The organism is Parvibaculum sp. (assembly GCF_030651915.1).
Taxonomy (GTDB): Bacteria; Pseudomonadota; Alphaproteobacteria; order Parvibaculales; family Parvibaculaceae; genus Parvibaculum.
Map to the genome: position 1 here is coordinate 848,037 of NZ_JAUSBV010000005.1, position 54,739 is coordinate 902,775.

Annotated in this window: 57 protein-coding genes and 1 tRNA gene (2 of these 58 only partly in view); 20 read left to right on the forward strand and 38 right to left on the reverse strand. The window is 64.3% G+C overall.

Going from position 1 to position 54,739, the window contains the following annotated elements; all coding sequences use genetic code 11:
• The 4 genes in view from Q7V31_RS08450 to Q7V31_RS08465 are tightly spaced (at most 22 nt apart) and all read right to left on the reverse strand, a layout consistent with a single transcriptional unit that may run on beyond the window.
• Window positions 1-433 carry the 5' portion of a hypothetical protein gene (locus tag Q7V31_RS08450; protein ID WP_304733629.1) on the reverse strand. 32 nt of this gene lie to the left of the window's left edge, so 433 of the gene's 465 nt are visible here — the first part of the coding sequence; its start codon is at window positions 431-433; its stop codon lies off the left edge, out of view.
• Entirely contained in the window at window positions 430-1,218 is a 789-nt protein-coding gene (locus tag Q7V31_RS08455; protein ID WP_304733630.1) for an SDR family NAD(P)-dependent oxidoreductase, read from the reverse strand. Before Q7V31_RS08455 ends, Q7V31_RS08450 begins: the two co-directional genes overlap by 4 nt.
• Window positions 1,219-1,240: 22 nt before the next feature.
• Window positions 1,241-1,552, reverse strand: coding sequence for a DUF190 domain-containing protein (locus Q7V31_RS08460; RefSeq protein ID WP_304733631.1), 312 nt, complete (start codon window positions 1,550-1,552; stop codon window positions 1,241-1,243).
• Window positions 1,553-1,560: 8 nt separating this feature from the next.
• Window positions 1,561-2,541, reverse strand: coding sequence for a sodium-dependent bicarbonate transport family permease (locus tag Q7V31_RS08465; protein ID WP_370690639.1), 981 nt, complete (start codon window positions 2,539-2,541; stop codon window positions 1,561-1,563).
• 165 nt (window positions 2,542-2,706) lie between these two features.
• Here Q7V31_RS08465 and Q7V31_RS08470 point away from each other — a divergent pair, with 165 nt between their 5' ends.
• From Q7V31_RS08470 to Q7V31_RS08480, 3 genes are read left to right on the forward strand one after another with little or no spacing between them, the layout of a single operon-like run.
• On the forward strand, window positions 2,707-3,531 hold the full coding sequence (locus tag Q7V31_RS08470; protein WP_304733632.1) for an enoyl-CoA hydratase/isomerase family protein: 825 nt from the start codon (window positions 2,707-2,709) through the stop codon (window positions 3,529-3,531).
• The gene (locus Q7V31_RS08475; RefSeq protein WP_304733633.1) at window positions 3,528-4,700 is read left to right on the forward strand and encodes an alpha/beta fold hydrolase; all 1,173 of its coding nucleotides are present in this window, start codon (window positions 3,528-3,530) and stop codon (window positions 4,698-4,700) included. The genes Q7V31_RS08470 and Q7V31_RS08475 overlap by 4 nt, the downstream gene beginning before the upstream one ends.
• Window positions 4,701-4,704: 4 nt before the next feature.
• On the forward strand, window positions 4,705-5,628 hold the full coding sequence (locus Q7V31_RS08480) for an alpha/beta fold hydrolase (RefSeq protein ID WP_304733634.1): 924 nt from the start codon (window positions 4,705-4,707) through the stop codon (window positions 5,626-5,628).
• Window positions 5,629-5,631: 3 nt separating this feature from the next.
• On the opposite strand, the gene Q7V31_RS08485 is transcribed toward Q7V31_RS08480, so the two are convergent.
• From Q7V31_RS08485 to Q7V31_RS08570, 18 genes are all read right to left on the reverse strand, one after another.
• Window positions 5,632-6,033, reverse strand: coding sequence for a type II toxin-antitoxin system HicB family antitoxin (locus Q7V31_RS08485; RefSeq protein ID WP_304733635.1), 402 nt, complete (start codon window positions 6,031-6,033; stop codon window positions 5,632-5,634).
• Window positions 6,034-6,051: 18 nt separating this feature from the next.
• Window positions 6,052-6,240, reverse strand: a complete 189-nt coding sequence (locus tag Q7V31_RS08490) for a type II toxin-antitoxin system HicA family toxin (RefSeq protein WP_304733636.1) — start codon at window positions 6,238-6,240, stop codon at window positions 6,052-6,054.
• A gap of 79 nt (window positions 6,241-6,319) precedes the next feature.
• On the reverse strand, window positions 6,320-7,495 hold the full coding sequence (locus Q7V31_RS08495) for an acyl-CoA dehydrogenase family protein (protein ID WP_304733637.1): 1,176 nt from the start codon (window positions 7,493-7,495) through the stop codon (window positions 6,320-6,322).
• Window positions 7,496-7,511: 16 nt separating this feature from the next.
• Window positions 7,512-8,432 carry an acyl-ACP thioesterase gene (locus Q7V31_RS08500; protein ID WP_304733638.1) on the reverse strand — a complete coding sequence of 307 codons (921 nt, stop codon included), beginning with the start codon at window positions 8,430-8,432 and terminating at the stop codon, window positions 7,512-7,514.
• A 54-nt stretch (window positions 8,433-8,486) separates the two neighbouring features.
• Window positions 8,487-9,380 carry a thioesterase family protein gene (locus Q7V31_RS08505; RefSeq protein WP_304733639.1) on the reverse strand — a complete coding sequence of 298 codons (894 nt, stop codon included), beginning with the start codon at window positions 9,378-9,380 and terminating at the stop codon, window positions 8,487-8,489.
• Window positions 9,377-10,294, reverse strand: coding sequence for a thioesterase family protein (locus tag Q7V31_RS08510; RefSeq protein ID WP_304733640.1), 918 nt, complete (start codon window positions 10,292-10,294; stop codon window positions 9,377-9,379). Before Q7V31_RS08510 ends, Q7V31_RS08505 begins: the two co-directional genes overlap by 4 nt.
• A 63-nt stretch (window positions 10,295-10,357) precedes the next feature.
• Window positions 10,358-10,966: a TetR/AcrR family transcriptional regulator gene (locus tag Q7V31_RS08515; RefSeq protein ID WP_304733641.1), complete on the reverse strand. Its 609-nt coding sequence runs from the start codon at window positions 10,964-10,966 to the stop codon at window positions 10,358-10,360.
• Window positions 10,966-11,844, reverse strand: coding sequence for a crotonase/enoyl-CoA hydratase family protein (locus tag Q7V31_RS08520; RefSeq protein ID WP_304733642.1), 879 nt, complete (start codon window positions 11,842-11,844; stop codon window positions 10,966-10,968). Before Q7V31_RS08520 ends, Q7V31_RS08515 begins: the two co-directional genes overlap by 1 nt.
• 140 nt (window positions 11,845-11,984) lie before the next feature.
• Window positions 11,985-12,950 (reverse strand): alpha/beta hydrolase, encoded by a 966-nt coding sequence (locus tag Q7V31_RS08525; RefSeq protein WP_304733643.1) that lies wholly within the window; start codon window positions 12,948-12,950, stop codon window positions 11,985-11,987.
• A gap of 59 nt (window positions 12,951-13,009) precedes the next feature.
• Window positions 13,010-14,032, reverse strand: coding sequence for a hypothetical protein (locus Q7V31_RS08530; RefSeq protein WP_304733644.1), 1,023 nt, complete (start codon window positions 14,030-14,032; stop codon window positions 13,010-13,012).
• Between the two features lie 39 nt (window positions 14,033-14,071).
• On the reverse strand, window positions 14,072-14,689 hold the full coding sequence (locus Q7V31_RS08535) for a DJ-1/PfpI family protein (RefSeq protein ID WP_304733645.1): 618 nt from the start codon (window positions 14,687-14,689) through the stop codon (window positions 14,072-14,074).
• A 12-nt stretch (window positions 14,690-14,701) separates the two neighbouring features.
• A complete protein-coding gene (locus Q7V31_RS08540) occupies window positions 14,702-15,382 on the reverse strand; it encodes a DJ-1/PfpI family protein (protein WP_304733646.1) in 681 nt (226 codons plus the stop codon).
• Window positions 15,357-16,433, reverse strand: a complete 1,077-nt coding sequence (locus Q7V31_RS08545) for a GlxA family transcriptional regulator (protein WP_304733647.1) — start codon at window positions 16,431-16,433, stop codon at window positions 15,357-15,359. Before Q7V31_RS08545 ends, Q7V31_RS08540 begins: the two co-directional genes overlap by 26 nt.
• Window positions 16,434-16,560: 127 nt before the next feature.
• On the reverse strand, window positions 16,561-18,816 hold the full coding sequence (locus Q7V31_RS08550; RefSeq protein WP_304733648.1) for a 3-hydroxyacyl-CoA dehydrogenase NAD-binding domain-containing protein: 2,256 nt from the start codon (window positions 18,814-18,816) through the stop codon (window positions 16,561-16,563).
• 7 nt (window positions 18,817-18,823) lie between these two features.
• Window positions 18,824-20,029 (reverse strand): acetyl-CoA C-acetyltransferase, encoded by a 1,206-nt coding sequence (locus tag Q7V31_RS08555; RefSeq protein ID WP_304733649.1) that lies wholly within the window; start codon window positions 20,027-20,029, stop codon window positions 18,824-18,826.
• A gap of 58 nt (window positions 20,030-20,087) precedes the next feature.
• Window positions 20,088-21,245, reverse strand: a complete 1,158-nt coding sequence (locus Q7V31_RS08560) for an acyl-CoA dehydrogenase family protein (protein WP_304733650.1) — start codon at window positions 21,243-21,245, stop codon at window positions 20,088-20,090.
• Window positions 21,246-21,270: 25 nt separating this feature from the next.
• The gene (locus Q7V31_RS08565; RefSeq protein ID WP_304733651.1) at window positions 21,271-23,064 is read right to left on the reverse strand and encodes an acyl-CoA dehydrogenase C-terminal domain-containing protein; all 1,794 of its coding nucleotides are present in this window, start codon (window positions 23,062-23,064) and stop codon (window positions 21,271-21,273) included.
• A gap of 51 nt (window positions 23,065-23,115) precedes the next feature.
• Window positions 23,116-23,625, reverse strand: coding sequence for a MerR family DNA-binding transcriptional regulator (locus Q7V31_RS08570; protein ID WP_304733652.1), 510 nt, complete (start codon window positions 23,623-23,625; stop codon window positions 23,116-23,118).
• A gap of 151 nt (window positions 23,626-23,776) precedes the next feature.
• Between Q7V31_RS08570 and Q7V31_RS08575 the strand changes: the two genes are divergently transcribed.
• The 6 genes from Q7V31_RS08575 (at window position 23,777) to Q7V31_RS08600 (ending at window position 31,287) form a co-directional block, all read left to right on the forward strand.
• Entirely contained in the window at window positions 23,777-24,331 is a 555-nt protein-coding gene (locus Q7V31_RS08575) for a CAP domain-containing protein (protein WP_304733653.1), read from the forward strand.
• Between the two features lie 78 nt (window positions 24,332-24,409).
• Window positions 24,410-25,495 (forward strand): TRAP transporter substrate-binding protein, encoded by a 1,086-nt coding sequence (locus Q7V31_RS08580; RefSeq protein WP_304733654.1) that lies wholly within the window; start codon window positions 24,410-24,412, stop codon window positions 25,493-25,495.
• 282 nt (window positions 25,496-25,777) lie between these two features.
• A complete protein-coding gene (locus tag Q7V31_RS08585; protein WP_304733655.1) occupies window positions 25,778-28,675 on the forward strand; it encodes a peptidoglycan-binding protein in 2,898 nt (965 codons plus the stop codon).
• 121 nt (window positions 28,676-28,796) lie between these two features.
• A complete protein-coding gene (locus tag Q7V31_RS08590) occupies window positions 28,797-29,720 on the forward strand; it encodes a sulfite exporter TauE/SafE family protein (RefSeq protein ID WP_304733656.1) in 924 nt (307 codons plus the stop codon).
• On the forward strand, window positions 29,717-30,517 hold the full coding sequence (locus Q7V31_RS08595) for a TIGR02186 family protein (RefSeq protein WP_304733657.1): 801 nt from the start codon (window positions 29,717-29,719) through the stop codon (window positions 30,515-30,517). The genes Q7V31_RS08590 and Q7V31_RS08595 overlap by 4 nt, the downstream gene beginning before the upstream one ends.
• Complete coding sequence (locus tag Q7V31_RS08600) at window positions 30,517-31,287, forward strand: cytochrome c biogenesis CcdA family protein (RefSeq protein ID WP_304733658.1); 771 nt, start codon at window positions 30,517-30,519, stop codon at window positions 31,285-31,287. Before Q7V31_RS08595 ends, Q7V31_RS08600 begins: the two co-directional genes overlap by 1 nt.
• A gap of 159 nt (window positions 31,288-31,446) precedes the next feature.
• Here Q7V31_RS08600 and pdeM read toward each other — a convergent pair whose 3' ends face one another.
• Both pdeM and Q7V31_RS08610 read right to left on the reverse strand, forming a co-directional pair.
• A complete protein-coding gene (pdeM, locus tag Q7V31_RS08605; RefSeq protein ID WP_304733659.1) occupies window positions 31,447-32,157 on the reverse strand; it encodes a ligase-associated DNA damage response endonuclease PdeM in 711 nt (236 codons plus the stop codon).
• 95 nt (window positions 32,158-32,252) lie between these two features.
• Window positions 32,253-34,796: a ligase-associated DNA damage response DEXH box helicase gene (locus Q7V31_RS08610; protein ID WP_304733660.1), complete on the reverse strand. Its 2,544-nt coding sequence runs from the start codon at window positions 34,794-34,796 to the stop codon at window positions 32,253-32,255.
• 226 nt (window positions 34,797-35,022) lie between these two features.
• Here Q7V31_RS08610 and Q7V31_RS08615 point away from each other — a divergent pair, with 226 nt between their 5' ends.
• Window positions 35,023-35,316, forward strand: a complete 294-nt coding sequence (locus Q7V31_RS08615) for a hypothetical protein (RefSeq protein ID WP_304733661.1) — start codon at window positions 35,023-35,025, stop codon at window positions 35,314-35,316.
• 5 nt (window positions 35,317-35,321) lie between these two features.
• On the opposite strand, the gene Q7V31_RS08620 is transcribed toward Q7V31_RS08615, so the two are convergent.
• The 3 genes from Q7V31_RS08620 to Q7V31_RS08630 all read right to left on the reverse strand — a co-directional run bounded on the left by Q7V31_RS08620 (window position 35,322) and on the right by Q7V31_RS08630 (window position 36,495).
• Window positions 35,322-35,918 (reverse strand): hypothetical protein, encoded by a 597-nt coding sequence (locus Q7V31_RS08620; RefSeq protein WP_304733662.1) that lies wholly within the window; start codon window positions 35,916-35,918, stop codon window positions 35,322-35,324.
• A gap of 201 nt (window positions 35,919-36,119) precedes the next feature.
• Complete coding sequence (locus tag Q7V31_RS08625; protein WP_304733663.1) at window positions 36,120-36,263, reverse strand: hypothetical protein; 144 nt, start codon at window positions 36,261-36,263, stop codon at window positions 36,120-36,122.
• Between the two features lie 157 nt (window positions 36,264-36,420).
• Window positions 36,421-36,495: transfer RNA gene (locus Q7V31_RS08630), tRNA-Val, on the reverse strand.
• A 264-nt stretch (window positions 36,496-36,759) separates the two neighbouring features.
• Here Q7V31_RS08630 and Q7V31_RS08635 point away from each other — a divergent pair.
• From Q7V31_RS08635 to Q7V31_RS08655, 5 genes are all read left to right on the forward strand, one after another.
• A complete protein-coding gene (locus tag Q7V31_RS08635) occupies window positions 36,760-37,581 on the forward strand; it encodes a hypothetical protein (protein ID WP_304733664.1) in 822 nt (273 codons plus the stop codon).
• Between the two features lie 30 nt (window positions 37,582-37,611).
• Window positions 37,612-37,863 carry a hypothetical protein gene (locus tag Q7V31_RS08640; RefSeq protein WP_304733665.1) on the forward strand — a complete coding sequence of 84 codons (252 nt, stop codon included), beginning with the start codon at window positions 37,612-37,614 and terminating at the stop codon, window positions 37,861-37,863.
• Window positions 37,864-38,188: 325 nt separating this feature from the next.
• Complete coding sequence (locus Q7V31_RS08645; protein WP_304733666.1) at window positions 38,189-39,022, forward strand: mechanosensitive ion channel family protein; 834 nt, start codon at window positions 38,189-38,191, stop codon at window positions 39,020-39,022.
• A 45-nt stretch (window positions 39,023-39,067) separates the two neighbouring features.
• Window positions 39,068-39,340: a DUF6460 domain-containing protein gene (locus Q7V31_RS08650; protein ID WP_304733667.1), complete on the forward strand. Its 273-nt coding sequence runs from the start codon at window positions 39,068-39,070 to the stop codon at window positions 39,338-39,340.
• A gap of 366 nt (window positions 39,341-39,706) precedes the next feature.
• Entirely contained in the window at window positions 39,707-40,588 is an 882-nt protein-coding gene (locus tag Q7V31_RS08655) for an SDR family oxidoreductase (RefSeq protein WP_304733970.1), read from the forward strand.
• A 189-nt stretch (window positions 40,589-40,777) separates the two neighbouring features.
• Here the strand turns inward: Q7V31_RS08655 and Q7V31_RS08660 are convergent, their stop codons facing one another.
• Window positions 40,778-41,752, reverse strand: a complete 975-nt coding sequence (locus Q7V31_RS08660) for an NADPH:quinone oxidoreductase family protein (protein ID WP_304733668.1) — start codon at window positions 41,750-41,752, stop codon at window positions 40,778-40,780.
• Window positions 41,753-41,887: 135 nt separating this feature from the next.
• Between Q7V31_RS08660 and Q7V31_RS08665 the strand changes: the two genes are divergently transcribed.
• Window positions 41,888-42,769, forward strand: coding sequence for an alpha/beta fold hydrolase (locus Q7V31_RS08665; RefSeq protein WP_304733669.1), 882 nt, complete (start codon window positions 41,888-41,890; stop codon window positions 42,767-42,769).
• On the opposite strand, the gene Q7V31_RS08670 is transcribed toward Q7V31_RS08665, so the two are convergent.
• From Q7V31_RS08670 to Q7V31_RS08685, 4 genes are all read right to left on the reverse strand, one after another.
• Complete coding sequence (locus tag Q7V31_RS08670; protein ID WP_304733670.1) at window positions 42,754-43,329, reverse strand: TMEM165/GDT1 family protein; 576 nt, start codon at window positions 43,327-43,329, stop codon at window positions 42,754-42,756. The genes Q7V31_RS08665 and Q7V31_RS08670 overlap by 16 nt on opposite strands.
• A gap of 403 nt (window positions 43,330-43,732) precedes the next feature.
• Window positions 43,733-44,758, reverse strand: coding sequence for an alpha/beta hydrolase (locus Q7V31_RS08675; protein ID WP_304733671.1), 1,026 nt, complete (start codon window positions 44,756-44,758; stop codon window positions 43,733-43,735).
• A gap of 33 nt (window positions 44,759-44,791) precedes the next feature.
• Window positions 44,792-45,448 (reverse strand): TetR/AcrR family transcriptional regulator, encoded by a 657-nt coding sequence (locus Q7V31_RS08680; RefSeq protein ID WP_304733672.1) that lies wholly within the window; start codon window positions 45,446-45,448, stop codon window positions 44,792-44,794.
• 170 nt (window positions 45,449-45,618) lie between these two features.
• A complete protein-coding gene (locus Q7V31_RS08685; protein ID WP_304733673.1) occupies window positions 45,619-46,086 on the reverse strand; it encodes a PAS domain-containing protein in 468 nt (155 codons plus the stop codon).
• Window positions 46,087-46,251: 165 nt separating this feature from the next.
• Here Q7V31_RS08685 and Q7V31_RS08690 point away from each other — a divergent pair, with 165 nt between their 5' ends.
• Genes Q7V31_RS08690 through Q7V31_RS08700 form a run of 3 tightly spaced genes read left to right on the forward strand, consistent with a single transcriptional unit; the run spans window position 46,252 to window position 48,535 of the window.
• Entirely contained in the window at window positions 46,252-46,770 is a 519-nt protein-coding gene (locus Q7V31_RS08690) for a PaaI family thioesterase (RefSeq protein WP_304733674.1), read from the forward strand.
• Window positions 46,767-47,219, forward strand: a complete 453-nt coding sequence (locus Q7V31_RS08695; protein WP_304733675.1) for a PaaI family thioesterase — start codon at window positions 46,767-46,769, stop codon at window positions 47,217-47,219. Before Q7V31_RS08690 ends, Q7V31_RS08695 begins: the two co-directional genes overlap by 4 nt.
• Entirely contained in the window at window positions 47,216-48,535 is a 1,320-nt protein-coding gene (locus tag Q7V31_RS08700) for an MATE family efflux transporter (RefSeq protein WP_304733676.1), read from the forward strand. Before Q7V31_RS08695 ends, Q7V31_RS08700 begins: the two co-directional genes overlap by 4 nt.
• On the opposite strand, the gene arsC is transcribed toward Q7V31_RS08700, so the two are convergent.
• Genes arsC through Q7V31_RS08715 form a run of 3 tightly spaced genes read right to left on the reverse strand, consistent with a single transcriptional unit; the run spans window position 48,532 to window position 50,303 of the window.
• Window positions 48,532-48,882 (reverse strand): arsenate reductase (glutaredoxin), encoded by a 351-nt coding sequence (arsC, locus tag Q7V31_RS08705; protein ID WP_304733677.1) that lies wholly within the window; start codon window positions 48,880-48,882, stop codon window positions 48,532-48,534. The two genes, Q7V31_RS08700 and arsC, sit on opposite strands and share 4 nt — an antisense overlap.
• 12 nt (window positions 48,883-48,894) lie before the next feature.
• Window positions 48,895-49,950 (reverse strand): quinone-dependent dihydroorotate dehydrogenase, encoded by a 1,056-nt coding sequence (locus tag Q7V31_RS08710; protein ID WP_304733678.1) that lies wholly within the window; start codon window positions 49,948-49,950, stop codon window positions 48,895-48,897.
• Window positions 49,947-50,303: a DUF952 domain-containing protein gene (locus tag Q7V31_RS08715; RefSeq protein ID WP_304733679.1), complete on the reverse strand. Its 357-nt coding sequence runs from the start codon at window positions 50,301-50,303 to the stop codon at window positions 49,947-49,949. The genes Q7V31_RS08710 and Q7V31_RS08715 overlap by 4 nt, the downstream gene beginning before the upstream one ends.
• A gap of 148 nt (window positions 50,304-50,451) precedes the next feature.
• On the opposite strand from Q7V31_RS08715, the gene Q7V31_RS08720 reads away from it, so the two are divergent.
• Window positions 50,452-51,093 (forward strand): helix-turn-helix transcriptional regulator, encoded by a 642-nt coding sequence (locus Q7V31_RS08720; RefSeq protein ID WP_304733680.1) that lies wholly within the window; start codon window positions 50,452-50,454, stop codon window positions 51,091-51,093.
• Between the two features lie 3 nt (window positions 51,094-51,096).
• Here the strand turns inward: Q7V31_RS08720 and Q7V31_RS08725 are convergent, their stop codons facing one another.
• The 3 genes from Q7V31_RS08725 to Q7V31_RS08735 form a co-directional block, all read right to left on the reverse strand.
• A complete protein-coding gene (locus tag Q7V31_RS08725; protein ID WP_304733681.1) occupies window positions 51,097-51,948 on the reverse strand; it encodes a hypothetical protein in 852 nt (283 codons plus the stop codon).
• Window positions 51,945-53,444, reverse strand: a complete 1,500-nt coding sequence (locus Q7V31_RS08730; protein ID WP_304733682.1) for a hypothetical protein — start codon at window positions 53,442-53,444, stop codon at window positions 51,945-51,947. Before Q7V31_RS08730 ends, Q7V31_RS08725 begins: the two co-directional genes overlap by 4 nt.
• Before the next feature lie 140 nt (window positions 53,445-53,584).
• On the reverse strand, window positions 53,585-54,739 hold the 3' portion of the coding sequence (locus Q7V31_RS08735) for a lysine--tRNA ligase (RefSeq protein WP_304733683.1). It continues 468 nt past the right edge of the window; the window shows 1,155 of its 1,623 coding nt (coding positions 469-1,623); its start codon lies off the right edge, out of view; its stop codon occupies window positions 53,585-53,587.

Sequence of the window (54,739 nt, forward strand, 5' to 3'; positions counted from 1 at the left end):
CCTCCCGGGACAGGAAGGGCCAGACGTCCATGTCTCCGACGGCCTCGTGTTCTCGCAGTAGCCCTTCGTCATGACGCCGGCGGCGGCGATACAGAAACCATTCGAGGCCGAGCGTAATCACCACCATCAAAGGATTTGGACGCCCGAGCTTGGAGAACTCCTTCTTCGGATATCCGTATTCGAGGCCGGACCGCAGGAAGGTCTCGGCGCGCCGGAAGAGCTTACGTCCCTCTTCATCGAGCGCGTATTTCCCGACAAGGCGATGATTGTGGAGGTCGCTGTAGTGAGCCCATGCCATCCAGAATATTGCCTCGATCGCCCAATCTTCCCTTGAGCGCGGAAACGCGTCATGGAAATCATCGTTGGTGATTTCGGCGGCGGCCAACTGGCGCAGCAGCGTTGCGGCCTTGTCGCGCATTTCCCTGTCGATCACCGGACCTGACCGCCGTCGACCACCAGCACTTCGCCGGTGATGAAGCTTGCACGGGGGCTGGCGAGGAAGGCGGCGGCGTCGGCGATTTCCTCGACGGTACCGAAACGGCGCAGCGCCACTTCGCGCTTGATCCAGCGTTCCCAGGCCTCGGGGCGGTCCTTCGTATTCTTGTCCCAGACGCCGCCTTCAAAAAGAATGTTGCCGGGCGCAATCGCGTTGACGCGGATGCCCTCCTTGCCGACGAAGCGGGCGAGCTGGCGCGTCTGGTGGTTGATCGCGGCCTTGGAGGCCGCATAGGTGAGCGCGGTGCCCATGGCATCGACGCCGGCGATGGATGAAATGAAAATCAGGTTGGCGCCTTCGCGCTCGGCCGGGGCCCGTGTCAGGATGCGGCGCAGCGCCTCGCGACCGAGCCAGACCGATCCGAAGAGGTTCTGCTTCATGTCGGCTTCCCAGTCTTCGTCCGAGACATCGAAACCCAAAGGCGCGCGCGACAGGCCGACATTGGCAATCGCGCAGTGAAGAGGCCCGAGCTTTGCTTCCGCCGCATCGAGGGCGACCGCGATGTCGGCCGACGCGGTCATGTCGCCGGCAACGGTGAAAAGGTTTTCCGCCTTCGCGCCTTCGGCGATCAGCATATCGCGCGCCACATCCAGCGCCTCGACGCCGCGCGCCGCCATCGCAACCTTCGCGCCTTCGGCGGCAAAGGCACGGGCCATGCCGAGACCGATGCCGCGGCTCGCGCCGGCGATGAAAACATGCCTGCCCTGAAGTTCGAGATTCATCGGTGTCCTCCCCTTGCCCTGTTCAGAAACGATCCGACCGCAACACCGTGACATCCGACACGGTGACGATGCCGATATGGCGCTTCACCAAAGTGAAGACCGGCTCAAGCACCGCGTCGAGATTTTCCTCCGCCGTGATGACCGTGACCGAGACCATGGCGCCGGCCGAAGAGGGCAGGCCTTCGCGGCTCCAGACGCCGTGATGGCCCTTGCCGCCCAGCACCGGCAGCACCGTGTAACCGGTGACGTCGAGGCGGTCGAGCAGATCGGTCAGGCGCTTCAGCACCGGCGCCTCCAGCACGATGTCGATGCGTTTCCTGGCATGCAACTCCATGACGGACCTCATCCGGCAATGCGCTGGGCAAGCGCCGCATAAAGCGGGATACCGAGCGTCAGGTTGAAGGGAAAGGTGACGCCGAGCGAGAGCGTCAGATAGATGGCGGGATTGGCCTCGGGCAGCGCCAGGCGCATGGCGGCCGGCACCGCGATATAGGAGGCCGACGCCGCCAGCGTGATCAGCAGCGCCGTGCCGCCGACCGAGAGGCCGAGCGTGAGTGCCAGCAGGCCCGTCAGCGCCGCCGAGAGCAGCGGGAAATAAATGCCGAAACCGATCAGCGCCGGCGAAAGGCTGCTGCCGCCCTGGCGCAGGCCGCGGCCGGCGACCAGTCCCATGTCGAGCAGGAAGAGACAGAGGATGCCGCGGAAGGGATCGACGATGAAGGGCGCAATCATGGCCATGCCCTCTGCCCCCGTGGCCCAGCCGATCAGGAAGGAGCCGACCAGCACCACGACCGAGCCGTTGGTGCCGACCTCGCGCAGCAGCGCCGAGGTGCTTTCGCCGCCGGCCTCTGCCGGGGCGCCGCGGCGGGCCAGCAGAAGTGCGGCAATGATGGCCGGCGTTTCCATGACCGCGGCGACCGCGATCAGATAGCCTTCATAGGCAAGGCCAAGGCTTTTCAGCGCCTCGGTGGCGGCAACGAATGTCACGATCGAGATCGAGCCGTAGTGACCGGCAACGGCGGCCGCATCGACGGTGGAGAGCCGCGTCGTCAGGCGCAGCAGCGCAAAGCCGATGACCGGGATCGAGAAGGACAGCAATATGCCGGCGCCGATGGTCAGCGCCATGCCCGCATCGACGCCGGATTTCGCCACTTCGGCGCCGCCCTTGAAACCGATGGCCAGCATCAGATAGAGCGCCAACAGCTTGGCTGCCGCTTCGGGCACCGAGAGATCGGAGCGGACCAGCGCTGCGGCAACGCCCAGCGCGAAGAACAGGACCATCGGCGAGACGATGTTCTGAAGGGCAAGATCGAGAATCGACAAGAGACGGACTCCACGCAGCTGATGGCGCTTCCTTTTACACGAAACCCGCCATCGGCGCAGCGCCCGGCGGACGCAGCGTCAGGCTGGCGGAGCGGGCGCTCCCTTGTGGGCGTGCCGGGGGCTGCCTAGACTTCGGCCAAGAAGAAATGCCGGGAGGACGGTCAGATGGACTACAGCCAGATCACGGTCGAAAAGCGCGGGGCGATATGCCTGATCACGCTCAACCGGCCCGACAAGCTCAATGCCTGGACGCCGCGCATGGCGGAAGAACAGGCACATGCGATCATGGCGGCCAATGACGATCCGGATATCGGCGCCATCGTGATGACGGGTGCGGGCCGCGGCTTCTGCGCCGGGGCCGACATGGACGCGACCTTCAAGACGCGGCTCGACGGCAAGGACCCCGGCAACGACACGGCCGGCGGTTCGGGCGGGATGCCGGCCGGCGTCGACTGGATCGAACTGGTGCGCTCCTCGAAGCCGATGGTGGCGGCCGTCAACGGCCCGGCGGTCGGCATCGGCGTGACGATGATCCTGCCCTTCGACACCATCGTCGCGGCAGAGGAAGCCAAATTCGGCATGGTGTTCGTCAAGGTCGGGATCGTGCCCGAACTCGCCTCGTCGCATTTCCTGGTCGCGCGGATGGGCTGGGGTCATGCCAATGAGATGATGCTGACGGCGCGGCTTTATCCGGCGGCAGAGGCACGCGAGAAAGGCTTGTGCGAATATGTGGTGCCGCAGGCCGCACTTCTCGACAAGGCATTCGAGATTGCGAACCTCATGGCCGAGAACCCGTCGCGGCAATTGCGCATGACCAAGGAACTGATCACGCAGAATGCCAGCGAGACCGATTTGAAGCTCGCCCAGAAGCGCGAGACCGATGCGCTCAAAATCTGCTGGACGACGCCGGAGCATCACGAAGCGGTCGACGCGTTTCTCAACAAGCGCAAGCCTGACTTCAAGAAGGCCGCGACGCGGGCCGCCGAATGAGCGCGCCTTACGAAGTCGAACGCGTCCCCTTCTTCCTGCACTGGCAGGAAAAGGCCGCCTTCAAGGAAACCTATGCCGGGGCGCATGACACCGTCGTCGTCGAGGGCCAGCACCTGAAGCCGAAAGGCGTCGATTCAAAAACCGTGCTGGTGTTCATGCATCCGACCGGAACGATGAACCTGTTGCCGATGCCGAATGCGCTGGCGGCGGCCGGCATTCCCTGTCTCACCTGCGGCAGCCGCTATCCGCATAACGACAGCGCGCTGATCATGGAGAAGGTGCTGCTCGATCTCGGGCATTACATTCGTTATGCCAAGGAGAAGCTCGGCTATGAAAAGGTGATCCTGGCCGGCTGGTCGGGCGGCGGGTCGCTGTCGATGTTCTATCAGTCGCAAGCGGAGAAACCCTGGATCACTGCGACGCCGGCGGGCGATGCGGTCGACATCGTCGGGGCGAAGCTGATCCCGGCCGATGCGGTGCTGCAGCTTGCGGCGCATGTCAGCCGCGCCATCACGCTGACCGAATGGCTCGACCCGTCGATCCGCAACGAGCAGGACCCGGACGACCGCGATGTCGAGCTCGATCTCTACAATCCGCAGAACCCCAACCAGCCGCCTTACACGGATGCCTTTGTCGCGCGCTTTCGCGCCGCGCAGATTGCGCGTTCGGAGCGGATCGATGGCTGGGTCAAGGACAAGCTGGCGGCGATGAAACGGGCGGGACGCGCCCATGAGGAATTCTGTTTCGTGGTGCATGGCACGATGGCCGATCCGCGCTGGATGGATCTGTCGATCGACGCCAATGATCGCAAGGGACCCAACTGGTGTTTCATGGGCGAACCGAAAATCGTCAACATGATGCCGGCGGGGCTGGCGCGTTATTGCTCGCTGCGGGCGTGGCTGTCGCAATGGTCGTACCGGGAAAGCCGCGCCGACGGGCCGAAATGCGCCGGCGACATTTCGGTGCCGGTGCTGGTGGTCGAGAACAGCGCCGACGATGCCTGCACGCCTTCTCATGCGGCGCGCATTTTTGCCGGCGTCGCGCATGACGACAAGGAATTCCACATCGTCAAGGGCGCGACACATTACTATATAGGGCAGCCCGACAAGATGGCCGAAGCGGTGGCGCTGGTTGCCGGATGGTTGCGCAAGAAGAAACTGCTGGATTGAGTTGATGAATGTTGTTGCGAAGGCGGCGCCTGTGCGCCGCGAACTGGCGCGGGCGGGTGGCGCGATCTCCTTTCTCGAATGGGATGACGGCACGGGCAAAGCGCCGCTGCATTTCGCCCATGCCAATGGGTTCAACGGGGCGACCTACAAGCAACTGCTCGGGCCGCTGGCCGACCAGTTTCACATCCGCGCCTGGGATGCGCGCGGGCACGGCCACACGACGCTCCCGGCCGACCCGGCCAAACATCGCAACTGGTATGTCTATCGCGACGACCTGATTGCGATGGCCGAGGATTTCCACGCGGCGACGGGCCGGAAAGTCATTCTGATGGGGCATTCGATGGGCGGCGCCGCCAGCGTGATGGCGGCCTCGGAACGGCCCGATCTGGTGCGCGGACTGGTGCTGATCGACCCGGTGATGACGCCGCCGATGTTCCGCTACATGATGGCGCTGTGGCGGCTGACGGGGCGCAAGGGCGGGCCGATGTCGCTGGCCGACGGGGCCGAACGGCGGCGCGCCGTGTTCGAGAGTCGCGACACGGCGGTCGAGCGCTATTTCGGCCGCGGCGCCTTTCGCACCTGGCCGCGTGCATTCCTGGCCGACTATATCGAGGGCGGCACGCGCATCCGCGAAGACGGACAGGCCGAACTGCTTTGCGCGCCCGAATGGGAAGCTGCGAACTTTCGTGCCCATGGCCACAACATGAATCGCGCGGTGGCGAAGCTCAGCGTGCCCTTCGCGCTTCTTTATGCCGCCGAGGGCTCGACCTGCCGGGCGCCCTTCCCGACGCTGATGCGCGCGCGCGACCGCAAGGCCCATGTCGCCGAGGTGCCGGGCTCGACGCATTTCCTGCCGATGGAATTTCCCGACCTCGTCATCGCCGAAGTGCGCGCCTTCGCGGCGCGGCTGGAGCGGGAGGGGCGCTAGCTCTCAGTCGACCAGCACCCGCCGCGCGGCACTTGCAAGAAAGTTCGAGCGCGTCATGCCGCGGTCTTTCGCGGCCTCGTCGATCGCCTCAAGCAATCCCGGATCGAGCGAGATATTGACGCGCTTCGAGACACCGCGATCTTCGATCAGCGGTACCAGCGTCAGGAATGCACCCTCGCGATCTTCCGCCAGTTCCGGATCTGCGACGATCTCGTCCAGTTCGCGCGGCGCCGGGATCGGCCCGTCATCCTCACGCATGCCGGCGACATGGAAGGCGAGCGCGTTGGCGGCATCGACCAGCGCTTCCGTCAGCGTGTCGCCGGCGGCGATGCAGCCCGGGAAATCCGGAAAGCTGACGCCATAGCCCGTGTCTTCTTCCTTGTGGACCATCGCAACGTAGCGCATTTCATTTCTCCCCGGGGCTCAGAGCCAACCGGCCTGTTTGTAGATCGAGCGGACGGTTCCCGCCGGTATGTCCTTGTTCGGGTGCGGGACCGTCACGCGGCCCTTTTTGACGGGGTGCTTGAACTGATGATGGTCGCCGCGCGTCGCCACCAGCTCCCAGCCGTCATCCTTGAGCATCCGGATCAGCTTGCGGCTGTTGCGCTCCATCTTTCCGCTCCGAATTGTGCTTATATATACACAACCTCAACCACATTCAAGAAATTTTTATGCCTATATATACACAACACTATTCAGGCCGATGACCCGGCCCATAGGCCTTCAACAGCCCCGCGCCGATGCGCTCGTTCATCATCTCCGTACTGCCGTCGGTATAGGCGGCCAGTTTGGCGCAGGCGAGGTGGCGGCCGAGGCCGTGTTCCTCGCGCAGGCCCGCCGCGCCCATCGTCTGGATGCAGTCGGCGATGCGCGGCAGCGTGACGCGGCCGGCGAATTTTTTCGCATGCGCCGCCGCCATCACGGCGTCGCCGCCCTTATCGATCAGGCGGCCGGCGGCCAGCGTCAACCCGCGCAGCGCTTCGAGATCGTTGGCGACGTCGCCGAGCGACCAGTTGAGACCCTGATGTTCGGTCAGCTTCTTGCCGAAGGCCTGGCGCCCCGCGCCATACGCAAGCGCCGTTTCGAGGCTTGCGGCGAGCATGCCGGCGCACATCGCCGCGACATAGACGCGGGCGCCGTTGACGCCCTTCATCGCAAGTTTGAACGCCTCACCGGGCGGGGCCAGCATGTCGTCCTCGGGGGCGAGGTAATCCTCGAGCGCGAAGCCGCCGGCGCCGATCGCATGGCCGCCCATCAGCGCATAGGATTCGGCGCGGCGGAAGCCCGGGCGGCGCGCATCGACCAGAAAGCAGGCGATGCCGCGCCAGCCGGCGGAAGGATCGGTCTGCACATAGGTGATGAAGAGATCGGCGATGGCGGCATTGGTGATCCAGCCCTTCTCGCCGTTGAGACGCCAGCCGGTGGCGGTCTTGACAGCGCTGGCGCGGATCGCCGAAAAGTCGCTGCCGGCGCCGGGCTCGCTCAGCGCCGTGGCGCCGAAGATTTCGCCTTTCATCAGCGCCGGCACATGCGCCTCGCGATGGCGCGCCGTCGGCGAGAGCGCCAGTCGCGCGGCGACGTTATGCGTGTTGACCAGCGAAAACGTGAAGGCCATGTCGGCGCGCGACATTTCCTCGCAAAGCGCCAGCTTGACCATGTAGCGGTGGCCGGGGCCGCCCGCTTGCTTCGGCACTTCGAGCGCGGCGAGGCCGAGCGCGGCGGCCGCGCGCAAGGCCTCGACGGGTTGGCGGCGGGTGCGTTCCCAGGCCGCCGCGTTGGGTGCGACCGTCTCGCGGGCGAAAGCGGCCGCCTGGTCGAGCAAGGTCGCCTCGTCCGCCGTCAACTCGTCGCGCAGAAATCCCGCCATGGCTGCCCTCCCCCGATCAGACGCCGAGACCGTCGATCACCAGCGATTCCAGATTGGTGCGCATTTCGTCGGGAATGGCAATCGCCTTGCGCGTCGTCAGGTCGAGCGCGACGGCGACCGCTTCGGCGGTGGCGATCGCCTCGCCGGTTTCGAGATCGAAGAGCCAGTGGCACCAGGTGTAGATTTTCGGACCGACATTCTTGAGACCGCTGCGGAGCGTCAGCACATCGCCCGCGCGCGGATGGCGGCGATAAACGAAGCGGTATTCAAGCGCGGCACCGCCCACCGTCGGCGTCCTCGAGCGGTCGGCGCCGCTTGTCTGCGCCAGCAGATTGGGAATGCCGTCGGAAACGATGCCCATGAAATGACGGATCGTCAGGAAGCCGTGGCTGTCGCATTGCGACGCGTCGATCTCGCCCTGCCAGGTGCGGACCATGCCCATGGCATCGGCCTCGGCAAGCTTCGGCGAGGGACGCGGCGTGTAGATGTCGAGACCGCGCGGGCTGCCATGCACCGGCAGGTCGACGACGAGCGCTTTTGCCGCCGCCTTGGCCTTTGCCGGCAGCGGCTTCACCTCGCGACTCTCCCCATCCAGCAACTCGACCTCGGCGATGAAGGTGGCCGCCACCTCGCCCGAAACCGTGTTGACCATCTCCTCATAGACGCGCAGGCCGAAATCGCGCGGCTCGAGAATGCCGGCGCGGATGAAGAAGGGCGCGCCGGGGCGCTGCTCGCGCAGGAAACGGACATGATGATCGCGGACGAAGAAGCGCGCCCCGTCGGCACGGGCGAAGCGCGGACCAAGGCCCAGATGCAGCGCCAGCGCGGCAAGCCCCTGCCCCGCCTTGTCGACATAGAACTGCACGTTCATGTGGCCCATCTGATCGCTCTCCCAGGTCTGGACGCTGGAGCGGGCCACTTCGATCATCTCACTCATTCGGTTGTTCCACTTTTTCTGTTTCGATTTCGGGGTGTCGATGGGAAGGGGCGATCAGACGCGCGCCCGCAGCGCTTCGGGCAGCGCCACGGCCTTGCGGCTCGCCCTGTCGAAAAGGAGACCGGCGCCTTCGGCGGCGCAAGCGGGCTCGCCAGTGTCGCCCGAGAAAAGCCAGTGGCGGTAACGGATCGTCTTGCCTTCGACGCCCAGAATGCCGGTGCGCACGACAATGGTTTCGCCGGCGCGCAATTCGCGGAAATAAGCGAGGCGCATTTCGACGGTTGCCGTGGCCAGACCGCGGGCGGCCTGTTCGTGGCGGCCAAGGCCGGCATGCGCCCACATATGGCCCTGCGCATCGGAAAACCGCGCCATGAAGAAGCGCGCATTCATGTGATTGTTGGTGTCGCATTCCCAGGTGTTGACGACCGAGCGGTTGGTTTCGACCATGCCGTCGGCATCGGCACGGGCCAGCGAGACGTCGCGCGAGAGCGCTTCGGGCGGCAGCGCGCGCGGCAGCGCTTCGGGCGGCAGAGCGGTTTTCATCGCCTCGGCGCGGCGGCGCGTTTCGCCGGGCCAGGCCGTCAGGCGGCGCGTCGCCAGATCGAGGCAGCCGGTATCGACGACATAGGTCGCGGCCAGCCGGTCGTCGAGCACCTCGCGCATTTCCTGATAGATGCGCATCGTCTTGTCGCGCAATTCGACAATACCGGAGCGGATCGTCACCAGATCGCTGGTGCGCAATTCGCGGTGAAAGCGGATGTGATGTTCGAGCGCGACATAGCCAAGGCCCGATTGCGGCTGGTCGAGTGCGGCCAGCCCCAGCGCGACGCGCAGATTGTAGGAGCTGTCGGAACTCTTCGAGATGTAGTGCTGGATGTTCATGTGGCCCATCTCGTCGCATTCCTGCATCGAGACATAGCCGCGATAGGTGTCGATCATGCCGGTCATGCGAGCGCCCTGACCTGCGGCGCGAGACGTGCGCGCTCCTCGTCGGTGAAGGCGACGGTCTTTCGCGCATCGAGATCGAGCATCACGGCGATCGCCTCGCCGGTCGCGACCGTTTCACCGGTCTCGGCATCGAACATGAAATGGGCGAAGGTCAGCGTCTTGCCGTCGAGGCGGGTCAGCGTACTGCGGACGATCAGCATCGCGCCGGACCGGACCTCGCGCAGATAGTTCAGGCGCATTTCGAGCACCACCGTACCCCGGCGCTTTTCCTGCATGTGACGCTTGTCCATGCCGAGCGCCTGCCAGAGATGGCCGGCACCGTCCGAAAACCGCGCCATGTAGAAGCGTGAGTTCATGTGGCCGAAATCGTCGCACTCCCAGGGCATGACGGCGCCGCGATAGATTTCGATGAAGCCGCGCGCTTCCGCCTCCGCAAGTGTCAACGGCGCAATACGCACTTCGCGCGCGACGCTGCGCGGTTCGGCATGCGGCGGCAGAGGCGCGAGGAAAGGCGCCGCCTTGTCATGCGCTTCGGCGGGCCAGGGGATCAGCCTGCGCTTCTCGAGATCGAAATGGCCACTGACGGCGACGATGGTTGCCGCGGTCTCGCCCGAAGCCGAATTGAATAGCTCGTGATAGCTCACCAGCGTTCGCTCGCGCAGCTTCACCGGCCGCGAGCGCATATGCATCAGGTCGCCCGCCCGGAGTTCGCGGTGAAAGCGGAAATGCTCTTCCAGCGCCACCATGGCCCGGCCCTCGGCGCGCACTTGCGACGGCGCGAGCCCCAGCGCATGGCGCAGCCAGAAAGCCGCGTCCGAGGCGCGGGCCACATAGAACTGCACGTTCATATGGCCCACCTCGTCGCACTCCCATGTGTTCACGGTGCCGCGAAACGTATCGAGAAATTCGGTCATGCCTGCTTGGAAGTTCAATGGCGGGTGGCGCAGCATAGGGGGGCCGCCGCCGCTTGTCATGGGTCAGCCCTTCGCGGGAAGTGCCGCCAGCCGGTGCGCCAACAGGTCTTCCGCAGGGAAACCCAGCGCCGCGAGGCGGCCCGTTCCTTCGAGCACCCTGAGCCCGATCAGGAAGGCGGCGAGGCAGAGGATTTCGCGGTGGGCAGCGGCGCCTTCAAGACCCGTTGCCGCGCGCAAGGGGCCGCCCAGCGTTTCGAGCACCGCGATGACGCGGCCGGTGACGGCGCGGCTGAGATCGGGATCAAGCGCTTCGGCCGACATCAGCCGGCCGGCAAGGCGGACATGCGGGGTGTTACCGGCAGTAGCGGCCAGCGCCTCATACGCCGCGGCGGCCAGCGCGTCGGCGGGCGATGCCGCCTTCTCCGCTGCCTCGCGCATCCGTCTGGCGAGGTGCCCCAGCTCCTCGGCGGTCAGCGCGATCGCCAATTCGTCGATGCCGGCGAAATAGGAATAGACGGCGCCCGCCACATAGCCCGCTTCGGCGGCGACGGCGCGGATGGTCAGCGCCTCCGGCCCGCCTTCATCGCAGACGCGGCGCGCGGCGGCGAGGATCGCCTTGCGCTTGTGGTCGCGCAACGCCGTGCGGCGCTTTTCGGCGGCAGGCGCTGCCATCAGAATTTGTACGTCGAACGGGAGGCGCCTTCGGCGATCGGGCCGCCGCCGTCGCGTTCCTTCACCGCCTGCTGGAAGCCGACCTGTTCGGCGCGCTCCTTGAACCAGACGCCTTCGGGCGAATGTCGGGTGATGCCATCGAACAGCGTCGCGAACATCTGCGTCGTCTGGAGGCCCATGTTTTCATAGGCCTGATTGACCAGCAGCTTCTGCATCATCAGCTGATTGCGCGGCACGCCGGCCATGCGGTTCGCCAGTTCATCGACGCGGGCGTCGAGATCGGCGTCGGGCACGGCCTCAAGGACGAGGCCCATGGCGGCGGCCTCGGCGCCCGTCACCAGATCGCCGGTGAAGAGCATGCGCTTGGCGCGCTCCGGCCCGAGGCGATAGACCCACATGGCGGTGGTCGGGCAACCCCAGACGCGGGCCGGCGGATAGCCGATCTTCGCATCCTCGGCCATCACCACCATGTCGCAGCAAAGCGCAATATCGGAACCGCCGGCGACCGCGAAGCCGCGCACTTTCGCAATCGTCGGCTTGTGGCAGCGCCAGAGCGACATGAAATCGCGCGTGTTGGCATGCATCATGTTGAAGTCGACCATCGGGTCCCAGGGCCGGGTATCGCCCTTTGGCGTGCCCGCGCCCTGATTGCTTGTCGGCCTCTCGGCGAAGTCCTTCAGGTCGTAGCCGGCGCAGAAGGCGCGGCCGGCACCGGTCAGCACGATCACATGCACGTCGTCATCGTCATTCGCCTGTTCAACGGCGCGGGCCAGCTCGCGCGGCATGCCCGAGGCGATGGCGTTGAGGCGATCGGGACGATTGAGGGTGATGGTGGCGATGCGGCCCTGCCGCTCATAGAGGATGTGTTCGAAAGACATCGGATTCCTCCCGGTTCCGGTTAATTATTAAACATATATCGTAAAATTGAACATTGTTCAATTATTGGATGGTTGGCGATGCGCGGCGGATGCTGCGCCGCGCGTGGACCCCGGCTGATGCCGGGATGTCAGTTCGGGGTTTAGGCCGTCGTGACGCGTTTCAGGAAGGCGTCGGCCTGCGCGTTGGCGGCGGCGGCGAGTGCGCCGGGGAAGGCGACGAAGCCATGAGCGCCGCCCGGATAAATGCCGAGTTCAGCCTCGTTGCCGGCCGCGATCCAGCGCGTATACATGAACAGCGAATCGTCAAGCAGCGCGTCGCGCGTGCCGACGGTGAAGAGCGCCGGACAGAGGCCTTTCAGATCGGCATAGAGCGGCGAGAGATCGGGGTCGCGCTTGTCCTTGACGCCTTTCAGGAAGGCTTCCGAAAATTTCTCAATGTCGAGCGTGCGCAGGATCAGGCGCTCGTTGCCGAAAGCGCGCTGGCTCGGCGTCATCGTCATGTCGAAGGCGCCGAAAACCAGATTGGCGCCCTTGAAGCCGGCATAGCCGTGGCGGTCGCGCATGCGCAAGATGGTGACGGCCGACAGATGCCCGCCGGCGCTTTCGCCGCCGATGGTCAGCCTGTCGGTGCCGAACTCCTTTTTTGCGTTGGCGACCAGCCAGACGGCCGCAGCCTCGCAATCGTCCGGGCCCGCTGGATAGGGATGTTCGGGCGCCAGGCGATATTCGACGCTGACGCAGGCGAGACCGACCCTGTCGGCGATACGTTCGAGCAGCGGGTCCTGCTGGTCGGCGGCGCCGAGCGTCCAGCCGCCGCCATGGATGTGCAGATAGACGCCTTTCGGATTGTCGGGCGCGATGACGCGCAGCGCGATCTTGCCGCCCTTGCCGTCGATCTCGATCGTGCGGGCGCGGGGCGATTTCGGCGCCAGCGGGAACGGACCTTCGCCGCGGGCGCGGGCGTCGCGCACTTCCTGCGCGCCGATGTCCCACCAGTCGGGGGCACCGTCCATCGCCTTGATAATGGCGTCGTTGATGGCTTTCGTTTCGGCGGAAATCGCCTCGGCGGTGAAAAGCTTCGGGTCGAATGAATTGCTGCCTGACATGTGTCCCCTCAGTGTTCGCGTTTCTTTTGGCGAAGTAGAGCGGATTTCCGGTGGATCGTCTATCGGACGCGCCAGGCCCAGGCGGCATCACCGCTGTCCATGCGGGAGGTCACTTCGAGCTTCAGATGGCGGTTGTGGACCGCGAGCGCGCCTTCCCAAAGGGCGTTCCAGGCGTCGAAGCAGGCAGGCGTGACGCCTTCCCTGCCCTCCATCATGCGCCATGTCGAAATCGATACCTCGGCGCCGTCCACATCTGCCTTGTCGCCGCCGGCATCGAGCATGGCGCCGAGATAGCGCGCGAAGGCGGCGGCGTCGTTTCGCGCGACGCCGATCAATGCGGAGGTCGCATCGTAGCATTGCATGCCGATCAGCCGGCCGGCTTCCCAACCGAGTTTCCGCGCCTCGTCCTCGCCGAAGAGCGAGACGGCGGCGGGCAGGATCGAGCGGATATATTGCACGGCGTAGTTGCGCTTCGCCTTGACCATGCGCTCTTCGGACCACTCGACATGGGGAAGTTTCGCAGGGTCGACATCCGGGCCGTTTTCCTCGAAGCGGAAGCGCAGGCGTTCATCCGCCGCCAGCGGGCGCTCCTCCTCGATGAAATAGCCTTCGAGGCAGGGGTCGATACGGGTGGTGATGTTGGTGCAGACGAAGCCGAGATTGGGATTGCCGAGCGTTACGCCGACCTGCGAATGGAAGGCACGCATGAAGGCGATGCTGGTTTCATTCGGTACCGCGCAGATCGCCGCGCCGTCCCAGATCCATCGCGGCGGCAGGTAGCGCACCCAGGCCTTGCGGTCGCTTTCAGGAATGAACTCGCATTTCACGCCGCCGACATGGTTTGCCAGATAGATATATTGCGCGCAGGCGACGGCGGGCGGCAGCTTGTCGAGGCCGAGATTTTTGTAGCCCGCCAGAAATTTCTCGCGGTGCTGCGCCTGAAAGGTACGGAAGTTGAGTTCGGTGCCCGCCGCCTCGCCCTTGAAGACGACGGCGCGCAGGATCAGCCCCGTCAGGTAACGCTGATGAAGCTCCGCGCTCGCACGCCAAGCGTTGAGTTCTCCTTCGCTGGCCGCTGCCATCCCGTCCTCCCTCACTTGTTCGGGGGGAGGATAGCGCAATCAGACGGCGGCGCTATAGGGCGGCGCGGGGTCGTACTCCATCAAGCGCTGCGTCAGGCGCGCATGGTCTTGCCCGTGCATCTGGCCGGTGAGCCAGAGCGCCATGTCGATGCCGGCCGAGACGCCGGCCGCGGTCACGACATTGCCGTCGCGGACATAGCGGATGTTTTCGAGCACTTCCAACGCTTCGCCACGCTGGCGGAGCTGCTCGATGAAACCCCAATGGGTGGTAACGCGCTTACCCCGCGCCGGACCGGCCGCACAGAGAAGCAGCGCGCCGGTGCAGACGCTTGTCACCCATTCGGCGGCGGCATGCTGTGCGATCCAGCCGAGCAGCTTTTCGTTCTCCGCCTCGCGGCGCGTGCCCTGCCCGCCTGGCACCAGCAGCAGATCGAGTTTCGGTGCATCGGTGATCGACACATGCGCCTCGACGCGCATGCCCTTGGCGCCGGTGACGGGACCGCCCGTCTCCGAAATCAGCAACACGGTGTCGGGATGCTCGCGACCCTCGAACCCATGGGCCTCGTTCGACATGGTGAAGACCTCATAGGGGCCGACGAAATCGAGTTCCTCGACGCCGTCGAAGATCAAGATGCCGATGGTGCGGTTCTTGGACATGGCGCGTTCTCCTCAGAGGGACGGCTGGGCGAAGCGCGGCGGTATCGAATTCATGCGCTCAAACAGGATCGATTCTTCGGCGACGCGGATTACCTCGCGGATCGGATCGGGCACCTCGTCGGGCGAGGCGTAGCTGAAGGGCGGATGGGGATAATACTCGATGCCGAGCTGGATGGTCTTCGCCGTGTCCTCGCCAGCGATGATGCGCGCGAGATAGAGCGCTCCGTCGATGCCGGCCGAGACGCCTGCCGTCGTCACGATCTTGCCATCGCGGCGATAGCGGTCGGGGACGACATGCGCACCGAAGGAGGCCACCGACTCGCGGGCGTAGTAGTTCGTCGTCACCGTCTTGCCCTTCAGGATGCCGGCGGCCGCGAGAATTTCCACGCCATTGCAAACACCGAAAGTCCAGCTGGAGGTTTCGTGAAGCCGGCGGACAAAGGCGAGCGTCGCCTCGTTGGTCATTTGCGGCCGTCCGCCCGGCCCGCCCGGCACATAGAGAATGTCGGTCGCCTCGACTTCCGAATAGTCACGCCATGCAGCCATGCCGCCGGAGCGGAGATCGTCGGCGATGATGGTTTTCCGTTCGGCGACGAATTCAACCTCGGCGCCCGGCAGCCAGCCGAGAACGGCATAGCCGCCGACCACGTCGAGCATGGTGAAGCCGTCATAGAGAAGAATGGAGATGCGCATTGATCGAGGTTCCCTGATTTGAAGGCGCGGGGTCGCGCCGGGCGGTGCGGAAGCGTTCGCGGTAGCGGCCGGGTGTCACACCCAGATGACGAATGAAGGCGCGGCGCATGCGCTCGGCGGCGCCGAAACCGGCATCGGCCGAAACGGCGTCGAGCGACAAATCGCTGCCGGCAAGGTGGCGGCAGGCCTCGTCAAGACGCGCGCGCTCGACGAATTGCGCGGGCGTGATACCGGTCTCTTCGGCGAAGCGGCGGGCAAAACTGCGTTCGCTCATGGCGGCGCGGGCGGCAAGCGCCGGCACCGAGAGATCGGCACGCGGATTTTCGATGACAAAAGCGCAGACGCGCGACAGGCGCGTGTCGGCAACGCGCTGGGCGGCAAGTTGCGCCGAGAATTGCGACTGGCCGCCGGGACGCATCAGGTACATCACATGATGACGGGCGATCAGCAGCGCCGCGTCGCGGCCGAGATCCTCCTCGATCAGTGCCAGCGCGAGGTCCATGCCCGCGGTGACGCCGGCCGATGTCCAGAACTTGCCGTCGCGCACATAGATCGCATCTTCTTCCACGGTCACGGCGGGGAAGCGCTGGCGCATGGCCGGCGCATATGCCCAATGCGTCGTGGCGCGGCGGCCGTCGAGAAGGCCAGCGGCAGCGAGGATGATGGCGCCGGTGCAGATCGAAACGACACGGGCAACCGGCCCGGCGGCCTTGCGGACAAAGCCGAGGAGCCGCTCGTCCTCCATCGCCGCGCGCGATCCGAGCCCGCCCGTCACCATCAAGGTGTCGAGTGTCGCGAGATCGGCCAATGTCAGGTCGCTTATCGCCCGGTCGGCATGCAACACCAGGCCGCTCGTCGTCGAGACGGGGCCGGGTTCGACCGAGACCAGTTCGACCGCATAGGCCGGGCGGCCATCAGGCAGCAGCGCCGTACTCAAAATCTGCAAGGGGCCGGCAATGTCGAGAATCTGGGCGTCGGCGTAGGCGAGCATCATCACCCGGCGGGGGACCTGGGTGGGATTGCGGGGACTTGATTTGGTGGCGCTGGTCATGGAGCCAGATTAAGCCCGGTACCTTCTGGCGGAAATGACAAATGACACGCATTTTCTGCCAAAGCAGCCAAAAGAAAGCCCCGTCTCTTTCAAGACGGGGCTTCCGTTTTCGTTCAGAGGGCGGCGATCAGGCGGCCGCCTTCTCCTTGTTAGGTGCGAAGCGGGTATAGAAGGTGTCGCCCTTTTCAGCCATGTCGCGCAGGAGCTTCGACGGCGTAAAGCGGGGCCCGTATTTCTGGGCCAGCTTGTCGCAAGCTTCGACAAACGCCTTCGCGCCAACCATGTCGATCAGCGACAAGGGACCGCCGGCCCAGGGCGCGAAGCCCCAGCCGAGGATGGCGCCGACATCGGCGTCGCGCACGTCGGTCACCACGCCTTCCTCGAAACAGCGCGCCGCTTCCAGCGCCTGGATGTAGAGGAAGCGGTTTTTCAACTCCTGCACATCGAGGTCGTCGGGGTCCTGGCTCTTGCCGACGAGATCGGCGAGGCCCGGCCAGAGCTTCTTCTTGCCGTCAGCGGGATAGTCATAAAAGCCCTTGCCCGCTTTCTTGCCGACGCGGCCGAGCTCGACGACCATCTTTTTCACCAGATCGTCGGCGGGCGAGCCGACATATTTGTCGCCGAGGTCCTTCTTGGTCTGCTCGCGCACCTTGTAGGCGAGGTCGAGCGAGACTTCGTCGTTCAAGGCCAGCGGCGCCATCGGCATGCCGGTCATGCGGCCGACATTCTCGATCATCGCCGGCGGCACACCCTCGCCCAGCATGGCGAGGCCTTCGCCGACATAGGTGCCGAAGCAGCGCGAGGTGTAGAAGCCTCTGGAGTCGTTGACGACGATCGGCGTCTTGCGGATCTGCTTCACATAGTCCATCGCCTTGGCGAGCGTTTCGTCGCTGGTCTTCTTGCCCATGATGATTTCGACAAGCTGCATCTTGTCGACCGGCGAGAAGAAATGGATGCCGATGAAGCTTTCGGGGTTGGCCGCGGCTTCGGCCAGACCCGTGATCGGCAGGGTCGAGGTGTTGGAGCCGTAGATGCCGCCTTTGGCCAGCATCGGCTCCGCCTTCTTCGTGACTTCCGCCTTGATGTCGCGGCTTTCGAAAACCGCTTCGATGACGAGATCGGCGCCTTTGAGGTCGTCGTAGTTCGTCGTCGGCTTGATCAGGCCGAGCAGCTTGTCGGCCTTTTCCTGCGTGGTCTTGCCGCGTTCGAGCGCCTTGGCCAGCAGCCTCTCGGAATAGGCCTTGCCCTTTTCGGCATTGGCCTGATCGGTGTCGAGAAGCACGACCTCCATGCCGGCCTGCGCCGACACATAAGCGATGCCGGCGCCCATCATGCCGGCGCCGAGAATGCCGAGCTTCTTGACCTGAAAGGGGGCGATGCCCGCCGGACGGCGCGCGCCTTTCGCCAGTTCCTGCATCGACAGGAAGAGCGAACGGATCATCGCCTTGGAGCGCGGGTCCATCAGCAGTTTGGTGAAGTAGCGCGTCTCGATGCGCAGACCCGCCTCGATCGGCACCTGCAGGCCTTCATAGACGCAGGACATGATGTATTTCTGCGCCGGGAAGTTGCCATGCGTCTGCTTGTGCAGCGTCGCATTGCCGATGGTGAAAACCTGGCCGCCGCCCTTCGAATGCGGATCGCCACCGGGCACCTTGTAGCCTTCGCGGTCCCAGGGCTGGATGGCGATGGCGTAGACTTCCGGACCCTTCTTGCCGAGCTTCACTTTCGGCTGAGCAAGACCTTCCTTCAGCCAGGTCTTGGCGGCCGAAACGAGTTCGCCGGCCGGCACGACCTTGTGAACGATGCCTGCCTTCAAGGCCTTTTGCGGATCGAGCGAGGTGCCTTGCAGGATCAGCGGCAAGGCTGCCTGCGCACCGATCAGGCGCGGCAGGCGCTGCGTGCCGCCGCCGCCGGGCAGGAGACCGACCTTGGCTTCGGGCAGACCGATCTGCGTTTTCGGATTGTCGGCGGCGACGCGGTAGTGGCAGGCGAGCGTCACTTCAAGACCGCCGCCCAGCGCTGTGCCGTTGATCGCGGCAACCACGGGCTTGCCGCAGGTTTCGAGCGAACGCAGCAGCATGTTGAATTTGAGGTTGCCCTCATACATCGCCTTGACGCGATCTTCCTGCGAGCCACCGCCGGAACCGCCACCGGCCTGACCGCCCATCATCGAGAGGTCGGCGCCAGCGCAGAAGGCGTCCTTGCCGGAGGTCAGGACGGCGCCCTTGATGGCGTCGTCGGACATGATCTTTTCGATGATCGATGCCATGTCACCCATCGAGCCTTGCGAAAGCACGTTCATCGAACGGCCGGGCATGTCCCATGTGATGAGGGCGATGCCGTCGGAATCGATTTCGAGTTTGAAGTTTTCATACGTGGTCATTGGGGCCTCACACGCGTTCGATGATGGTGGCGGTGCCCATGCCCGCGCCGACGCAGAGCGTGATGAGCGCGGTGTTGAGATCGCGGCGTTCGAGCTCGTCGAGCACGGTGCCGAGGATCATGCCGCCGGTGGCACCAAGCGGATGGCCCATGGCGATGGCACCGCCATTGACGTTCATTTTCTCATGCGGGATGTCGAGTGCCTGCATCATGCGCAACACGACGGAGGCGAAGGCTTCGTTCAACTCGTAGAGATCGATGTCCTCGGGCTTCATGCCGGCCTTGGCCAGCACCTTGCGCGAGACGTCGGCCGGGCCCGTCAACATGATGCAGGGCTCGGAGCCGATCGAGGCCATGGCGCGAATGCGGGCGCGGGGCTTCAGGCCCATCGCCTTGCCGGTCGGACCGTTGCCGACGAGGACCGCCGAGGCGCCGTCGACGATGCCCGACGAATTGCCGGCGTGATGGATGTGGATGATTTCTTCCACTTCCGGATAGCGGTCGAGCGCGACGCCGTCGAAGGCAAATTCACCGAGCGAGGCGAAAGACGCGGTGAGCGCCGCCAGCGACTGCATGGTCGCTTCGGGACGCATATGCTCGTCATGATCAAGAATGGTGAGGCCGTTGATGTCCTTCACCGGAATGACCGACTTGCTGAAATAACCCTTGTCCCAGGCGTGTTTGGCGCGCTTCTGGCTTTCGACCGCATAAGCGTCGACATCGGCGCGGGAAAAGCCGTATTTCGTGGCGACGAGATCGGCGCCGATGCCTTGCGGCGTGAAATAGGACTTGAACGCAACGTTAGGGTCGGACGACCACGCACCGCCCGACGCGCCCATGCCGACACGCGACATCGACTCAACGCCGCCGCCGATCGCCATGTCGGCTTCACCGGACATGACCTTGGCGGCCGCCATGTTGGTCGCTTCGAGGCCGGAGGCGCAGAAGCGGTTGATCTGTACGCCGGCGGTCGTCTGCGCATAGTCGGCATTCAACACTGCGATGCGGGCGATGTCGCCGCCCTGCTCGCCGACCGGATCGACGCAGCCGAGCACGACGTCGTCGACCTTCGAGGTGTCGAGGTTGTTGCGGTCGCGGATCGCCCTCAATGTCTGGCTCGAAAGCTCAAGCGCGGTCACTTCGTGGAGCGCGCCGTCCTTCTTACCCTTGCCGCGCGGCGTGCGCACGGCGTCATAGACGAAACATTCGGTCATTGTGTGTCTCCCTGGGGGAACGGTTCTTGTGTGTTGCGCGTTGCGGGAGGCCGGCACGTCAGAGCGTGCGGGCAACCAGCATTTTCATGATCTCGTTGGTGCCGCCATAGATCTTCTGGATGCGGGCATTCGTGTAGAGCTTCGCGATCGGATATTCCATCATGTAGCCATAGCCGCCGAAGAACTGCAGACAGGTATCGATGATTTCGTTTTCCTTCTGCGTGGTCCACCACTTGGCCATGGCGGCGGTCGTTGCGTCGAGCTTGCCGTCGAGAAGTTTGACGGCACAGTCATCGACAAAGACGCGGGCGATGGTCGCCTCGGTCTTGCATTCGGCGAGTTTGAACTGTGTGTTCTGGAAGTCGAGGATGCGCTGGCCGAAAGCGGTGCGCTCCTTCACGTAGTCGGTCGTGTATTTCAGTGCCATTTCCATCGCGACGCAGGCATTGACCGCGATGATGAGACGCTCCTGAGGCAACTGCTGCATCAACTGGAAGAAGCCCTTGCCCTCCTCGGTGCCGAGCAGGTTCGAGGTCGGCACTTTCACTTCATCGAAAAAGAGCTCGGATGTGTCCTGCGCCTTCTGGCCCATCTTCTTGAGGTTGCGACCGCGGCGGAAGCCTTCGGCCTCGTCGGTCTCGACCATGATCAGCGAGGTGCCCTTGGCGCCGCCGGCCGGATCGGTCTTGGCAACGACGCAGATCAGGTTTGCCTGCTGGCCGTTGGTGATGAAGGTCTTCTGGCCGTTGACCACATACTGGTTGCCGACCTTTTTCGCCGTCGTCTTGACGCCCTGCAGATCGGAGCCTGTGCCGGGCTCGGTCATGGCGATGGCGCCGACGATTTCGCCCGAGGCCATTTTCGGCAGCCACTTCTTCTTCTGCTCTTCGGTGCCGTAGGACTGGACATAATGCGCAACGATGCCCGAATGTACCGAATTGCCGAAACCGGAAATGCCGGCGCGGCCCTGTTCTTCGGCGATGACCATTTCATGCGCGAAGTTGCCGCCACCGCCGCCATATTCCTCCTTGATCGAGGCGCAGAGGATGCCGGCTTCGCCCGCCTTCAGCCACGCGTCGCGATCGACGCAGCCCTGGTCTTCCCAGCGCTCGACATGCGGCTGGAACTCCCGTTCGTAGAACTTGGCGACCGCACCCTGGAGGATTTCGAGTTCCTCGTTCAACCACGGCGATTTGTAACCGGCATTCAGACTCATTCGTCCAGCTCCCTGTCTTCGACACTCAAAATTCGTTGGCGGCCATTGCCATCACGGGGTCGGCGCCGTGGCGGATGCGCGCCAGATGCATCGCCGTTTCGGGCACGACATGCTCCATGTAGAAGCGGCCTGTCTTGATTTTCGTTTCGTACCAGGCCTTGTCGCCCTCACTTTGGGCGGCGAGCTTTTCCAGCGAGACTTTCGCCATCATCGCCCACATGAACGCAAGGCCGGTGACGCCGAAGAGATGCATGTAGGGCGTCGAGCCGGCGCCGGCGTGATCCGGGTTCTGCAGCGCGTTTTCCATGAACCACATGGTCGCTGCTTCGAGATCCTTGCGCGCGGCAGCCAGCGGATCGAGGAACGGCTTCAGATCGGCATTGCTCTTGTTGGCGGCGATGAAATCGTCAACCGCCTTGAAGAAGGCGAAGACCGCGCGGCCGCCATTCTGCGCCAGCTTGCGGCCGACGAGATCGAGCGCCTGCACGCCGTTGGCGCCTTCATAGATCATGGCGATGCGGGCATCGCGCACGAACTGGCCCATGCCCCATTCGTCGATATAGCCGTGGCCGCCATAGACCTGCTGCGCATCAACGGCATGGGCAAAGCCGCGATCGGTGAAATAGCCCTTCAGCACGGGGGTCAGCAGCGACATCATGTCGTCGCCGAATTCGCGCGTCTTTTCATCGTCCGACCTGTGCGAGAGATCGCCATGCAGCGCGGTCCAAACGAGCAGCGCACGCGCGCCCTCGTTGAAGGACTTGGCGTTGAGCAACATGCGGCGAATGTCGGGATGGACGATCAGCGGATCGGCAGGCTTGTCTTCGGCCTTGGGACCGGTCAGCGAGCGACCCTGCAAGCGCTCCAGCGCATAGGTGACCGCGTTCTGATAGGCGACTTCGGATTGCGAGAGGCCCTGCAGACCGACGCCGAGACGGGCCTCGTTCATCATCGTGAACATGGCGCGCAGGCCCTTGTGTTCCTCGCCGACCAGCCAGCCGAGCGCCTCATCGTAGTTCAGCACGCAGGTCGCATTGCCGTGAATGCCCATTTTCTCTTCCAGCGAACCGACCGAAACGCCATTGCGGTTGCCGAGCGACCCGTCTTCATTGACGAGATATTTCGGCACCAGGAAGAGCGAGATGCCCTTCACGCCCTGCGGCGCGCCTTCGATGCGGGCGAGTACGAGATGCAGGATGTTCTCGGCGAGATCGTGATCGCCGGCCGAAATGAAAATCTTCTGGCCGCTGATCTTGTAGGAACCGTCGCCGGCCGGCACAGCCTTGCTGCGCAACAGGCCGAGGTCGGTGCCGCAATGCGGCTCGGTCAGGTTCATCGTGCCGGTCCATTCGCCGGTCACGAGCTTCGGCAGGTATTTCTTTTTCTGCTCGTCGGTGCCGTGCTGCGAGAGTGCCGAGTAGGCGCCGTGGCTGAGGCCCGGATACATGCCGAAAGCCATGTTCGCGGATGAAACCATCTCGTTGAAAATGACACCGAGGGCGTTGGGAAGCCCTTGTCCGCCATAGGCCGTGTCGGCAACGAGCGCCGGCCAGCCGCCGTCGACCAGCAACTTGTAAGCGTCCTTGAAGCCCGTGGGCGTCGTCACCACGCCGTTTTCGAGCTTGCAGCCTTCGCGGTCGCCGATCTGGTTCAGCGGCTGCAGCACTTCCTCGGTGAGCTTGCCTGCTTCCTCGAGAATGGCGTCGACAAGATCGGCCGGCGCATCGGCGAAGCCCGGCAGGTCGCCATATTGCGAGAAGTCGAGCAACTCGTTCAGCAGAAAGCGGTATTCGCGCAGCGGCGCTTTGTAGGTCGGCATGGGTTTCCTCCGGCGGGGTTACGCGCTCATTTCAGGCGGGCGCGCCAAGGCTCAGACGATAGCCTTTTCCGGCTTTTTCGTCTTTGCCGCTTCGGAGGCAACAGGCTTCTTTTCGACCCTGCCGCGCTTTTCCTGGGCCGTGATCTGCGCCTCGAGACGCGCACAGCTGTCCGCCAGCGTCTTGATCTGGAGATCGATCTCGCGGCGCTGCTCCTGCAGGCTCTCGATGCGACGGCGGAACTTGGCGATCGCGACACGGTTCTGCGTCTCGCAGCCGTCTTCCTGGTCGTAATGGCTCAGGATTTCCTTGATTTCGGCCAGGGCCAGGCCGACGTTCTTGCCGCGCACGATCAATGTCAGGCGGGCGCGGTCGCGCGGATGATAGACGCGGGTCTGGCCGCGGCGCTCGGGCGCCAGCAAGCCCTTGTCCTCATAGAAACGGATGGCACGGGTCGTCAGGCCGAATTCCTCGGCAAGCTGGGTGATCGAGAAGGTCTCGCCGGCGATGTCGCGGGTATCGCGGCGCGACATCGCGGCCGTGCTGAGTAGCTGCTGGTCCATGAGATGATCGCTCCCTGAACGTGATATTTTTGGCTGTTTTCAGCCGATTTTCGATGCGGGCGGGACTCTAGTTGACGTTGACGTAAACGTCAATACGAGGTCCTCGCGGTCTCGACCTGCTAGGCTCGGCGCGATCAAAAGGAGGCCGAACATGCGCGGCACGTGGTTCCTGACGGCGACCGTTCTGGTGGCGATGCTTGCCGGCTGTGCGACCGGGACAGACCGGACGCCGCCGGTCAATGTCAGCACACGGTCGCTGCCCGCTGCTGCGAGCGCCGCCGCCGAGGCCGACACGCCGCTCGGCCGTGCGGTGATGACAGCTGTCAATGTCTGGCGCCAAGGCAAGGGTGAGAGCGCGCTGACGACCGATGCGGTGCTGCAACGCGCCGCTGCAGTCCATGCGGCCGATATGGTGCAGCGCGACTATTTCGGCCACCACAATCCCGATGGTCAGGGCCCGCGCGAACGGGTGCTGGCGGTCGATCCGGCTTTCAGCGCCAGCGTGTCGGAGAACATCCAAAGGCTGGATGGGGCCGCCTATACGGCCATGAGCGACGCGGCGCTGGCTGCGGTCATGGTCGAAAAATGGGCGCAGAGCCCGCAGCACCGGCGCATCATGCAGGCTGGCGCCGCCACACGCAGCGGCGTCGGCATCGCGCGGACGGGAACGCGCATCATTGCCGTGCAGGTCTTTGCCGGCAACTGATGCCGCGGGCGCGGCCATTGCCGGACAGCGCCGCCGGATGACATGCTTGCGGTGTCGAATCTCCGGGGAAGCAGCATCATGAAACGCAGACAATTCATCGGCGGCGCGGCGGCCGGCGCCCTTGCCATGCCAGCGCTGACGCGCCACGCACGCGCCGACAGCGCGATCGAATGGAAGATGGCCACGAGCTGGCCCAACGGCGCGCCGGGCGTCGGCGTCAATGCGCAGCGGCTGGCCGACCGGATCGGCGCGATGTCGGGCGGCAGGCTGACGGTGAAGCTGTTCGGTGCGGGCGAGCTTGTGCCGCCCTTCGAGGTCTTCGACGCCGTGTCGCAAGGGACCTGCGAAATGGGCCATGGCAGTCCCTATTACTGGCAGGGCAAGAATCCGGTCTTCCACTATTTCACCGGCGTCCCCTTCGGGTTGATGGCGCCGGAAATGGCCGGCTGGCTGCAGTTCGGCGGCGGTCAGGCGCTCTGGGAGGAGGCCTATGCGCCCTTTGGCGTCCTGCCCTTTTATGCCGGCTCGAGCGGTGTGCAGGCGGGCGGCTGGTTCGCACGCGAGATCAACACGCTCGACGATCTCCGGGGGCTCCGGTTCCGGATCGCAGGACTTGGCGGCGAAGTGATGCGGCGGCTTGGCGTCAGCGTCGTGCTGACACCGCCCGGCGAGATTTTCACGGCGATGAAGAACAACACGATCGATGCCGCCGAATGGGTGGGCCCGTGGAACGACATGGCCTTCGGACTCAACAAGGCCGCCCGCTACTACTACCTCCCGGCCTTTCACGAAGCAGGGCCCGCACTCGAGCTGATGGTCAACAAGGCGAAGTTCGAGGGGCTGGCGCCCGAGCTGCAGGAGATCGTGCGTGGCGCGGCCATGGCGAGCGCCGCCGAGACGCTCGCCGACTTCACCTTTCATAATGCCGATGCCTTTGCGCGGCTGGTGGCGGCCGGCGGAACCGAGATGCGGACATGGCCTGAACCCGTCGCGGCGGCCATGGCCGAAGCGGCGCGGGCGGTGCTCGCCGAGCTCGCACAAAGCAGCGATCTCGCGAGCCGGGTCGCCGCTTCCTACGGAAATGCCCTCGGCAAGGCCCGCGACTGGTCGAAATGGAGCGATGTGGCGATGCTGGCGCTCCGCAACGATCATTCCGTGGGCTGAGGCCAAATACCGAATTGGTGCAGCCGTTAACCCGGTCTTTACCTAGGTTGGCGCTTTATTACGGGAGTGACCGTCCCCGCGTGCAGACGCTGGCCGGTGCGAGCGCAACCGCTACAAGGTTTTGGGACAGCGCGCCTTCGTAATACCAGATAGCGCGGTTTATACTGCCCCAGAGGGTTAACGGGCATAGTGATTCGGATGAGATCTGGGGTTCCATGGAGCGTCAAAGGCATTGAGCCCGAGGCGCGAGAGGCGGCTAAACAGGCTGCCCGCCGGGCAGGTGTGACGCTTGGCGCGTGGCTGAACAACGTCATCATGGAAACCGGCACGGATGAAGCGAGCGCCGAAGGCGGTGCTTCCGAGCCCTACCGGAACGCCTATGCGCCGCCACAAGCGGCGCCGGCCGAACCCAAGCCTGCTTCCGGAGTCGATCTCGCGCCTGTGGCCGAGGCGGTGCGCGAGGTGGTGCAGCGGGTTGAAAACAGCGAACGCCGCACTTCAGAAATGACGCGCAGGCTCGAGGCGACGGTGGGACATCTTGCCCAGCGCATCGACCAGTCGGAGCACGACATGGACGACAGATATTCCGAAGCCCGGTCCTCCGAGGCCCGATCGCTGGATCCGCTGGAGCGGAAACTGCAGCAGCTGCACGAGCGCATGGAGCGAGCCGAACGCGCGCGCAGCGGCGGCTTGCGCCCGGAAGATGCGCGCACGATCCAGACACTTGAGAAAGCCGTCAACGCGGTCGTCGATCATCTCGATCAAACCGAACGGCGCACCGACGACACGCTCGCCGAAATTCGTCAGTCGCTTGCCGCGCTTTCCGACCGCATGGAAACGGCGGAAGAGGAATCCGAACGCGAAGAAGCCAAGAAGCGCGCCCGCGTGCTCGAAGATGCGTTGATGCAGCTTGCGACACGCATGGAAAAGATGGAGCACGGCGTTTCCGGCATTGCGCCGCAGGCCGTGGAAGCGGCACTGAAGGCGATCGAAGAGAAGTCGCATGCCGAAAACCAGCGCGCGACCATCGAACGGCTTCAGACCAGCCTCGAGCAAATGGCGCAGCGTCTGGAACGCGCCGAACTTCGCAGCGACGAGACGGCAAAGATTTTCGAGACCAGCGTCACCGGCATCGCGCGCAAGCTCGAAGACCTCGACAATGTGCAGCGTCACGAGATTCCACAGGCGCTGGCGCAACGTCTCGAACAGATGGCGCAGCGGCTCGAACACAACGAACAGCTGACCGTGCAGGCCGCGCAGACCGTCGAACAGGCGATTGCCGGCATCAGCGAAAATCTCAGCGTGACCGACAGCCGTGACCGCGAAGCGCTGACGTCACTGCAGTCGATGATCGAGAAGATGACGAACCGTCTCGGTCATCTCGAACGTGAAACCAAGGCCGTGAAGCAGGCCGCGCTTTCGCCGCAGCTCAATGCGGGCGGCGTGGCGGCCGGTTTCGCCCCGTCCGGCCCCGGTTTCCCGATGCCGCAATTCGATGCGCCGCCGATGCTCAATCCGGCAATGGGCGGCAATCTCGGTCCGGCCCTCAACTCTTCGGATTGGGGCCGCCCGGTCGCGCCGACGGTTTCGGCGCCGCCGCCCGTCGATGCGCCCTACGAGAACGACGCCCCACCCTACGCGGACGAGGACGAACTGGCCGACACGCAGATGCGCGGGCCGGCCGATGACGGCGTCATTCCGCCCGACCCCGCACCGCCGCCGATGGAAAATGCCGGCCAGCGCGCCGCCAATGATTTTCTCGCCGCCGCGCGCCGTGCCGCTCAGGCCGCCGCGCAAGGCGGACAGACGCCACGTCAGGAACCCTACTACGCAACACCGCCCGCGCCGGGCTATGCCGAGTCGCCCGCGCGTTTTTCGGCAGAAGATCATGGCAGGGGCCGCCGCAAGCTCATTTCCGGACTTGCCGCGAGCTTTGTGTTGCTGGCGCTGATGGCCGGCGCCTATGTGATGCTGCAAGAGGGGCCCGCGCCGCGCATCGCGCTGCCCGAGGCGCCGATCGAACAGAGTGGCACGCAACCTTCCGTGCTCGACGCCGAAGGTGCGGGCGCCGCAACGAACAGGGATCCGGAGGCCAGTCCGGAGGACGCCGGCGCGACGTCAAACGACGCTTCAGTGCCGGCGTCCACCACGCCTTCCGCCGCACAACCGGCAGCGCCGGCCGAAGCGCTCGTGCCGACACCGCCACCCTCGACACCAAAACCTTCGGCGCCGAGCCCCGCAACCGCGCGACCGGCAGGCCAGGCGACATTGACGCCGGCTCCGTCGCTGACACCGGCACCGGCAAAGCCCGTCGAGACGGCGCCGGTCGAACCGGCACGTCTGACGCTGATGGAAGCGGCGGCCCGCGGCGACGCGGCCGCGCAGTACGAAGTCGGACAGCGCTATGCCGTTGGCGAAGGCGTGACGCAGGATATGAGCCAGGCCGCTGAATGGTTCGAACGTGCGGCCGATCAGGGGCTTGCCATCGCGCAATACAGGCTCGCCACGCAATATGAAAAAGGCCGCGGCGTGACGCAGGACGACGCCAAGGCGCGCACCCTCTATGAAAAGGCGGCCACAAGCGGCAACGTGAAAGCGATGCACAATCTCGCCGTCATCCATGCCGAAGGACGCGGCACCGCGCAGGACTTTGTCACCGCCGCCAAATGGTTCGAAGAGGCCGCCAATTACGGTCTCGGCGACAGCCAGTACAATCTTGCCGTGCTCAACGAACGCGGGCTCGGCATCGAGAAGAATGCCGGCGAGGCCTATAAGTGGCTTTCGATCGCCGCCAAGGGCGGCGACAAGGGCGCCGCCGCCAAGCGCGATGCGCTGGCCGCGACGATGGATGCCACCGAGCTCGCCAAGGCGAAAGTGGTCACCGAAACCTGGCGCGCCAAGACGCCAGCGCCGCTCGCCAATGGCGATATCAGCTCGCTGAAGAGTTGGGACGTGTCGTCGCTGGGCGACATCGGCAACAAGGCCGTACCGGCACGGGACGCCATCGCCCGGACGCAAGCGCTGCTCAACCGGCTCGGCTACGACGCCGGATCGCCTGACGGGCAGATGGGGCCGCGCACGCGCGATGCCATTCTCGACTACCAGATGACGGAGGGCCTGGAGGCGACAGGCACGGTGACGCCCGAGACACTGGCGACGCTCGAGGCGCGCTTCGGCTGAGCCGATTCCGGGCCGGTTTGCCTAGGAATTCCCGGCCGGACGTGTTACCCAAATCTGCATCCGTTGCTCCGTCCCCACTTCGCTCCGGGACGGTTTCCGGCTGCCGGAGTCCCGCCGCGCCATGCAGATTTATCTTCCGATCGCCGAGATGCCGGTCAATGTGCTGACCATTCTCGCCATGGGCGGTGCGGTCGGATTCCTTTCAGGCATGTTCGGCGTCGGCGGCGGCTTCCTGATGACACCGCTGCTGATCTTTCTCGGCATTCCGCCCGCGGTTGCCGTCGGCACGCAGTCGACGCAGGTTGTCGCCTCGTCGATGACGGGCGCGCTGGCGCATTTCACGCGTAAGTCGATCGACTTCAAGATGGGCGGCATCCTGCTGATCGGCGGCGTGGCCGGTTCGATCAGCGGCATCTACCTGTTCAGGGTGCTGACGCGGATCGGCCAGATCGACCTCGTCATCTCGCTTGTCTATGTGCTGTTTCTCAGCGTCATCGGCGCGATGATGATGGTGGAGAGCGTGCGCGCGATCCGCGCGGCACGCGGCGGCGTCATTCCGGCGCGGCGCGGCGGCCATCACAGCTGGATCCACGGCCTGCCCTTCAAGATGCGGTTTCGCCGCTCGAAACTTTATATCAGCGTCATCCCGCCGATCCTTGTCGGTTTCTTCGTCGGCATGCTGTCGGCGATCATGGGTGTCGGCGGCGGCTTCATCATGATCCCGGCGATGATCTATCTGCTGCGGATGCCGACCAATGTCGTGATCGGCACGTCGTTCTTCCAGATTGTCTTCGTGACCGCGCTGACCGGCGTGATGCATGCCTATACCAATTTCGCCGTCGATATCGTGCTCGGATTCCTGCTGGTGATCGGCGGCGTCATCGGCGCGCAGTATGGCGTGCGCGCGGCGGAGAAACTTCCCTCCGAGCAGTTGCGCGCCTTGCTGGCGGCGATCCTGTTGCTGATCGGACTCCGACTCGGATTCGATCTGGTGACGACGCCCGACGATCTCTATTCCGTTGTCGACGTGGCGCCGCACCGATGAAGACATTTCCGGCATATCGCCTTGCGCTGGCGCTGGCCTTCGTTGTGCTGGCGGCGGGGACTGTTCGCGCCGACCAACTGGTGACCGATCTTTCCGCACATCAGATTGCCATCCGCTCCAATTTCACCGGCACGGAGATTCTGCTGTTCGGCGCGGTGGAAGCGCGGACGCCCGGCGCGCGGGCGCTCAACCGCGACATTGTTGTGGTGGTGCAGGGACCGAACGCGCCGGCGATGGTGCGGCGGAAGGATCGCGTCGGCGGGGTCTGGGTCAATCACGACTCCGTCACCTATCCGGATGTGCCGGGCTACTACGCCGTTGCCAGCACGCGGCCGCTTGAGGTGACCGCGCCGCCCGAAACGCTGAGGGCACTGCGCATCGGAATCGAGAATGTCGATATCGGTGTGGCCGAAGCCCGCGCGATCGACGGCACGGCGCAAGCGCTGATGCCGGAGCAGGAGAACGCTTTCTGGAAGGCGCTGATCCGCAACCGACAGCGCGACCGGCTTTACAGCAATGTGCCGGGCGGCGTGACTTTTCTCGGACAAACGCTTTTCCGCGCGACGGTCGACATTCCGGCCAACGTGCCGGTCGGCCTCTACACCGCAAAGGTCTATCTGTTTCAGGACGGCGAAGTGGTCGACACGATTTCGTCGCCGCTCTATATCGACAAGCGCGGCATTGAACGCTTCATCTACCGCGCGGCGCATAGCGATCCGCTTCTTTACGGTTTGCTGGCGGTGCTCGGTGCGGCCTTTGCCGGCTGGCTTGCTTCGGCCGCGATGAGGCGAACGTAATGGAGATCAGCTATCTCGCGGCCGCCGCCGGCGGCCTCATCAGTTTTCTGTCACCTTGCGTGCTGCCGCTGGTGCCGGCCTATCTCTGCTTCATCGCGGGGACTTCGCTCGAAGAGCTGACGCGCGAGGACGAACACGGGAAGCCGCTGGCTTCGGAAGGGCTGACGCTGCGCGTGGCGCTGGGCGCCGCCGGTTTCGTGCTCGGCTTCACGACTATTTTCGTCGCGCTGGGCGCCAGCGCCTCGGCGATCAATCCCTTCATCATGGCGAACAAGATCCTGCTGTCGCAAATCGCCGGCGCCGTCATTGTCGTTTTCGGCCTGCATTATATGGGTCTTTTTCGCATCGCGTTGCTCAACCGCGACACGCGATTTCATCTGCCCGGCAATGGCGATGTGGCGCGCAATCCGTTCATGCAGTTCGGAAGTCCTTATCTGCTGGGGCTTGCCTTCGCCTTCGGATGGACGCCCTGCATCGGCCCGATCCTCGCGACGATCCTGACGATCGCGGCGGCGCAGGAAAATCTGCAGGCCGGCGTGACGCTGCTGACCTTCTATTCGCTGGGGCTTGGCCTGCCGTTTATCGCGGCGGCATTTGCCGTACGCGGATTTTTGTCGTTTGCCGCCAGCTTCCGGCGCCATATGCGCAAGGTCGAAGTCGTCGCCGGATTGCTGCTGGCGGCGACCGGAACGCTGATGATCATGGGCTCTTTCGAACGCATCGCGATCTTCCTGCTGGAGACATTTCCGGTGCTGGCGACGTTCGGATAGGGCTGCGGACCCCCCCTCTGTCACAAAACTGTCAAAAAACTGTCACAAATGCGATTCGGGGCGGCCAAAGCCGGGGATAAAGCGGGGATAACAAAAACTTGTCCCCGGGTTTATCCCTCAAATTGAGGGACAAGTGCCGTTTTTCGATCTGTCTACGGATCAATCGCCTTCGAGACGGCGGGCGGCGACAGGGACGACGGTGCGTCCGCCCATCATCCAGGCATGGAAATCGAGACCCGGAAAGAGGCCGTCCCAGGCACGGTCGAGGACGTTGAGGCCGCCGGCATAGGCGCCGAAGGCCGGCAGGACCATGCGTGTGCCGTCCGAGGCGTAGCAGCGGCGGCGCAGGCGGCGGCCGCGCACGCGCACCGCGGCGCAGGGGTGGAGATGGCCGGCGATCTCGCCGGTCGCCGGCGCAGGGCGCGGCTCATGACGGAAGGTCAGCGGACCGAGATCGAGCTCGGCGACGATCGTGCCGCCGAATTGCGGCGGCGGCGCCGGATCGTGATTGCCCGAAATCCAGATCCAGTCGCGGCCGCGCATCAGGCGCGCGAGATGCGCGGCGTCTTCGGGCGCCATGCGGCTGTCGGCGCTTGCGTCGTGGAAGCTGTCGCCGAGCGCGACGACCATGCGCGGACGGAAACGGGCGATCAGGTTTTCGAGGCGGGCGAGCGTGGCGCGGGTGTCCCAGGGCGGCAGCGCGATGCCTCGCGCGGCATAGGCGGAACCTTTTTCGAGATGGAGATCGGCGACGACCAGCAGACGCTCGGCTGGCCACCATGCAGCGCCTTCGGGCGTCAGGTCGAAGGCGACGCCGCAAACGGCGAGTGCGGGCTGCGTTTCGAGATGGATGTCTTTTACTTCGTACATCTGCCGATCAAATTCCGACGGCCTGCGTGTGCCGCGAGGCCCATGGGCCCCGGCTTGCGCCGGGGTGACACTTTTATATGAGGAAAGGCTGTGCCTCAAACCAGCCTTGTCGCTTCCTCGATCAGCTTGTCGGCCGCTTCGGAGAGTAGCGCTTCGCTGGCCTCGCCGTCGACCTGGACCTTGCCGATGTCGAGAAGGACGGGGACGGCCAGCGGCGAGACGCGGTCGAGGCGTTTCAGGACGATGCGGCCCTTGATGCGTTTCAGCATGGCGGCGACGCGGCCGACATCGAGCAGGCCCGTGGCGGCGTCAATATAAGTGGCGCGCAACAGGATGTGATCGGGCTCGTGCTCGCGCAGCACATTGTAGATGAGGTCCGACGAGAAAGTGACCTGGCGGCCCGACTTCTCATGGCCCGGATAGCGGCGCTCGATCAGGCCGGCGATGATGGCGCAATCGCGGAAGGTGCGCTTCAAGAGGCTCGACTCAGCGAGCCAGGCATCGAGATCGTCCCCCAGCATGTCTTCAGCGAACAATTCGCCCAAGGGCAGTTCGTGACGCTCATGCATCAGGCCCGGATCGCGCAGGCACCAGATCGCCAGCGAATATTCCGAGGCGACGAAGCCCATGGGCCGGGCGCCGGCGCGGTCGAGGCGGCGGGTCAGCAGCATGCCGAGCGTCTGATGCGCGAGGCGGCCCTCGAAGGGGTAGCAGACGAGATAGAACTTGTCGCCGCGCGGAAAGCACTCGACCAGCAGATTGTCTTCGCCGGGGAGCAGCGAGCGCCAGCTCTGCATTTCGAGCCATTCGCGGACCTGCGGCGGCAGGTGCACCCATTCCGCCTTGTGGGCCAGCATGCGGCGAACGCGGGAGGCGAGATAAGTCGAGAGCGGAAACTTGCCGCCGTAATAGGAGGGGATCATCGGCTCGCCGGATTGCGACTTGGTGACGAGAGCCTCGGTTTCGGCGAGGCCTTCGAAGCGCAATATGTGGCCGGCAAAGAGGAAGGTGTCGCCGGGCGAAAGCTGGTCGATGAAATATTCCTCGATCTCGCCGAGATAACGGCCGCCCATGCCGCCGACGGGGCGGCGCCCTCCCCGCTTTATCATCCGAACCTTCAGCATCGGCGCCTCGACGATGGTGCCGACATTCATGCGGTATTGCTGGACGACCGAGGGCGAGGCGGCGCGCAGGCGCATGTCGCCTTCGAGCTTCGCGTTGGGACGCAGGCGGGCGAAGCGGTCATAGGTTTTCAGCGCATAGCCGCCGGTGGCGACGAAATCGACCAGCTTGTCGAAGTCGCCGCGCGTCAATGCGCGATAGGGCGCGGCGGAGCAGACCTCCGCAAAGAGACCGTCGGGATCGAAAGGCTGCGAACAGGCGCAACCGAGAATGTGCTGCGCCAACACGTCGAGCGCGCCCTCTCGCGCAACCATGCCGTCCTGCGCGCCTTCGAGCGCGGCGGCGCGGGCGGCCTCGCATTCGAGCACTTCGAAACGGTTGGCCGGGACCAGCAGCGCACGCGAGGGCTCGTCGAGGCGGTGATTGGCGCGGCCGATGCGCTGCAGCAAGCGGCTGGCGCCTTTCGGGGCGCCCATGTTGACCACCAGATCGACCTCGCCCCAGTCGATGCCGAGATCGAGGGTCGAGGTGCAGACGACGGCGCGCAAGCTCCCCGCCGACATGGCAGCCTCGACCTTGCGGCGGGCTTCGGCGGCGAGCGAGCCGTGATGGAGCGCGATGGGGAGCGCGTCGTCGTTCAATCGCCAGAGTTCCTGAAAGACGAATTCGGCCTGTGAGCGCGTGTTGACGAAGACCAGCACGATGCGGTTTTGCCGGATCGCTTCATAGACGGCAGGCAGCGCATGGCGCGCCGAGTGACCCGACCAGGGGATGCGCGCCTCGCCGCCTTCCTCGTCGGGAAGGCCGGTGGCGACAATGCTGATCTCCGGCAGGGCGCCGGGCGGTGCGACGACGATCTCGGCGAGGCTTTCACCTTCGAGCGGCTGCGGCATCAGGTAGCGGCGCAGCGCCTCGGGCTCGGCAACGGTGGCCGAGAGGCCGACGCGGCGGGCGGCAGGTGCCAGGCGGGCGAGGCGCGCCAAGCCCAGCGACAGGAGATCGCCGCGCTTCGAATTGGCCAGCGCGTGCAGTTCGTCGAGGACGATGCAGGCAAGCGAGGCGAAGAATTTCGGTGCGTCGGGATAAGACAGGAGCAGCGCCAGTTGCTCGGGCGTCGTCATCAGGATCGAGGGCGGGGTGTGGCGCTGGCGCAGGCGGCGGTTCTGCGGCGTGTCGCCGGTGCGGGTTTCGATGGCGATGTCGAGGCCCATTTCGGCGAGCGGGATTTCGAGGTTGCGCTTGACGTCGACGGCGAGCGCCTTCAGCGGCGAGATATAGAGCGTGTGAAGCGCGGGCGCGGGCGGCGGATTTTCGACGAGATCGACGAGGCTCGGCAGGAAGCCCGCCAGCGTCTTGCCGGCGCCGGTGGGCGCGATCAGCAGCGCCGATTTTTGCGCGCGGGCAAGATCGAGCAGCGCCAGCTGATGGGCGCGCGGCCGCCAGCCACGGGCGGCGAACCAGCGGGCGAAGGCGGGCGGCAGCGCGGCGGGCGCTTGCACGGGGAGCGGGGCAGTCATGACGGGAGGTTAGCAGGTTGCGGCGCGGCGGAAAGGCGGAGCGTAGCGCGCCAAGTACGCGCGCCCCGCATTTTTTCGCACCACGGAGGATATCCCCAATTGCCGGTACCGTTCCAACCTGGACACTCGACAAGGGAAAATAGGACTGCCCACAGAGCAAATAGAGGCTTGTGATTCCGCCGTTGAGTGAGTCAAGCTGAAGACTTGACAGGGTACGGAGAAAAAAATGGCTCAAGAGGACAAGTTTGCTAAGGGGGTAATGCGTATTGCTGCAACCCAACAAAATGGCATATGCACCTTTAAGCGCGCTTACGCCGAAATGTCCAACTATGTAAGTCTCTCTGCGGGCAATCTTGCTCTCTCAACGACTCGCCCGGGCGAGCCGATGTGGCATCAGATCGTGCGCAATATTAAGTCTCACGACTCTTCTTATACGAACTTCATCGCGGCGGGGCTTCTCGTTCATATTCCTAGAGTGGGCTACAGGATCACCGATAAGGGACGCCGATCCTTGACGTGAGGCGTCTAAGTGTACTGCTTTTTGTAGCCGGGCTTGAACCACTTCAGTTCTGTGCCACTTGTCGCGTCTTTGTCCCAAACAAACCACGCATAAGCTGTGGTGCCGGAGCCGCCTTGGGTTGCGCCCTTCATATAGAAGGTGATGCGCTCACTGAAAACCCAAACGCGCGACGGCGGCATCTGAGAGAAGATTGTATTGGCGCGGTTTGCGCCTTCAAGAAAGGCGAGTCTCAACAAAAGCGCAAACTTGCGGTTGGCAAGATTGAGTCCGTTTGCCAAGAACCCCTCGGCGCAATTGTACGGCGGGTTGGTGACGATATTGTCGGTGACGCGACGAGCCTTTAGAAAGTCGTGCCCGGCCTCACCAAACCCGCGATCGAACAAGTCCGTGCTGTGCACGTTGCACCCGGTCTCTTCAAGGACAAGAGACATCGCGCCGTCGCCACATGCAGGCTCCCAAATTTCGCCGACGAATTTCTCGTTGTCGATAAGGGCGTGAGTTGCCCAACGAGGGGTGGGAAAAAAGTCTGGACCGCCAAGATCAGCGTTTCGCTTGATCGTCGGTTTGAAGCCGCCATTTAGATTGTATGTCAGGTCAGTCATGGCTGTTTCCCCCGGTTGCTCTGCATAAGTTAGCAGGTGTGTCGGGTTAACGGCTGGTTAACGGACCGGCGCAGGTGAGTCATTTTGACTCACCCTTCCCGCTTAGTCGCGTCCCCCGTCGATTACGCCGAACCGCCCAACGCGACGCATAGGGACGATTTCCTCTGGCGCAAGTGCCGCGTCCACAAGCTCCCCAATCGCCTAAATATGATCGGTGACGCCAAGTGCCGTGGCCAGGGACAGGCGGTGAACGCCGGTCAGGTACTCAGTCGCGCGGATGCTGACACCCTCAGCAAGAGCGGAAACGATGTCAGTTTGCTTGTCGCGGGGAAGAACGCTTGCCATGGGGCCAGTCCATAGGTTGACGGCGGGCTTTGAGCGGGTCTGGAAAGATTCAGACTTTTCCCCTATATTACAGGGAGCGGTCAGAAACTCGGGGGCCAGTCCCGGGTGGATGATCGGGGCCGCGCTGTTTCCAGCAGCACGGCCCCTTCGATTCGGGTGGTTCGGGGACCCGGATTCGAACCGGGATAGCACCGAGGGTAAATCAGGCGTCCTACCGTTAGACGATCCCCGATCAGAGCCGATTAAGGGCCGTTCTCTCTTGCTTTTCAGTGGCTTAGAGAACGGCCCTTCCTGTTTTTCCGGGCCCCCGCGCGTCGGTCGGCGTGTTCGCCGAGGGCTCTTACTCTCCTTGTCATAGATTCTCACCTCCTTTCTACCTCGCGATAATATGGGACCGGGCCGTTTCGCGCAAGGTAGAAAAGAGGTATGTAGATTTTTTATACCTTGACGACATGTTAAGTCCGGCGCCATATTGCGGGCACAGGAGGACGACCCAATGTCTGACACCCCGAGCAGCGACGGCCCGAAGCGTTTCCGGAGCCCCCCGTATCCCTTTATCCCGCTGGCGAAGGCCGTGGAGCGAGTGAAGCAGCTCCACCCAAAGGCTCTGCATCATCAAGTCAATTTCGCGGTTCTGGCGGACGCATGGGGCTATGGCATAAAGAGCAGTGGCCTCATTCAAACGGCGGCGGCGCTTATCCAGTTCGGCTTTCTGACGGATGAAGGCTCCGGGCAGAAGCGCAAGTTTCAGCTAACGCAAGACGCTATCCGGATTGCTCAGGACACGGACCCCAGTTCCGACAAGCGGAAGGCCGCCATTCAACGCGCCGCGCTGGCGCCGAAAATCCATAAAGAACTCTGGGAAAATTACGGAAATTCCGGAGTTTCCGATATGGTGCTACGGAACTACCTGATATTCGACCGCACCGATAGCGATGGGGCGGCCTTTAGCGCCTCGTCCGCTGATGCGCTCATTGAAGAGTATAAGTCCTCGATTTCATTTGCAGAAATCACCTCAGCGCCGCCTGTCTCCAAAGATGAGGAGAATGAGGAAGGTGAAGATGAGGCAAGTGACATTGAGAAGTCTTCAAAAGAAGAGCATGCTGATCGTGGTCAAAAACGGCGCAAAGCCGCAGCAAAGGTCGGTATGAAAGAGGACGTGTTTTCACTCAAGGAAGGCGATGTCGTTTTCCAGTGGCCCGAAAAGCTCTCTCCGGAGAGTTTCGAGGACTTGGACGCTTGGGCGAAGATCATCTTGCGCAAGATCCAGCGTAGCGTTGTTGTTGCCCCCGATGAGAAAGACGAGGCCGCCAACTAGGCGGCTCTTGTCACGAGAGGAAAATAAGAAATGCCCGCCTATATCGTGAAGGCCACCGATGAGAACGGATGGATAAGTCCTCCTATAGTTGCCAACTGTCAGAATGCAAACGATGCGACGCAGCTTGTCCGGCTGATGGTATCCGATGTCACCAAAGTAGAGGTCAAGGGAATACGCACGGACGTCATGCAAGAGGCTTTTGGAGAGCTACCAGAAGGTACTGCCGTCTTTCGCAGCGACTGGACTTGGGCTGAAAATGGAGAAACTCCACGCCCATATTAGCTTTCTTGTTTTTGGCGTCTGCTACACTAGACCGCATGAAGGGCACTTATCCCCGTTTCTCAGCGTCCCGTGGCTATCGCAAAGCGAGCAGTATTCCCGCACCGGACGGCCAAGGCTCTTTGGCTTGAGCGCGGTCCAAGCGTTGCGAGTAGCCCACTTCGTCTTTATACGAATGGTGATTTCGATTTCGCAGTCTTCGGTTTCCATGTGCTTGCTCCCGGCTGTTTCAAGGGCGAGCTATCGAATTAGGACACCGGGGAAACCAAGTTAGGACACTGAGGGGCTAATCAGGACAGCTCCCACCACAATGGAGTGCCCCGCCCCCATGCTCGATCAACTGCCACCGGAAATTCGCGTGCATCTCGATGCGCTGTTGCCGACCTTTGTCGAGCACGGGCTGGCGATCATTTCGGCGGTGCTGATCCTGATCGCCGGTTTCTGGTTCGCCGGCAAGGCACGGCAATGGACGATCGCCGGCATGGCGCGGATTCCCGGCATCGACGAAATGCTGCAGAATTTCTTCGGCACGCTGGTGCGCTATCTGGTGCTGATCTTCACCGTGCTGGCGGTGCTGGCCAAATTCGGCGTGCAGACGGCGAGCCTGATCGCACTTCTCGGCGCGGCCGGTCTGGCGGTCGGCCTGGCACTGCAGGGCACGCTGTCGAATGTCGCCGCCGGCGTGATGCTGCTGATCTTCCGGCCGTTCCGATCCGGCCATTATGTCGAGGTCGGCGGGATCGCCGGGACGGTCAAGCTGCTGTCGCTTTTCAACACCGAACTGACAACGCCCGACAATGTGCAGATCTTCGTGCCCAACAGCCAGATCTGGGGACAGGCGCTGAAGAACTACACTTTTCATGCGACGCGGCGGGTCGATTTTTCCTTCGGCATTTCCTATGGCGACGATATCGGCAAGGCGATGGATGCGATCCGGGCCGAATTCGCGGCCGAGCCGCGCTGCCTCAAGGAGCCCGAACCCTTTCTCGGCGTCGGCGGGCTCGGCGACAGCTCGGTCAACATCACGGCGCGGGTCTGGTGCGCGACATCCGATTACTGGCCGCTGAAGTTCGAATTGACCCAGCGGGTCAAGGAACGCTTCGACGCCGAGGGAATCACCATCCCCTTCCCGGCACGGACGGTCTATACTGGCAAAGATTGAGGCCAACGGGGTTACGGGCGGCATCACAAGGGCAGGTTTTCGGACATGAACCGGTTATTCGGCGGGCCTGTGCTGGCCACCATCTTCAAGCTGGCGGTCGCCTCGATCGCGGTCGGCATCGTGCTGGCCATTCTCGGCATCAAGCCGATCGACCTGTGGCGCGACTTCCTGTCCACCATCGCCAATATCTGGTCGATGGGTTTCGAGGCCATCGACTGGTCGCTGCAATATCTGGTGCTCGGCGCCATTGTCGTCGTGCCGATCTTCATTGTCGTCAGGCTGTGGTCGGTGATGACGGAGCGCGGGAAGAAGGATTGAGGGGGAAATAGCTTCGCCCACCCTCCCCTTGGGGGAGGGCAATCGCATGTTGGCTCTGGGCGTTCAACCAACACCGTCATTGCGAGCGAAGCGAAGCAACCCAGAAAGCGCCGCAAACTCTGTGTTCGGCGCTTTCTGGGTTGCTTCGTCGCTACGCTCCTCGCAATGACGACCTGAAATGAGTTGCGTCCGGCAAACCACCAATTGCACATGCGATTGCCCTGCCCCTTTGGGGGCGGGTGGGACGTCGAGGCGCGCAGGACGTACATGCCGCCTTCCCTTGCGTCATGCCGAAAGGCGAGACGGGATGTAGGCGGCGCGCTATCTTTCTTCCAAACAAACATGCGGGAGGACGAGATGGCGACGATGTTTCGCGACGGGCTTTTGAAGGGCAAGCGCATTCTGGTGACGGGCGGCGGCACCGGGCTCGGCAAGGAGATGGCCGAGGATTATCTCAGGCTCGGGGCCGAGGTTTATATCTGCGGGCGGCGCAAAAACGTGCTCGACGAGACCGCCAAAGAACTGATGGCGAAACATGGCGGCTCGGTCAAAACGCATAGCGTCGATATTCGCGTCGCGCAGGCGGTCGACGACATGGTCGGCGAAATCTGGGCCGATGGCGGGCCGCTGACCGGGCTCGTCAACAATGCGGCGGGAAATTTCATCTCGCCGACGAAAGACCTTTCGCCGCGCGGCTTCGACGCGATCGCCAATATCGTCTTTCACGGTTCCTTTTATGTGACGCATGCGATCGGGCGGCGCTGGATCGAGGACAAGGTCAAGGGCAGCGTGATTTCAATCCTGACGACATGGATCTGGAATGGTGGACCTTTCACCGTGCCGTCGGCGATGTCGAAGGCCGGTGTCAACATCATGACGAAGTCGCTGGCCGCCGAATGGGGACCCTATGGCATCCGCCTCAACGCGATTGCGCCGGGACCGTTCCCGACCGAAGGCGCCTGGGCGCGGCTGTCGCCCGGCCAGTCGACCGATGGCGAGGGCTCGCGCGACGGCATTCCGATGGGGCGCGTCGGCGAGATGGACGAGTTGAAAAACCTGGCGACCTTCCTGATGGCGGATGGTTGCGAATATCTGACCGGGCAGACCATTGCCATCGACGGGGCGGGCTATTCGGCCGGCGGCGGCAATTTCGCGCGGCTGTCGAAGCTTTCGGACGCGGAATGGGACAAGATGCGCGAACTGATCCGCGGCGCCAACGACAAGGACAAGGCGCAGCGGAGCGTTTGAAGGAAGGAAGGTTTTTGCACGCAGAGGCGCAGAGACGCAGAGAAGAAAGGCAATGAAAGTTGTTCGCGCAGAGCAGAACAATGGGCCTTATTGGCGCTTCGCGCCGGAAGATTCTTCGCGCCGAAGGCGCAACAAATTTTCTTTCTTCTCTGCGTCTCTGCGCCTCTGCGTGCACGATCCCTTTTTAGTTCACATCTCGATGACGACCTTGCCGACGGCTTCGCGGTTTTGCAGCATGCGCATCGCGTCGACGGCGCGTTCGAGCGGGAAGCGGGCGCAGATATAGGGGGCGATCTTGCCTTCGGCGGCGAGACGGCCGATGGCTTCGAGGTTGGCCCGGCCCGCCTCGGGGTCACGGCGGCCATATTCGCCGGCGCGGACGCCGATGACCGAGAAGCCCTTGATCAGCGGCATGTTGACCGAGACGGTCGGGATGCGGCCGCTGGTAAAGCCGATGATCAGCAGGCGGCCGTTCCAGGCAATGCAGCGGGTGCTTTCGTCGAAAATGTCGCCGCCGACGGGATCGAAGACCACGTCGGCGCCCCGGCCCTCCGTCAGTTCCTTCACCTGCTCGCGAAAGCCCCTGCTGACATTCAGCACATGATCGGCGCCGCGCGCCTTCACCACTTTCAGTTTTTCGTCCGAGGCCGAGGTGGCGATGACGGTGGCGCCGAGGAGCTTGCCCATTTCGACGGCGGCGAGGCCGACGCCGCCCGTGCTCCCATGCACCAGCAGAGTTTCGCCGGGCTGCAGATGGCCGCGGCAGACAAGCGCGACCCAAGCCGTCAGGTAGGCGGCGGGATAGGCGGCGGCCTGCGCGAAATCCATGTTGCCGGGGATCGGGCGGCAGGCTTCCTCGGACACGTTCGCCTCCTCGGCGAAACCGCCGATGCGCAGGCCGGCGACGACGCGGTCGCCCGGCTTGAACTTCGTCACGCCTTCGCCGATTGACGCGACGGTGCCCGCGCCTTCCATGCCCGGCGCGAAGGGCAGCTCGGGCTTGAACTGGTATTTGCCCTGCACCATCAGGATGTCGGGAAAGTTGACCGAGCAGGCGCGGAGCGCCACGCGCAACTCGCCCGGGCCCGGCGGCGGCAGCTCGATCTCGTCCATACGCAGGACGCCGATATCGTCGGACAATTCATGCACACGCATGGTTCGCATTTCGAGACTCCCGGAATTTTTTGCTTATGGCAAATTGCTGTGTGCGCCGAGCATAGAGCCACGGCCCCGACTTCGCCACGGTGGGTGCACAGAATTGCGCCGGGGACCGGGCATGCTGCGAGAGGGAAGACCAAGATGATCAACGGCATGGAGACGCTGCGTTTCGGTGTGGCGCATCTCGAGCGAATTTCCCTGCACTATGCCGAGGCGGGGCCGGCCGACGGACCGGTCGTCTTTCTGCTGCATGGTTTTCCCGATACCTGTCTCGGCTGGAACCGGCAGATGCCGGCGCTGGCAAAGGCCGGGTTCCGCGTGATCGCGCCCGACCAGCGCGGCTACGGGCCGAGCGGCAAGCCGAAGGGTGTGGCGGCCTATGATCTCGACGAGCTGGCGGAAGACGTGGTGGCGCTGGGCGTGCATTTCGGCGAGACGAAGCTGCGCGTCGTCGGGCATGACTGGGGCGCCAGCGTCGCCTGGTGGCTTGCCTCGACGCGGCCGGCAGCGCTGGAGAAGGCGGCGATGATCAACGCACCGCATCCGGCGATCTGGAAGCGGGCGATGTATGCCGACGCGGCACAGCGCAAGAAGAGCCGCTATGTCAAAGCGATGCGGCTGCGCTGGCTGCCCGAAATGGCGATCCGGCGCGGCAATTTCGAGCCCTTCATCGCGACGCTGAAGGCGGCGGCGCGGCCGGGCGTGTTCGACGGCGAGGCGGAGGCCTATCGCAAGGCCTGGCGCGAGCCGCGCGCGCTGACCTCGATGCTCAACTGGTACCGCGCGTTGCTGAAGAAGGACCTGCCCGCCGCACCCGGCCCGATCGAGACGCCGGTGCTGCTGATCTGGGGCGAGAAGGACGCCTTCGCCGATCCGTCGCTGGCGCGGGACAGCATCGCGCTGTGCAGGCGCGGCGCGACGCTCTTTTTCGCCGAGGGTTCGCATTGGGTGCATCGCGAGGAGGTGCAGCCGGTCAACGAAATGCTGATCACCTTCCTGCAGTCGGATCAGGACCAGGCATAGGCGCTTGCAAGCGCCGCCAGACCGAGCAGGATGAAGATCGCCGCCGTGATCGTGCGGACAAGGGCGAGCGGCACGCGCTTTGCCGCCGCCTCGCCGAGCAGGACGGCGGGGATGTTGGCCGCCATCATGCCGAGCGTGGTGCCGAGCGCGACGAGCACCAGCGACTGGTAATGGGCGGCCAGCGCGGCGGTGGCGACCTGTGTCTTGTCGCCCATCTCGACAAGGAAGAAGGCAACCGTGGTGGCGAGGAAGGGGCCGAAGCGCGCGGGCGCTTTCGCCTCGTCCGCCGCGGGCGGCGCATCGGGAATGAGCGCCCAGACACCCATGGCGAGGAAGGAGATGCCGACCGTCCAGGCGAGCACCAGCGGCGTCAGCCAGTCGGCGATCAGGGTGCCGACAAAGGCGGCCAGCGCGTGATTGGCGACGGTGGCGACGAAAATACCGGCGATGACGGCGACCGGCGCGCGAAAGCGGACGGCGAGGATCAGCGCCAGAAGCTGCGTCTTGTCGCCGATTTCGGCGATGGCGACGGTACCGAGGGAAACGAGGAAGGCTTCCAAAAGACAAGCTCCGATGCCGGACGAGACAATGACCCATTGCGCCCGCCCGGCCGAGGGGCGCGCATGAGCCAAAGGTCTCGCCAATTCAGCTTGTCGCTGAGCACGGACGCCACGGGTTCGAGATTATCCAACCCGAGTTTGTTGACGCCCGCCCCTCTCTGCCATGACGGCGGAGGGCGGCTACTCCCCTAAGGACGGTGTGGGATTAGCACGCACGCAAAAACGGGGCAAGCGTCGTTTGCCGAGAGCGGAGAACCCCTCCCCAAACGGCTTGCAGCCGTTTGACTGCCCGGCCCTTCGCTTGCGCTCCGGGCGTTCGGGTCTCGAAAAGGTCCACCGGACCTTTTCGTTTGCTTACGCAAACCGCCCCTCACCCCACAGGGGGAGGGTGGAAGGAGATGAGTCAACGGAGCGCGGCGCCGACATCGGCCGCGATTTTCTCGCAGGCCGATTTTGCCAGCGGCACGACGCCGGTCATGGCGGTGAAGGCATGGGCGAGGCTGTCTTCGCAGCGATAGGTGACGGAGACACCCGCCGCTTTCAGCTTGTCGGCATAGGCCGCGCCCTGATCGCGCAGCGGATCGAAGCCGGCGGTGATGACGATGGCCGGCGCGAGCCCCGCGAGGTCCGGCGATTTCATCGGCGAGACGCGCAGATCCTTGCGTTCGGCTTCGTTGTTGAGATAGAGACCGCCGAACCAGTCCATGATTTCGGCCGTCAGCGGATAGACATGGGCGCAGCTCTGCATCGAACCGCCCTTCCAGTCCCAATCGGTGACCGGATAGATCAGCAGTTGCAGCGCGGGACCCGGGCGGCCGGCGCGTTTTTCCTCCTGGGCGATGACGGCGGAGAGATAGCCACCGGCACTGTCGCCGCCAACGCCGATTTTCCCGGCGATCATGCCGAGATCGGCGGCATGGGTATCGGCCCAGCGATATGCGGCCAACGCATCGTCGATGGCGGCCGGGAATTTGTGCTCCGGGGCCAGACGATAGGCGACGTTCAGCACCGCGCAGCCGGCAATGTCGGCAATCATCGTGCAGAAGGTGTGGCAGGTGTCGAGATCGCCGATGACGCAGCCGCCGAAATGAAAAAAGACCAGACCGGGCAACGGGCCTTGCGCCTCTTTGGGCGTGTAGAGGCGCGCTTCGAGCGGGCCGGCCGGGCCCGGCACTTCGAGCGCGCGCACGGAAACGCCTTGGCGCGGCGCATCGTCGAGCAGGCTCAGGCCCGCCGCCGTGCCGGCGCGAGCGGCGGCGGGGTCGAGCGTCGTTATCGAAGGCTGCTTTGCGCCCTGCACGGCCAGAAACTGGGTGCGCGCATCGAGGATGCGGCCGTCGATCGCCAACGGCTTGCCGCCCGACATCCTGATCAGGATGCCGTCGGGCAATTTCAGCAGGCTGCGGACGATGAATTTCTGGACGCTCATCGGCGATTTCCTCTCAAGGGGCGGGAGCGGCAATCAGGGCTGGCGCGCGGGCAAGGCGCGGAAACCATTGAGCACCAGTTGGGTGGCGAAGGCCGAGGCGACGGTGGCATCCATGTCGGGGCGGCGCAACATGCGGTCGCCGATTTCCATGGCGATGCCGACAAGGGCGGCCATCAGATATTCGGAATCGACATCGGGCAGCGTGCCGTTGCGGATGTCTTCTTCCAGATATTCGCGGATCTCCTCGAAGCCGGCGAGGATTTCGGGCGAGTCCATTCGGACGCGCACCGTATTCGGATTGCGACGCATCACCTGGAAGGTGTCGCGATCGGTCGCCAGATATTCGAAATAGGTGCGATAGGCATTGCGGATGAAATCCTCGAAGGTGCGCGAGCGGATGCGCTCGGCGCGCAGGCGCGGACGGATGCGGCGCATGCCCTCGTCCATCAGCGCTTCGAAGACTTCTTCCTTGCTTTTGAAGTAGTTGTAGAAGGTGCCCGAGGCGAGGCCGGTCTTGCGGATGATGTCGCGCACCGAGGTGGCGCCATAGCCGAGATCGGCGAAGACGCTGCGCGCGGCATCGAGGATCGCCTCGCGGTTGGTGTGTTTGGTCTGTTCGCGCTTGCCGCGCGGTTTCGACGCCGAGGACCCGGTTTCGGGTTCGACCTCCATCTGTGTGACGCCTGCCATTTTCCCTCTCCGCGCGGACTGTCCGCCCCCGGACTCGCACGCCTCGCAAATCATTCTAATCCAATGACGAAAAACGTCAATTTCGGCGCCGGCGGGCGGGAGGCGAAAATCTTCCTTGTTTCAGACGGTTAGAGTTGAGGGGGCGCCCCTGAGCCGCTGTGACGCCGCGTTCACGGGAAGGCATAGGCGGCCAGAAGGCGCGTGACCTTTTCGCCATCGGTCGAAAGCGGCAGATGCACACATTCAAACCGGCGAAAGCCGCGATCGAGCCAATCGAGCCGGCCCGCCAGCGCGACGGGGCGCGGCGCGGCCAGCAGATCCTCCAGCGCCGCGAGCCTTTGCCTGAGGCGCTCGCCGCTGTGACCTTCGCGCAGGGATTTTCCGGTGCGGTCGACGCCGCCCAGTTCAACGAGGCCGGTGCCCATGAGACGGTAGCGGATGTCGAGCGGATCGTAGGTGACGTCGGATATGGTGAGAAAGGGCAGCAGACGGGGGATCTCCGCGGGGTCGATGTCGGAAGGCGCCGGCATCAACCGCGTGCCGCGCTTGCGCTCCCAATAGGCGATCAGTTGCGGCAAGGGCGCCGCAAGCGCATCGAGATCGCCGAGGAGCGTCAACCCCTCTTCGAGGTCCAGCATGGTCTGTCGCTCCGTTGCCGCCCCCCGATGGTCCCGACGCAGTCTGCGCCCCTGCCCCGCGGGACGCAACCGGGCGGCCGGCCAGGCGCGTGCTGACTTGGCGCGGCGGCGCAGAGCGCGTAAAAGGCGGTTTCGGGCGTTTTCACGGCTTGCGAAGACTTTGTCATGGCCTCAGGCTTCAAAATAACTCCGGAACATATCGCGCTGATGAAGGACGTGCTGATCGAGCATGTGCCGCATGCGAAAGCGCTCGGCATGACGGTCGTCAACGCCGCCCCCGGCGAAGCCTGGCTGTCGGTGCCCTATGCCGAGAACCTGGTCGGCAATCCCGAGACCGGCGTCATTCACGGCGGCGTCATCACCTCGCTGCTCGACAATGCCTGCGGCATCGCCGTGCAGCTGGCGCTGCCGGAGCGGATGTCGATCGCGACGCTCGATTTGCGCATCGATTACATGAAACCGGCGACGCCGAAGCTTGAGCTGATGTCGCATACGCATTGCTACAAGGTGACGAGCAGCATCGCCTTTGTGCGCGGCACGGCCTATCACAGCGACGAGGCCGATCCGATCGCCACCTGTGTCGGCACCTTCATGCTGTCGGCCAACCGCAGCATGCCGATGACGCCGGAAGCGGCGGCCGAGGCGATGGCGCTGTTCGCGCAGAAGAAGGGCGGCGCGGCATGAGCGCGGAAACGAAAATGCCCGACATCGAGGTGCTGATGCAGGCGATCCCCTATGCGCGCTGGCTCGGCATCAGTATCGACCAGCGCGGCAACGAGATCACCACGGTGCTGCATTTCTCGGAGAAGCTGATCGGCAATCCGGTGCTGCCGGCGCTGCATGGCGGCGTGATCGGCGCCTTTCTGGAGACGACCGCGATCGCGCAGCTGGCATTTGAGTTTTCAGGGGGCGAGGCCGGTGCCGGCGGGCTGCCGAAGCCGATCGGGCTGACCATCGACTATCTGCGCTCGGGCAAGCCTGTCGAGACCTATGGGCGCGCCGTCATCACCAAACAGGGACGGCGCGTCGCCACCGTGCATGCCGAGGCCTGGCAGGAGGACCGCGCACGGCCCATTGCGGCGGCGCATGGACATTTCCTGCTGAAGGCAGCGGACGAACCTGCCGACAAATGAGTACCGCGACGCCGGCATCGCGGGTGACGCACCGCACCGTGCTGGCGATTGCCGCGCCGATCGTTCTTTCCAACATCTCGACGCCGCTGCTCGGCATTGCCGACACCGCCGTGATGGGGCGGCTGGGCGACCCCAAATATATCGGCGCGGTGGCGATCGGGGCGCTGATCTTCACGCTGGTCTATTGGAGCTTCGGTTTCCTGCGCATGGGAACGACCGGGCTGACCGCGCAGGCGCTGGGCGCCAAGGACGGCGCCGAAATCCGCGCCGCGCTGGGCCGCGCGCTGCTGATTGCAGGCGCTGTGGGCGCCGCACTGATCGCGCTGCAATGGCCGATCGGGCTTGCCGCCTTCGCGCTGCTCGATGGCGGGCCGGAGGTGGAGCCGCTGGCGCGCATCTATTTCGACATCCGCATCTGGAGCGCGCCCTGGGCGCTTGCCAATTATGCGCTGGTCGGCTGGTTCATCGGGCTCGGGCGCGCGCAGGTTGCGCTGGTGCTGCAGGTGTTCCTCAATCTCGTCAACATCTTCTTCAATATCTGGCTGGCGCTGGGGCTCGGCTGGGGCGTGGCCGGGATCGCGGCGGGCACGCTGATCGCGGAAGTCGCCACCGCGGCGCTCGGTCTTGCCCTTGCGGCGCGGCATTTGCGGTTTTATCCGGGGGCGTGGACACGGGCGCGGCTCATGGATGCGGCGCAGCTGGCGCGCACCATCGCCGTCAATCGCGACATCATGGTGCGGACCGTGGTGCTGATGCTGTCCTTTGCCTGGTTCACCGCAAAAAGCGCCGAGGCCGGGCCGCTGACGCTGGCGGTCAATTCGATCCTGCTGCAATTCGTGACGGTGAGTGCGTTCTTCCTCGACGGATTTGCGCTGGCCGCCGAAGCGCTGGTCGGAAGGGCGGTCGGTGCGCGCAACCGCCGCGATTTCGACCTCGCGGCGAAGCTCTCGACGCAATGGGCGGCCGGGATTTCGCTGCTGCTGTCCATCGGCATTTATGCCAGCGGCGGCGCGGTTATCGATTTTCTCAGCGTCGACGAGGGCGTGCGCGGAACGGCGCGGCTCTATCTCTTCTGGGCGGCGCTGCTGCCGGTGCTGTCGGTCTGGTGCTACCAGCTTGACGGGATTTTCATCGGCGCGACGCGGGGCCCCGAAATGCGCAATGCGGCGCTGGCCTCGAGCCTGCTCTTTCTCGGGCTGTGGTGGCTCTTTTTGCCTTGGGGCAATCACGGGCTGTGGGCGGCGCTGACCGGTTTCAACCTGATGCGGGCGGCGTCGCTCGGATTTTATTTTCCGCGGCTGAGACGCGCGATCTAGAAAAGATCCAGCACGCTTTCGGGCGGACGGCCGATCTTCGCCCTGGCGCCGGCAACGACGATGGGGCGTTCGATCAGGATCGGGTTTTCCGCCATCGCGCGCACGAGTTTTTCGTCGGAGAGCTTTTCGTTGTCGAGGCCGAGCGACTTGTAGACGTCCTCGCCCTTGCGCAGCAGATCGCGCGGTTTCATTTTCAGCTTTTTCAGGATTGCCTGAAGCTCGGCGGCGGTGGGCGGCTCTTTCAGATAGTCGATCACTTTCGGCGCGTGACCGTTTTCCTCCAGCAGCGCCAATGTCTGGCGCGATTTCGAGCAGCGCGGATTGTGATAGATGGTGGGCTTTGACATGCCTCGTTTCCTCTACAGTTTGACGTCGACGCCGACGGCATCCTTCAGATGCGCGAAACCGTCTGCCGCGAGATGCGCCGCCAGTTCGCGCTTGAGGCGCGCGATCAGACCGGGACCTTCAAAGGTGAGTGCCGAGTAAAGCTGCAACAGCGATGCGCCGGCGCGAATTTTCATGTAGGCGTCGTGGCCGTTCGATATGCCGCCGACGCCGATCAGCGGCAGGCGGCCCGCGGTCAGGCGGTACATGTCGGCCAGCACCGCTGTCGACATCGCAAAGAGCGGCGCACCGGAGAGGCCGCCTGTCTCCTGCGCATGGAGGCCCGAGACCAGACCTTCGCGCATGATCGTCGTGTTGGAGACGATCAAGCCATCGAGGCCCTGCGCCAGCGCCACCTCGGCGATGTCGGCGAGTTCCTCGGGGCCGAGGTCGGGCGCGATTTTCAACAACACGGGCGTCTTGCCGCGCCGCGCGGCCAGCACGCGGGCGATCAGGTTTTCAAGTTCGGCGCGGTTCTGCAGTGCGCGCAGACCCGGCGTATTGGGCGAGGAAATGTTGACTGTGAAGTAGCTCGCCAGCCCTTCGAAGGCGCGGATGCCGGCTTCGTAGTCGGCAATGCGATCGGCCGCATCCTTGTTGGCGCCGATATTGACGCCGACGATACCGGGACGCTTGCGGCGCGCCTCGAGACGCTTCTTCAGCGCCGCATGGCCTTCATTGTTGAAACCGAGACGGTTGATCACCGCGCGATGGACCGGCAGCCGGAAAATGCGCGGGCGCGGATTGCCCGCTTGCGGCAGCGGCGTCACCGTGCCGACTTCGGCAAAGCCCATGCCCATCGCCAGCATGGCGTCCGGTACTTCGCCGTTCTTGTCGAAGCCGGCGGCGATGCCGAGCGGATTTTCGAAATGCATGCCGAGAATGTCGGTCGCCAGCGAAACGGGATCGGCTTCGCGGGTGCGAGGGCCGAGACCCAGGCGCAGCGCGCGCAAGGTCAGGGCATGCGCCGTCTCGGGATCGAGCAGGCTCATGGCCGGGCGCGCCAGCGGAAAGAGATCGATGCGCGTCATGGTTCAAGCTCCGGGAAGCGATGCGCGCCGTCCTCGCCAACGGGCAGCGCTTCGACGCGGCGCACGGCCTCAAGGCTCAGCACATCGTAGAGATGGGGAAAGAGCGCGCCGCCGCGCGAGGGCTCCCATTTGAGCGCGTCGCCGAGCGCCGCCGTCTCGACCGCGACCAGCAACAGGCCCCGGCGGCCAGCGAAATGGCGCGCCGCCGTTTCGGCGACCTGGGCGGCGGTCGAGAAATGGATGAAGCCGTCGTCGATATCGACCGCCGAGCCGATGAAACGGCCCTCGGCCGCGGCGGCGAGCCATTCATACTCGCTGACGATCTTGTAGATGAGGCCCGAAACTGACGGCATGCCGATTTTTCCCGATTGCGCGGCACTCTAGCCATGGGGCGGCGGGGGGACAAGAAACAGATAATAGGAATTAACTCTGGAAATCAGGCGGAATTCCTGATTATATTCTTATCTCATTCACGGTTTGATCGATCCGGACGCAATACTCATGGCCGATGCCCTGTCTCACGGCCGACTCTGGACCGCCATCGATGCGCTGGCCTCCGCGCATGGCCTGACGGCGTCCGGCCTTGCCAAATCGGCCGGCCTCGACGCCACGACCTTCAACAAGTCGAAGCGCGTCACGGCGGCGGGGCGGCCGCGCTGGCCGAACACGGAAAGCCTTTCGCGCATACTCGATGCGACCGGCTCCTCGCTTGAGGAATTTCTGGCGCTGGTGGCAAATGGCGACTTCGTGGCGCGGCAACGCAACGTACCGCTGATCGGCCTCGCACAGGCGGGGCATGGCGGCTATTTCGACGATGCGGGCTTTCCGGTCGGGAGCGGCTGGGAGGAAGTGGCGTTCCCGGAATTCAAGGACGAGCATGCCTATGCGCTGGAAGTCAGCGGCGACAGCATGGCACCGGTCTATCGCGATGGCGACATCATCGTCGTGTCGCCCGCCGCCGGCATCCGGCGTGGCGACCGCGTGGTGGTCAAGACGATCGCCGGCGAAGTGATGGCCAAGGTGATGGCGCGGCGCACCGCCAAAAACGTCGAACTGCACTCGTTCAATCCGTCGCATGACGACCGGATATTGAAAAACGACGAAATCTTGTGGATGGCGCGAATTATCTGGGCCAGCCAATAGCGCTCAACGCGTGCGGCCGATGGGCGGCCGCGGGACGACACGCGAACCGGACGGCGCGGCGCCAGCCTCTGCGCGGCCGAGACGCAGCGTGACGATGCGGAGAATTTCAGCACGATCATCATTGTCGACCGCGGCGGCGAGTTCGGCGGCATGGCCGCGGAGCAGGACGTCGAGGGCCGTGGGCGACGGATTTTCCAGAATGGCCGCGAGCAACTGGCGGGCACGGGCGCGACGGGCCTCGCCGCCCATGCCGGCGATCTGAAACGCATATTGCCAGGCTATCGAAATGTTTTCGGGGTCGAGCATCAATGCGTGCTCATAGGCCGCCTCGCCCTCGGCCGCGCCGGCGCCATAAAGCGCGGCGCCGACAAAACCGCCTGTATGCGCGATCTCCAGATGCCAGCCACCGAGCGCCGCGTGGGCCCAGGGGTTTTCCGGCTCGAGCTGCAATGCCGTGTCGATGTGCCGGCGCGCTTCGCCGCCATAGCCCGCCAGATGCGCGGCCAGCCCGCCCTCACCCCGCGCGATCAGTCCAAGCGCCACGGCAAGATAGAGATGCCCTTCGGGACGCTCGGGGTCGCGGGCGATGGCGCGGCGCGCATCGGCGGCGGCCTTGTCGAGGGCCGCGCGGCGGGATGCCGGCACGGCGATGAATTCACGCCGCGCCAGTTCCGCGCGGGCGGCAAAGGCGTCGCCTTCCGCCGTCCCCAGATCGCGGGCGAGACGCGCGGCACGCGCGAAGACCCCGTTATCGAAGGCAGCCGCGGCCGGTTCGAGATCGCCGGTCATTGCCATCACCGGCGCAGGCAGCGCCGCGACCAGCCAGAGGAGCATCAAAGGAACGAGCGCCCTCATCGCGCGAAGGCCCCCTCGAAAAGCCATGGGTCATCGAAATGGCGCTCACCGACAAAGGCCGTCGCGTGGGTGCCCCATTGACGCATGGCGCCGGGACTTTCGATGCCGAGCGGCCAGAGCGTGAAGCGCTCCAGACGCTCCGTGTGCGGGACGATGCCTGTGGGGCCATAGAAGCTGCGGCGGCCGCCTTCCGGCAATGGCAGGGAGCGCTCGCCATAGGTGGGCGGGAGGTGGGTCGATCGGAGTTCATAGAGCAGGGCACCGCCGGGCGCCCGCTCCGCTGCGCCGAGATTGAGAAGATAGTGACTGGTGGCGGCGAGGCGGAGATGCATGCGTTCACCGGGCGCGAGGCGTGGAGTGGATTTCGGCGACAGCGGCGCTTCGCGCGTGTCGCGGTCTTCGGGCACGGAAACGCGCGCGAGCGGCGCGACGGGGAAGAACATGTGGTAGCAGCCGCAGGCGTGGATCGCGTCATAGATGAGCGGCTCGCCGCTTTCGTCGAGCGTCACGCGCCAGATGAACCCGTCGATGCGGCCGCCGAGAAGATCGAAACGTCCCTGCAGCGTCCGCGCCGGGAACCAGACAGTGTAAGTCAGCTGGGGCAGCACCCTGCCCTCGAAACGCGTATAGACGAGGCGCGTCGTTGCGACCGGGTGCGTCACGTCGACACCCGGCAGCAACTTGCCATCTTCATGCCGCCAGACGGGGCGGCCGAGGCGGTCGTCGTTGCTTTCGGTTTCGATTTCAAAGACCGGCGCGAAAGCGGCTGTGAGATGCGCCACATCGCTTTCGGAGAATCTCGGCAAGCCGAGAACGGAACGCGGCGCAGCGCGGACGATGCGGGCCGCCTCGCCTGCATCCGCGTGCGGAGCGGGTTTGTAAATCGTGACGTCGTCCGACTTTGCGGCGGGGACGAATGGCGACGCAAAGGAGCGCGTGTTCTCGTCTTTCCAGCGCGCGTAGCCGATGACGGCGCCGAGATTGGTGAGCGGATAGAGGCCGATGGCGCGCTGCCATTGATTGTAGTGGCTGGGGGAAACGGCGGCATGGATCAGCGCGTCACGCGCTTTCCCTGGCCCCGTCATGATTTCGACCTTCACGAGGAGATCGCCACACCGATTGGCGGCGGCGGCGAAGTCTGCGGGTTCGGCAATGCCGTGGCGCGCGGCAATCGACGCACGCATTTCGGCCGGGAGGTTCGCCGCCTCGACTTCCCGCGCCCTGGCGTCGAGCCAGCGAAGATGGCCGACCCATTCCTCGAAGGCGCCAGGCGCCGCCAGGTCATGGCGGAAGCTCGCAAGGAAACGGTCGATGCGGAGATAGGGAAAGGTCTTCACGCGGGCGGCGCCGGCATCGCCGACATCATGCGCGGCGACGGTCTCGTCCATGTCGCCGATCAGCGCCAGACAGTGCGCCTGCGGCGAGGCCGCTTCCGGTTCGGCGCGCCAGTCCGGCACGGCGACGCAGCCGCCGGACAAGCCGAATGCGAACAACACGCCGATCCATCGCGCAGGACAACTCAACGGTGCGCACCTCTGGTTGACGACAAACAGCCCCTGCCATGTTCAGCCATGCCGCGCGGCACCGCAATGGCGCGCTGGCAGGTTGCCGGACGCGCCATGGCTAATTTTCGCGATCAGGCCTTTGAAAGATCCTCGCCGGCAAGCGCACGGCGGATAAGCGCGACCGTTTCCCTGACGCCGTAGAGCTTGGCGAAGGTGCCGAAACGGGGACCCTGTTCCTCGCCGAGCAGAACTTCGTATAGCGCCTTGAACCAGTCCCGCAGATTCGCGAATTCATGCGTCTTGCCGATTTCATAGACGATGTTCTGCATATCCTCGGCGGATGCAGACGCGTCCACCTTCTCGAAGCGCGCTGCCAGATCTTCCAATGCGGCCCGTTCCTGGTCGGTCGGCGCCCGATATTTCTTCGCCGGCCTCACAAAATCGTGGAAGTAGTTGATCGCATAGCCGACGAGCTGGTCGAGACGCGGATGATCTTCGGGAGTGGCGTCGGGCGCATAGTTGCGGATGAAGCCCCAGAGGACGTTGCGGTCTTCGGAATGGCTGGCGCTGGCGAGGTTCAGCAGCAGCGAGAAGGTGATCGGCAGGTCCTGCAGCGGCGGATTGCCACCGTGAATATGGAACGCGGCGTTGTTGAGACGTTCGCGCTGATCCTGCTTCGGGTAAGCCGTCAAGGCGCCCAGATATTCATCGACATTGCGCGGGATGACGTCGAAATAGAGCCGCTTGCCGGCGCGCGGGCTCTGAAACATGAAATACTGCAGGCTTTCCGGGCTCGCATAGCGCAGCCAGTCTTCGATCGAAAGTCCGTTGCCCTTCGACTTCGAAATCTTCTTGCCTTCCTCGTCGAGAAAGAGCTCGTAGTTGAAGCCTTCCGGCGGGCGCTGATTGCTCAGCACACGGTAGATGCGCGAGGCAAGCTTGACGGAATCGATCAGATCCTTGCCGGCCATTTCATAGTCGACACCGAGCGCGACCCAACGCATGGCCCAGTCGGCCTTCCATTGCAGCTTGCAATTGCCGCCGGTGACCGGCACCTCGACAATTTCGCCGGTCTCGGGCTCGGCATAGCTCACCGTGCCCTTCTTCGCGTCGCGGCCAACCAGCGGCACCAGCAACACGTGGCCGGTGCGCGGGCTGACGGGCAAAATGGGGCTGTAGCTCTGCTGGCGCTCCTCGCGCAGGCTCGGCAGCATGATCTCCATGATCTCGTCGAACTTCTCGAGCACCTTCAGCAGCGTCGCGTCGAAGCGGCCGGCCTTGTAATA

Excerpts from the sequence above, each read along its gene's own strand:
- Q7V31_RS08455 (WP_304733630.1), bottom strand. The coding sequence starts at position 1,218 with ATGAATCTCGAACTTCAGGGCAGGCATGTTTTCATCGCCGGCGCGAGC.
- Q7V31_RS08460 (WP_304733631.1), bottom strand. The coding sequence starts at position 1,552 with ATGGAGTTGCATGCCAGGAAACGCATCGACATCGTGCTGGAGGCGCCG.
- Q7V31_RS08470 (WP_304733632.1), top strand. The coding sequence starts at position 2,707 with ATGGACTACAGCCAGATCACGGTCGAAAAGCGCGGGGCGATATGCCTG.
- Q7V31_RS08475 (WP_304733633.1), top strand. The coding sequence starts at position 3,528 with ATGAGCGCGCCTTACGAAGTCGAACGCGTCCCCTTCTTCCTGCACTGG.
- Q7V31_RS08480 (WP_304733634.1), top strand. The coding sequence starts at position 4,705 with ATGAATGTTGTTGCGAAGGCGGCGCCTGTGCGCCGCGAACTGGCGCGG.
- Q7V31_RS08485 (WP_304733635.1), bottom strand. The coding sequence starts at position 6,033 with ATGCGCTACGTTGCGATGGTCCACAAGGAAGAAGACACGGGCTATGGC.
- Q7V31_RS08490 (WP_304733636.1), bottom strand. The coding sequence starts at position 6,240 with ATGGAGCGCAACAGCCGCAAGCTGATCCGGATGCTCAAGGATGACGGC.
- Q7V31_RS08495 (WP_304733637.1), bottom strand. The coding sequence starts at position 7,495 with ATGGCGGGATTTCTGCGCGACGAGTTGACGGCGGACGAGGCGACCTTG.
- Q7V31_RS08500 (WP_304733638.1), bottom strand. The coding sequence starts at position 8,432 with ATGAGTGAGATGATCGAAGTGGCCCGCTCCAGCGTCCAGACCTGGGAG.
- Q7V31_RS08505 (WP_304733639.1), bottom strand. The coding sequence starts at position 9,380 with ATGACCGGCATGATCGACACCTATCGCGGCTATGTCTCGATGCAGGAA.
- Q7V31_RS08510 (WP_304733640.1), bottom strand. The coding sequence starts at position 10,294 with ATGACCGAATTTCTCGATACGTTTCGCGGCACCGTGAACACATGGGAG.
- Q7V31_RS08515 (WP_304733641.1), bottom strand. The coding sequence starts at position 10,966 with ATGGCAGCGCCTGCCGCCGAAAAGCGCCGCACGGCGTTGCGCGACCAC.
- Q7V31_RS08520 (WP_304733642.1), bottom strand. The coding sequence starts at position 11,844 with ATGTCTTTCGAACACATCCTCTATGAGCGGCAGGGCCGCATCGCCACC.
- Q7V31_RS08525 (WP_304733643.1), bottom strand. The coding sequence starts at position 12,950 with ATGTCAGGCAGCAATTCATTCGACCCGAAGCTTTTCACCGCCGAGGCG.
- Q7V31_RS08530 (WP_304733644.1), bottom strand. The coding sequence starts at position 14,032 with ATGGCAGCGGCCAGCGAAGGAGAACTCAACGCTTGGCGTGCGAGCGCG.
- Q7V31_RS08535 (WP_304733645.1), bottom strand. The coding sequence starts at position 14,689 with ATGTCCAAGAACCGCACCATCGGCATCTTGATCTTCGACGGCGTCGAG.
- Q7V31_RS08540 (WP_304733646.1), bottom strand. The coding sequence starts at position 15,382 with ATGCGCATCTCCATTCTTCTCTATGACGGCTTCACCATGCTCGACGTG.
- Q7V31_RS08545 (WP_304733647.1), bottom strand. The coding sequence starts at position 16,433 with ATGACCAGCGCCACCAAATCAAGTCCCCGCAATCCCACCCAGGTCCCC.
- Q7V31_RS08550 (WP_304733648.1), bottom strand. The coding sequence starts at position 18,816 with ATGACCACGTATGAAAACTTCAAACTCGAAATCGATTCCGACGGCATC.
- Q7V31_RS08555 (WP_304733649.1), bottom strand. The coding sequence starts at position 20,029 with ATGACCGAATGTTTCGTCTATGACGCCGTGCGCACGCCGCGCGGCAAG.
- Q7V31_RS08560 (WP_304733650.1), bottom strand. The coding sequence starts at position 21,245 with ATGAGTCTGAATGCCGGTTACAAATCGCCGTGGTTGAACGAGGAACTC.
- Q7V31_RS08565 (WP_304733651.1), bottom strand. The coding sequence starts at position 23,064 with ATGCCGACCTACAAAGCGCCGCTGCGCGAATACCGCTTTCTGCTGAAC.
- Q7V31_RS08570 (WP_304733652.1), bottom strand. The coding sequence starts at position 23,625 with ATGGACCAGCAGCTACTCAGCACGGCCGCGATGTCGCGCCGCGATACC.
- Q7V31_RS08575 (WP_304733653.1), top strand. The coding sequence starts at position 23,777 with ATGCGCGGCACGTGGTTCCTGACGGCGACCGTTCTGGTGGCGATGCTT.
- Q7V31_RS08580 (WP_304733654.1), top strand. The coding sequence starts at position 24,410 with ATGAAACGCAGACAATTCATCGGCGGCGCGGCGGCCGGCGCCCTTGCC.
- Q7V31_RS08590 (WP_304733656.1), top strand. The coding sequence starts at position 28,797 with ATGCAGATTTATCTTCCGATCGCCGAGATGCCGGTCAATGTGCTGACC.
- Q7V31_RS08595 (WP_304733657.1), top strand. The coding sequence starts at position 29,717 with ATGAAGACATTTCCGGCATATCGCCTTGCGCTGGCGCTGGCCTTCGTT.
- Q7V31_RS08600 (WP_304733658.1), top strand. The coding sequence starts at position 30,517 with ATGGAGATCAGCTATCTCGCGGCCGCCGCCGGCGGCCTCATCAGTTTT.
- pdeM (WP_304733659.1), bottom strand. The coding sequence starts at position 32,157 with ATGTACGAAGTAAAAGACATCCATCTCGAAACGCAGCCCGCACTCGCC.
- Q7V31_RS08610 (WP_304733660.1), bottom strand. The coding sequence starts at position 34,796 with ATGACTGCCCCGCTCCCCGTGCAAGCGCCCGCCGCGCTGCCGCCCGCC.
- Q7V31_RS08615 (WP_304733661.1), top strand. The coding sequence starts at position 35,023 with ATGGCTCAAGAGGACAAGTTTGCTAAGGGGGTAATGCGTATTGCTGCA.
- Q7V31_RS08620 (WP_304733662.1), bottom strand. The coding sequence starts at position 35,918 with ATGACTGACCTGACATACAATCTAAATGGCGGCTTCAAACCGACGATC.
- Q7V31_RS08625 (WP_304733663.1), bottom strand. The coding sequence starts at position 36,263 with ATGGCAAGCGTTCTTCCCCGCGACAAGCAAACTGACATCGTTTCCGCT.
- Q7V31_RS08635 (WP_304733664.1), top strand. The coding sequence starts at position 36,760 with ATGTCTGACACCCCGAGCAGCGACGGCCCGAAGCGTTTCCGGAGCCCC.
- Q7V31_RS08640 (WP_304733665.1), top strand. The coding sequence starts at position 37,612 with ATGCCCGCCTATATCGTGAAGGCCACCGATGAGAACGGATGGATAAGT.
- Q7V31_RS08645 (WP_304733666.1), top strand. The coding sequence starts at position 38,189 with ATGCTCGATCAACTGCCACCGGAAATTCGCGTGCATCTCGATGCGCTG.
- Q7V31_RS08650 (WP_304733667.1), top strand. The coding sequence starts at position 39,068 with ATGAACCGGTTATTCGGCGGGCCTGTGCTGGCCACCATCTTCAAGCTG.
- Q7V31_RS08655 (WP_304733970.1), top strand. The coding sequence starts at position 39,707 with ATGTTTCGCGACGGGCTTTTGAAGGGCAAGCGCATTCTGGTGACGGGC.
- Q7V31_RS08660 (WP_304733668.1), bottom strand. The coding sequence starts at position 41,752 with ATGCGAACCATGCGTGTGCATGAATTGTCCGACGATATCGGCGTCCTG.
- Q7V31_RS08665 (WP_304733669.1), top strand. The coding sequence starts at position 41,888 with ATGATCAACGGCATGGAGACGCTGCGTTTCGGTGTGGCGCATCTCGAG.
- Q7V31_RS08675 (WP_304733671.1), bottom strand. The coding sequence starts at position 44,758 with ATGAGCGTCCAGAAATTCATCGTCCGCAGCCTGCTGAAATTGCCCGAC.
- Q7V31_RS08680 (WP_304733672.1), bottom strand. The coding sequence starts at position 45,448 with ATGGCAGGCGTCACACAGATGGAGGTCGAACCCGAAACCGGGTCCTCG.
- Q7V31_RS08685 (WP_304733673.1), bottom strand. The coding sequence starts at position 46,086 with ATGCTGGACCTCGAAGAGGGGTTGACGCTCCTCGGCGATCTCGATGCG.
- Q7V31_RS08690 (WP_304733674.1), top strand. The coding sequence starts at position 46,252 with ATGGCCTCAGGCTTCAAAATAACTCCGGAACATATCGCGCTGATGAAG.
- Q7V31_RS08695 (WP_304733675.1), top strand. The coding sequence starts at position 46,767 with ATGAGCGCGGAAACGAAAATGCCCGACATCGAGGTGCTGATGCAGGCG.
- Q7V31_RS08700 (WP_304733676.1), top strand. The coding sequence starts at position 47,216 with ATGAGTACCGCGACGCCGGCATCGCGGGTGACGCACCGCACCGTGCTG.
- arsC (WP_304733677.1), bottom strand. The coding sequence starts at position 48,882 with ATGTCAAAGCCCACCATCTATCACAATCCGCGCTGCTCGAAATCGCGC.
- Q7V31_RS08710 (WP_304733678.1), bottom strand. The coding sequence starts at position 49,950 with ATGACGCGCATCGATCTCTTTCCGCTGGCGCGCCCGGCCATGAGCCTG.
- Q7V31_RS08715 (WP_304733679.1), bottom strand. The coding sequence starts at position 50,303 with ATGCCGTCAGTTTCGGGCCTCATCTACAAGATCGTCAGCGAGTATGAA.
- Q7V31_RS08720 (WP_304733680.1), top strand. The coding sequence starts at position 50,452 with ATGGCCGATGCCCTGTCTCACGGCCGACTCTGGACCGCCATCGATGCG.
- Q7V31_RS08725 (WP_304733681.1), bottom strand. The coding sequence starts at position 51,948 with ATGAGGGCGCTCGTTCCTTTGATGCTCCTCTGGCTGGTCGCGGCGCTG.